This is a genomic window from Pseudomonas sp. Q12-87 (assembly GCF_001269755.1).
Lineage (GTDB): Bacteria > Pseudomonadota > Gammaproteobacteria > Pseudomonadales > Pseudomonadaceae > Aquipseudomonas > Aquipseudomonas fluorescens_S.
This window is the reverse complement of record NZ_LHVI01000024.1, coordinates 112,915-170,585: the sequence shown is the minus strand read 5'-3', so window position 1 is coordinate 170,585 and position 57,671 is coordinate 112,915. Positions and strand designations below refer to the sequence as shown.

Genomic DNA, 57,671 nt, shown 5'->3' with positions numbered 1-57,671 from the left:
TGGGGCCAGTTCGCGTTCATGGTGTTTGCTTTCGGTTGCCTGACCTACGCGTTCATGACCGACGATTTTTCCGTGGCCTACGTCGCCAGCAACTCCAACAGCGCCTTGCCCTGGTACTACAAGTTCAGCGCAGTGTGGGGTGCCCATGAAGGCTCGCTGCTGCTCTGGGCGTTGATCCTCGCCGGCTGGACCTTTGCGGTCTCGGTGTTTTCCCGACAATTGCCCCAAGTGATGCTGGCCCGGGTGCTGGCGGTGATGGGCATGATCAGCACCGGTTTCCTGCTGTTCCTGATCGTCACCTCCAACCCATTCGAGCGCATCCTGCCCCAGGTGCCGATGGACGGCCGCGACCTCAATCCGTTGCTGCAGGACATCGGCCTGATCGTCCACCCGCCGATGCTTTATATGGGCTACGTGGGCTTCTCGGTGGCCTTCTCCTTCGCCATCGCCGCGTTGCTCGGTGGCCGTCTCGACGCCGCCTGGGCTCGCTGGTCCCGCCCTTGGACCATCGTCGCCTGGGCCTTCCTCGGCATCGGCATCACCCTCGGTTCGTGGTGGGCCTATTACGAACTCGGCTGGGGCGGCTGGTGGTTCTGGGACCCGGTGGAGAATGCCTCCTTCATGCCTTGGCTCGTCGGTACAGCGCTGATCCACTCATTGGCGGTCACGGAAAAACGTGGCGTGTTCAAGAGCTGGACTGTGCTGCTGGCCATCGCGGCGTTCTCCCTGAGCTTGCTGGGGACCTTCCTTGTCCGCTCCGGCGTGCTCACATCGGTGCATGCCTTCGCCTCGGATCCCGAGCGCGGCGTGTTCATCCTGATGTTCCTGCTATTCGTCGTTGGCGGTTCGCTGACCTTGTTCGCCCTGCGTGCGCCGGTGGTGAAAAGCCAAGTCGGCTTCAACCTCTGGTCGCGGGAAACCCTGCTGCTGGGCAACAACCTGGTGCTGGTGGTGGCCGCGTCGATGATCCTGCTGGGCACGCTGTACCCGCTGGTGCTCGATGCGTTGTCCGGCGCCAAGCTGTCGGTCGGCCCGCCGTACTTCAATGCGCTGTTCATTCCGCTGATGGCGATCCTGATGGTGGTGATGGCGATCGGCGTGCTGGTGCGCTGGAAAGACACGCCAGTCAAATGGCTGTTGGGCATGTTGACCCCGGTGTTGTTAGGTACTGCCGCACTGGCCGTGGTGGCCGGCATCGCCTATGGCGATTTCAACTGGGCGGTGCTGGCGACATTCGTGCTGGCGGCCTGGGTGTTGCTGGCCGGCGTACGGGACATCTTCGACAAGACCCGTCACAAAGGTCTGATCAAGGGCCTGCCGACCCTGACCCGTAGCTACTGGGGCATGCAGGTCGCCCACCTGGGCATCGCCGTCTGCGCCCTGGGCGTGGTCTTGTCCAGCCAGAACAGCGCCGAACGCGACCTGCGCCTGGCACCGGGCGAGTCCATGGACCTGGGGGGCTATCAGTTCGTGTTCGAGGGCGCCAAGCATTTCGAGGGCCCGAACTTCACGTCCGACAAAGGCACCGTTCGGGTCATTCGCGACGGCCAGGAGATCACTGTGCTGCACCCGGAGAAACGCCTCTACACCGTGCAAAACTCGGTAATGACCGAAGCCGGGATCGATGCCGGTTTCACCCGCGACCTCTACGTGGCCCTGGGGGAATCCCTCGGTGATGGCGCGTGGGCGGTGCGGGTTCACGTCAAGCCGTTCGTGCGCTGGATCTGGTTCGGTGGCTTGCTCACCGGCCTGGGCGGGGTGTTGGCGGCGCTGGATCGTCGTTATCGAGTCAAAGTGAAGGCCCGGGTGCGTGAGACCCTGGGCATGACGGGAGCCGCTGCATGAAACGTTGGTTGATGCTGGTGCCGCTGGCACTGTTTCTGTTGATGGCGGTGTTTTTGTATCGGGGGCTTTACCTGAACCCGAGCGAGTTGCCCTCGGCGATGATCGGCAAGCCGTTCCCCGAGTTTTCCCTGCCGTCGGTGCAGGGCGACAAGACCCTGACCCGCGCCGACCTGCTGGGCAAGCCGGCGCTGGTCAACGTATGGGGCACCTGGTGCATTTCCTGCCGGGTCGAGCATCCGGTGCTGAATAAGCTGGCCCAGAACGGCGTGGTGATCTACGGCGTGAACTACAAGGACGTCAATGCCGATGCCTTGAAGTGGCTCACCGAATTCCACAACCCCTATCAATTGGACATCCGTGATGAAGAGGGCTCTTTGGGCCTGAACCTGGGCGTCTACGGGGCACCGGAAACCTTTTTCATCGACGCCAAGGGCGTGATCCGCGACAAGTATGTCGGCGTGATCGATGAGCAGGCCTGGCGCGAGAAACTGGCCGCCAAATATCAGGCACTGGTGGACGAGGCCAAGCCATGAAGCGTTGGTTAGCCGCCGCCATCCTCGGGTTGAGCCTCGTCGGCGTGGCCCACGCCGCCATCGACACCTATGAATTCGCCAACGAGGGCGAGCGTGATCGGTTTCGTGAGCTGACCAAGGAACTGCGCTGCCCCAAATGCCAGAACCAGGACATCGCCGACTCCAACGCGCCGATTGCCGCTGACTTGCGCAAGGAAATCTTCCGCATGCTCGGCGAGGGCAAGGACAACCAGCAGATCATCGATTTCATGGTGGATCGCTACGGTGAGTTCGTGCGTTACAACCCGGCCCTGTCCTCCAAGACCGCGCTGCTCTGGTTCGGCCCTGCCGGGCTGTTGCTCGGCGGTTTCGTCGTCATTGCCGTGATCGTGCGCCGCCGCCGGGTCCAGCGCAGTGCCGCTCCGGACACGCTTTCCGTCGAAGAGCGCCAGCGCCTCGACCAACTGTTGGATAAGACCAAGCATGATTGATTTCTGGCTCGCCGCAGGTCTGCTGCTGCTTATTGCCCTGAGTTTCCTGTTGATCCCTGTACTGCGCGGTCGTCGCGCCCAACTCGAAGAGGACCGTACCGCGCTCAACGTGGCGCTGTATCAAGAGCGGGTCGCCGAGCTACAGGCCGAGCGAGAGGAGGGTGTGCTCAATGCGGCGCAACTGGACACCGGTCGCGCCGAGGCTGCCCGTGAACTGCTCGCCGACACCGAGGGCGCCGATGCGCCACGGGAGTCGCGCATGGGCAAACCCTTGCCACTGCTCGCCGCAGTATTAGTGCCCTTGTTGGGCCTGGGGCTGTATCTGCATTTTGGCGCCAGCGACAAGGTCGAGCTGACCCGCGAATTCGCCCAGGCGCCACAATCGATGGAAGAAATGACCCTGCGCCTGGAACGTGCGGTGGCGGCGCAGCCGGAGAACGCCGAGGGCTTGTATTTCCTCGGGCGCACCTACATGGCCCAGGATCGTCCCGCGGATGCGGCAAAGATCTTCGAGCGCACCGTGGCGGTGGCGGGTAAACAACCGGAGCTGCTGGGCCAATGGGCCCAGGCGCAATATTTCGCCGATGGCAAGAAATGGTCGGACAAGGTCCAGGCCCTGACCGACGAAGCGCTGAAGCTCGATCCCAAGGAAGTCACCAGCCTTGGCCTGTTGGGCATCGCCGCGTTCGAAGGCGAGCGCTACCAGGAGGCGGTCGATTATTGGGGGCGTCTGCTCGCTGAACTGCCCGAAGGCGACAAGTCCCGCGAAGCGTTGCAGGGGGGTATCGCCCGTGCCACCGAGAAGCTCCAGGCCAGCGGTGGCAAGGTCGCCCAGGCCCCAGCGGCCAAGGCTGCGGCACTGCTCAAGGTCCGCGTCGACCTGGCGCCGGCCCTCAAGGCCAAGGTGCAGCCGGGTGACAGCGTGTTTATCTTCGCCCGTGCGGTTTCCGGTCCGCCTGCGCCGTTGGCCGCCAAGCGCCTGACCGTTGGCGATCTGCCCGCGACCGTAGAACTGGGCGACGCAGACGCGATGATGCCGCAGCTGAAACTGTCGAACTTCCCTGAAGTCCAACTGGTGGCGCGCATTTCCCGGGCCGGTCAACCGACCGCCGGTGAGTGGATCGGCCGCAGCCAGCCCTTGGCGAGCAGCACCACCGCGCAGCAACAACTGACCATCGATAGCCCGGACCAATAACAGGAATTCGCACCATGACCGCCATCGCTCGTATCACCCTGCTCACGCTCGTCTTGGGCCTGAGCGCTTGTGCGGTCCAGCGTCCGCCGGAGCCTTCGACACCGCTGCCACCTATCCCGCCTTCGACGCCGACCACCAAGCCTGGCCCGTCCACCCCGCCAGGCAAGCCCGTCACTCCGAACAAGCCGGCCAAGCCGGTGCCGCGCACCTCCGCCAGTTTCGCTCCGCCACCGGGCGGCAACAGTCATTGGGACGCCAAGCTTGGGGTGTACGTGCTGGATAACCAGACCAATACCTTCTATCGCCAGCGCACCTATTACCGCTGGAACAACGGCTGGAGCCGCTCCGTCAGCCCCAATGGCCCTTGGGAAGACACCACCATCGAAGGCGTGCCGGCGGGCCTTGGGCGCCAGTTCCACTGACACCGATAACCCCGGTGGCGAGGGAGCTTGTTCCCGCTGGGCTGCGCAGCAGCCCAATGCACTCCGCCAGTTATAAGGTTTGTTTTGCCAGGGGTTTTACGACTGCTTCGCAGTCGAGCAAGAGCAAGCTCCCTCGCCACGAAAGCTCGGATCAACGGTGATCGGGGCTTTTTGTGTTTCTGAATATTCATTGAACGAAATTTTCACAAAATCTTGCGGACAATCCCCGCGCCTTATCGCCGTCGGTTATTTAATGGCAATGAAGTAGCTGTTCGTGCAACATTTGCCCACTCGCGCAAGCCCCGGGGCCATGCATTGGCCAACAGAGGGCGCGCCGTTGTTCTTTTTGTCACTTCAACTCCAATAGGTCCTTAAACGACATGGCAATCCCGGACGCCCTGAGTCAGCAGCGCACCACGCAACGCCTGCTGCAACCGACCGTCAAATCGCACCTGGCCTACACGTTGCTCTGTGCCTTGGTGATGATGGTCATGTTCAGCCTGCTGCGCGTTGCGCTGCTGGTCTATAACCGCGAGATGATCCTCGATACCCCGGCCGCTACTTTCGTGGAGGCGTTCGTCAATGGCCTGCGTTTCGACCTGCGCCTGGTGGTGTACCTCAGCGTTCCGCTGCTGCTGGCATTGTTCAGCGCACGGGCCATGGCCGCACGCGGGTTCTTCCGTTTCTGGCTGACCGTCACCTCCAGCATCGCGCTGTTCCTGGGCCTGATGGAGATGGACTTCTACCGTGAATTCCACCAGCGCCTCAACGGCCTGGTCTTCCAGTATGTGAAGGAAGACCCGAAAACCGTGATGAGCATGCTCTGGTACGGTTTTCCGGTGGTGCGCTACCTGCTGGCCTGGGCCGGCGGCACCATTATCCTGAGCCTGGCATTCAAGGGCGCCGACCGTGCGACCCGTCCACGTGGGCCTTTCAGCGGTGGCAGCATCGGCACCCGGCAGATCGCCCCGTGGTACGGGCGTGTCGCGGTGTTTGTCGTCTGTTTGCTGGTCGCTGTGATTGCCGCCCGTGGCACCCTGCGCCAAGGGCCGCCCCTGCGTTGGGGGGATGTCTACACCACCGATTCGAACTTCGCCAACCAGTTGGGCCTCAACGGTACGCTGTCATTGGTAGCCGCAGCCAAGAGCCGGATGTCCGAAGACCGCGACAATATCTGGAAAGCCACCCTTGACCAGTCGCAGGCACAGCAGACCGTGCGCGACATGCTGGTGATGCCCGACGACAAGCTGGTGGATGCCGGCACCGCCGCCGTACGCCGTGACTATACGCCGCTGGCGGACAAGACCCTGCCGATCAAGAACGTGGTCGTGATCCTGATGGAAAGCATGGCCGGTCACTCGGTGGGCGCCCTGGGCGCGCCGGGCAACATCACGCCTTACCTGGACAAACTGTCCAAGGAAGGCCTGCTGTTCGACCGCTTCTTCTCCAACGGCACCCATACCCACCAAGGCATGTTCGCCACCATGGCCTGCTTCCCGAACCTGCCGGGTTTCGAATACCTGATGCAGACGCCGGAAGGCAGCCACAAGCTGTCGGGCCTGCCGCAGTTGCTCAGCGCCCGTGACTACGACGACGTGTATGTCTACAACGGCGACTTTGCCTGGGACAACCAATCGGGCTTCTTCAGCAGCCAGGGCATGACCACCTTCATCGGGCGTAACGACTTCGTGAATCCGGTGTTTTCCGATCCAACCTGGGGCGTGTCCGACCAGGACATGTTCGACCGGGGCCTGGTGGAACTCAAGGCGCGGGAAAATGGCAAGCCGTTCTATGCCTTGCTGCAAACGCTCTCCAACCACACGCCATACGCCCTGCCGACGCCGTTGCCGGTGGAACGGGTCACCGACCGTGGCAGCCTGAACGAACACCTGACCGCCATGCGTTATGCCGATTGGGCGCTGGGCCAGTTCTTCGAGAAGGCCCGCAAGGAGCCTTACTTCAAGGAAACCCTGTTCATCGTGGTCGGCGACCATGGCTTCGGCAACGAACGGCAGATCACCGAAATGGACCTGGGGCGTTTCAACGTGCCGATGCTGATGATCGGCCCGGGCATCCAGGAAAAATTCGGCCAGCGTAACCACACCGTGGGCACTCAGGTCGATATCGTGCCGACCATCATGGGCCGCCTCGGCGGGCAAGTGCGCAACCAGTGCTGGGGCCGTGACTTGTTGAACCTGCCGCAAGGCGATACCGGTTTTGGCGTGATCAAGCCTTCGGGCAGCGAACAGACCACGGCGATCATCCGCGACGATCGGATCCTGGTCCTGCCCAAGGAAAAGGAAATGCCGCCGAAGATGTACCGCTATGAATTGGGCGCCAATCCCCACGCTGAAATCATCCCGGATGCACCGGACACTGCGAAGATGAAGCAGCAACTTGAATCGTTCCTGCAAACCGCGACGAAGAGCTTGCTGGATAACACCGCGGGTGTCGTTGACGGTAAACCGGACTGAACACCGACGCGCATAAAAAAAGAGGCCTTCAAGGCCTCTTTTTTTATGCTGCTTAGTGCGTCATATCTTGCCAAGCAATAGCAGGACCAACAGCACCACCAATACGACACCAATGATGCCGGACGGGCCGTAACCCCAACTTCTGGAGTGCGGGAAGACCGGCAGGCCACCGATCAGCAGGAGGATCAGGATAATGATAAGAATCGTGCCCATTGTAGATTTCCTTATTTGGTCGGTTCTGGAGTGATTGCAACTTTCAACTGCCAGCGCGCATGCAATGAATCCGGGCGGCTTAATAAGTCCGACCGTAACGTCCTGTAAAAAATTCAATGTTTTTTGATGCTTGAACTTGATGGAAGCCAACCCCGTGCCAAGGGAGCCAGCTTCCTTGCCACGGGGCCCCAATAGAGTCTTCAAGACCTATTACGGTTTGCCGCGGCCATTCACCAATCTGATGGAGCGTGGGTCGGGCAGGGTCCTTCGCTACACTCGGCCTATCTCTCCCGGAACGACAAGGCTGTTTGCTATGCAAAATCGCATGATGATCACTGGTGCCGGCTCTGGCCTGGGTCGCGAAATCGCGCTGCGCTGGGCCCGTGAAGGTTGGCGCCTGGCCTTGTCGGATGTCAGTGAACCAGGCCTTCAGGAAACCCTGAAGCAAGTCCGCAGCGCCGGCGGTGACGGTTTCATCCAGCGCTGCGATGTGCGCGACTACAGCCAATTGACGGCGTTTGCCCAGGCTTGTGAAGAAAAGCTCGGTGGCATCGACATCATCGTCAATAACGCCGGTGTGGCCTCGGGTGGATTTTTCAGCGAGCTCTCCCTGGAGGATTGGGACTGGCAGATCGCAATCAACCTGATGGGCGTGGTCAAGGGATGCAAGGCGTTCCTGCCGCTGCTGGAGAAAAGCCGCGGCAAGATCATCAACATCGCCTCCATGGCGGCCTTGATGCAGGGGCCGGCCATGAGCAACTACAACGTGGCCAAGGCCGGTGTGGTGGCATTGTCGGAGAGTTTGCTGGTCGAGCTGGCCCAGCAGGAAATTGGCGTACACGTTGTCTGCCCGTCCTTCTTCCAGACCAACTTGTTGGACTCGTTCCGTGGCCCGACCCCGGCGATGAAAGCCCAGGTGGGTAAATTGCTGGAAAGCTCACCGATCAGCGCTGCCGATATCGCGGATTACATCTTCGAGCAGGTCGCCCAAGGCCAATTCATGATCCTGCCCCATGAACAGGGCCGGATGGCATGGGCGATGAAGCAGAAAAATCCCCAGTTGCTGTACGACGAAATGACCGTCATGGCAGACAAGATGCGCGCCAAGGCCCGTCACACCCCAGGTTGACCGCCGGGCCCGGTGTCCTCAGGATGGCGCCATTCGCCTTCTGATGGACACCTGCATGCTCAATTACCTGTGGTTCCTACTTGCGGCGTTATTTGAGATCGCCGGCTGCTATGCCTTCTGGATGTGGCTGCGCCAGGGCAAGAGCGCCTGGTGGATCGCGCCGGCGCTGCTCAGTCTCACTTTGTTCGCCCTGTTGCTGACCCGCATCGAAGCGACCTACGCCGGCCGCGCATACGCTGCCTATGGCGGCATCTATATCATCGCCTCGATCGGCTGGCTGGCGGTGGTGGAGCGGGTGCGACCGCTGGGTTCCGACTGGGTGGGCGTGGCGCTCTGTGTGCTGGGGGCAAGCGTGATTCTGTTCGGCCCGCGGTTCTCTGCTTCGTGAAGCGAGGCGCGGTCTGACAGAGTTTTGCAGGACGTTTCCTTCAGTCGCGAGAGCTTTGCTTGTAGGGCTTTACTGAATTCTCGCGGGTGCCTTGAGAACATGAAGCGGGCCGGGCATGGTCTAGGTCCAGACATTCTTAAGGACAAGAACCATGCTCGTATTAAGCCGCGCCGTGGGTGAGTTGATTTCCATTGGCGACGATATTTCGGTCCGAGTGCTGTCGATCAACGGCGGCACCGTGCGTTTTGGCGTGGAAGCGCCCCGGCACGTCGATGTCCATCGCTCGGAAATCTACGAAAAGATCCAGAAGAAAAAGGCCCACGCCGCTCGCAGGGCCTGTTCAGTCGAATAGGTGCTTGGGCACGTCGTGCTTGAGCATCAGTTGGCACTGTTCGCTGTCGGGGTCGAAGACGATCATCGCCTGGCCTTTGGTCAAGGCCTGCCTGACCCGTAGCACCCGAGTCTCCAGGGGCGTGTCGTCACCGTTGTCGGTGCCGTCGCGGGTCACGAAATCCTCGATCAGGCGAGTGAGCGTGTCGACTTCGAGTTGGTCGTAGGGGATGAGCATGGGGTACCTCGGCTAGACAATAGGGCGATGCTACGGCCAATGGGCTTTTGCGGCTAGCCTGTGGTTTTTCGGTCACTGCATATCCTTGTGGGAGCGGGCTTGCTCGCGAAAGTGGTGGGTCAGTTTGCGCCAATGCTGCCTGTGCCGCCGTCTTCGCGAGCAAGCCCGCTCCCACAGTAGGATTTCGATACACCCGCGAACCATGTCGTTAGCTGGATCAGTTCTCTGACCGCTGCCCAATCAAGCTGTCCACTGACGGCACCCGGGTATCACTTTCCATCTGCGCATCATGCTCGATCTGGTGGCTGAAGCGGTCCAGCGAGCCCTGGGCCGGTTGCGCGTCGCTGGCGAACACCGGCGGGCTGAGGATGTAGGCGCCGAGCAGGCGGCTGAGGGCGGCCAGGCTGTCGATGTGGGTGCGTTCGTAGCCATGGGTGGCGTCGCAGCCGAAGGCGAGCAGGGCGGTGCGGATGTCATGGCCGGCAGTGATGGCCGAATGGGCATCGCTGAAGTAATAGCGAAACAGGTCGCGGCGCGCCGGTAGCTCGTTCTCCTTGGCCAGTTTCAGCAAGTGCCGTGACAGGTGATAGTCGTAAGGCCCCCCGGAATCCTGCATGGCCACACTGACCGCATGCTCGCTGGAGTGCTGCCCGGGCGCGACCGGGGCGATGTCGATGCCCACGAACTCACTGACGTCCCAGGGCAGTGCCGCCGCCGCGCCGCTGCCGGTTTCCTCGGTGATGGTGAACAGGGGATGGCAGTCGATCAGCAGCTCTTCGCCGCTGTCGACAATCGCCTTGAGCGCCGCCAGCAGCGCGGCGACACCGGCCTTGTCGTCCAGGTGGCGGGCACTGATGTGGCCGCTTTCGGTGAACTCCGGCAGGGGATCGAAGGCGACATAGTCGCCGATGCCCACGCCCAGGGTTTCGCAGTCGGCACGGGTGGTGCAGTAGGCATCCAGGCGCAGCTCGATGTGGTCCCAACTGATGGGCATTTCATCCACGGCGGTGTTGAAGGCGTGCCCGGACGCCATCAAGGGCAGCACGCTGCCACGAATCACGCCAGTGTCGGTAAACAGGCTGACCCGACTGCCTTCGGCAAACCGGCTGGACCAGCAGCCCACCGGGGCCAGGGTCAGGCGACCGTTGTCCTTGATGGCGCGCACCGAGGCCCCGATGGTGTCCAGGTGCGCCGACACGGCGCGGTCGGGGCTGCTCTTGCGGCCCTTGAGGGTGGCGCGGATCGTGCCACGGCGAGTCATTTCAAAAGGAATGCCCAGTTCCTCAAGCCGTTCGGCGACATAGCGCACGATGGTGTCGGTGAAGCCGGTGGGGCTGGGAATGGCGAGCATCTCCAGCAAGACTTTTTGCAGGTATTCGAGATCCGGTTCGGGAATTTTGCTGATCATGGAAATTCCTCGGAATATTAAGTAGGGGGAAACCTGTGGCGAGGGAGCTTGCTCCCGCTCGACCGCGAAGCGGTTGCCATCATAGTGTCCGGGTCTATCCAGAAAACCTGGACACCCATGGAGGCGCTGCCTCGCAGCCCAGCGGGAGCAAGCTCCCTCGCCACGGTAGAAAAAGCTCAGGCCACCGCTTGGCTATGGGGAAACAACAAATCCACAAAACGTTCGGCGGTGGGTTGTGGTTCGTGGTTGGCCAGGCCGGCGCGTTCGTTGGCTTCGATGAACACGTACTCGGGTCGATCGGCCGCCGGTACCAGCAGGTCGAGGCCGACCACTGGGATGTCCAACGCCCGCGCGGCGCGCACCGCCGCCTCGGCGAGGGTTGGATGAAGGATGCCGGTGACGTCCTCCAGTACCCCACCGGTGTGCAGGTTCGCCGTGCGCCGCACGAACAGATGCTCCCCGGCGGACAGTACGCTGTCATAGTCGTAACCCGCCGCGCTCAGGGTGCGCAGGGTCTCGGCGTCCATCGGGATCTTGCTTTCACCTCCCGTGGCCGCTTGCCGTCGACGGCTCTGGGCTTCGATCAATGCACCGATGGTGTGCTGGCCATCGCCGATCACCTCGGCCGGCCGCCGGATCGCCGCGGCCACCACTTCAAAACCGATGACCAGGATCCGTAAGTCCAGCCCTTCGTGGAAGCTTTCCAGCAACACACGGCTGTCGAATTGCCGAGCCGCTTCGATAGCGCTCTGCACCTGCTCGATCGTACTCAGATCCACCGCCACGCCCTGGCCCTGCTCACCGTCCAACGGCTTGACCACGATTCGCTCGTGTTCGTCGAGAAAGGCCAGATTGTCATCGGCATTACCCGCCAACTGTTGGGCCGGCAGGTTCAAACCGGCATTCTTCAGCACTTTGTGGGTCAGGCTTTTGTTCTGGCACAGGGTCATGCTAATGGCGCTGGTCAGGTCGCTCAGGGATTCGCGGCAACGGACCCGGCGACTGCCGTGGACCAGGGTGAACAACCCGGCCTCGGCGTCATCCACCTGCACGTCGATGCCGCGACGGTGCGCCTCTTCGACAATGATCCGCGCATAAGGATTGAACTGCGCTTCGGGGCCCGGCCCGAGGAACAACGGCTGGTTGATGCCATTCTTGCGTTTGATGGCAAAGGTCGAAAGGTTGCGGAAGCCGAGTTTGGCGTAGAGGTTTTTCGCCAGGCGATTGTCGTGCAGCACCGACAGGTCCAGGTAGCTCAAGCCACGGCTCATGAAGTGCTCGATCAGGTGACGCACCAATACTTCCCCGACCCCGGGCCGCGAGCAATGCGGGTCTACGGCCAGGCACCACAGGCTGCTGCCGTTTTCCGGGTCGTTGAAGGCCTTCTGGTGGTTCAGGCCCATGACGCTGCCGATCACCGCACCGGTGTCGTCGTCCTCGGCCAGCCAATAGACCGGCCCGCCCTGGTGTCGCGGGGTCAGTCGCTGTGGATCGATGGGCAGCATGCCCCGGGCTTGATAAAGCTGGTTGATGGCTTGCCAGTCGGCCTCGCTCTGGGCCCGGCGAATACGGAAGCCACGGAAGACTCGCGTGGCCTGGCGATAATCGCTGAACCACAGGCGCAAGGTGTCGGACGGATCGAGGAACAGTTGCGCCGGCTCCAGCCCCAGCACCTGCTGCGGCGCGGCGACGTACAAGGCTATGTCACGCTCGCCGGGTTGCTCGTTAAGGAGTTCCTGGGCCAGGCTCGCTGGGTCGGCAAACGTGTGGCCGATCAGCAGGCGGCCCCAGCCACAATGCACGGCAATCGGGGCAGCGTTCAATTCGCTGCCGTCTTCGGCCAGGCGTGCTTGCAAGCGCTCGTAGGAAGGCGCTTGGCCGCGCAGCAGGCGTTGGTTGTGAACGGTCGGGTGGGGTTTCATCAATCAGATTCCTTGCTCGCTGAGCCACAGGTTCAGCGCCGCCAATTGCCACAGCCTCGAGCCGCGCAACGGGGTGAGCTGGCCGTTGGGATCGGTCAGCAGGCGGTCGAGCATGGTGGGGTTGAACAAGCCACGGTCCTGGCTCGGATCCAGCAGCAATTCGCGGACCCAGGCCAGCGTGTCGCCATCCAGGTGCTTGAGGCCGGGCACCGGGAAATAGCCTTTCTTGCGGTCGATCACTTCGCTGGGGATCACCCGCCGGGCGGCTTCCTTGAGCACCTGCTTGCCGCCGTCGGGCAGCTTGAATTGCGCCGGCACCCGGGCCGAAAGTTCCACCAGCCGGTAGTCCAGGAACGGCGTCCGCGCCTCCAGGCCCCAAGCCATGGTCATGTTGTCGACTCGCTTGACCGGGTCGTCCACCAGCATCACGGTGCTGTCCAGGCGCAGGGCCTTGTCCACCGCCGCGTCGGCGCCCGGCTGGGCGAAATGTTCCTTGACGAAATCGCCGGCCGCATCGTGGTCGGTCAGCCATTTGGGCTGCACAGTGGCGGCGTATTCCTCGTAGCTGCGGTCGAAGAACGCGGCGCGATAGGCCGCGTACGGATCGCTGGCGCCGTCCACCTGCGGGTACCAGTGGTAACCGGCGAACAGTTCGTCGGCGCCCTGGCCGCTCTGCACCACTTTGCAATGCTTGGCGACTTCTCGCGACAGCAAATAGAAAGCGATGCAGTCATGGCTGACCATCGGTTCGCTCATGGCGCGGAACGCTGCAGGCAGTTGTTCGATGATCTCTTTCTCATCGATGCGCAGTTGGTGGTGATGGGTGCCGTAATGCTTGGCGATCAGGTCCGAATACTGAAACTCGTCGCCACGCTCGCCGCCGGCATCCTGGAAGCCGATGGAGAACGTCGACAGGTCTTGCACACCGACTTCCCGCAGCAGGCCAACGAGCATGCTCGAATCCACGCCGCCGGAAAGCAGCACGCCGACATCCACGGCGGCGCGCTGGCGGATGGCAACCGCTTCGCGGGTACTGTCGAGTACACGGTCGATCCAGTCTTCCAGCTTCAGGTTCTTCTCATCGTCCCGGGGGCCGTAGGGCAGGGTCCACCAGGTTTTCTGCTCGGTGGTGCCGTCGGCTTCGATGCGCATCCAAGTGGCGGGCGGCAGTTTTTCCACCCCGGCCAGCAAGGTGCGGGGTGCCGGGACCACCGCATGGAAATTCAAGTAATGGTTGAGCGCCACCGGATCGAGCATCGGGTTGATGTCACCGCCCTTGAGCAACGCCGGCAGCGCGGAGGCGAAACGCAGGCGTTGGCCGGTGCGCGACAGGTACAGCGGCTTGACGCCGAGGCGGTCGCGGGCAATGAACAGCCGCTTGGCATCGCGCTCCCAGATCGCAAAGGCGAACATGCCATTGAGTTTGGGCAGCAGCGCTTCGCCCCAGGCGTGGTAGCCCTTGAGCAGCACTTCGGTGTCGCCACCGGAATAAAAGGCGTAGCCCAAGGCTTCGAGCTCGGCTCGCAGTTCCGGGTAGTTGTAGATCGCGCCGTTGAAGGCCAGGGACAAGCCCAGCTGATTGTCGATCATGGGCTGGGCCGAGCCGTCGGACAGGTCCATGATTTTCAGACGACGGTGGCCAAGGGCAATCGGCCCCTGGCTATGGAAACCCCATGCGTCGGGGCCGCGAGGGGCCAGGTGATGGGTGATTCGCTCTACGGCCGCAAGGTCCGCAGGTTGTTGATCGAAACGTAACTCTCCAGCTAATCCGCACATAAGTCCTTACCGGTTTTTCCGTTGGGGAGGGGTCAAGCAACGCGCGCCGAAATGGCGGGTACTCTGAAACTGACCGAGGGGATAGCTGTGAGTTTTATATCGATGCGTTATAAGCCGACGGGCGGGGTCTGGTGAATGTCCCGCAACCCTTGTGGGAGCGAGCTTGCTCGCGAAGGCGGCGTACCTGTGACGTTTGAGTAACTGACAAACCGCCTTCGCGAGCAAGCCCGCTCCCACAGGTCATTCGGTAGGCGTTAGTCCTTGGCCTTGCCTCGAACCAGCGCCCGCAGTGCAAACCGGTTCGGATGGCAGACCTCGGCCACGCTTCGTGGCAGCGGCAGGGGTTCGTTGTCCAGCCACGCGGCGATCAGTTCGCCCGACAGCGGCGCGGTGATCAGGCCTCGGGAACCGTGGCCGCTGTTGATATACAGGCCATCGAGCCAAGGGCAGGGGATATCAGGCACCTGGCGGGCGTCCTTGGCCAGGGCCGAATACGCTTCGGTGAAGGCCGGGCTGTGCGCTAACGGGCCGACAATCGGCAGGTAATCCGGGCTGGTGCAACGGAACGCCGCGCGCCCTTCAAGGTGTTCGGCCTCCAGGGCGCTGGCGTTGAGGCGGTCCGCCAGGTCCAGGGAAATTTCTTCGAGCATCAGCAGGTTGCCGGCGTGCTCGGCGGCGGTGGGGGTCAGGTCGTCGCTCTTGAAGTCGAAGCTGGCGCCCAGGGTGTGTTCGCCCAAGCGCGGCGGGGCCACGTAGCCTTCGGCGCAGACCACTGTGGCCAAGTCCTGGCTGCGGGCGGTTTGCGGCAACCGGGTGATTTGCCCGCGAATGCGCTTGAGGGGCAGCTCGGCGGCCGGTTCGAAACGCTTGATCTCGGCGGCGCTGGCGAGGATTACCACGGGGGCGCTGGCCAGGCAGTGTTCGCCGTCCCAGGCCTGCCACTGGTCTTCCACGCGGCGCAACTCCAGCACTTCATGGTGAGGCTGCACGTCGATTGTCGCGCCTGCGGCCTGCCAGCGGCACAGCGCCGGCGGATGCACCCAGCCGCCTTCGGGGTAGAACAAGCCGCCACAAGCCAGGCCGATGCCAGAACGCGCTTGGGCCTGCGCCTGATCCAGGCTGTGGAGCAAATCCTGTGGGAACGCTTCGGCCAGTTGCGCCTGGCGCTCGGCTTCCTTGCTGTTGAAAGCCAGCTGCAAAACCCCACACCCATCCCAGTCCACGCCGCGTTGCAGTTGCTCCAGCACGCGCCGCGTGTAGCCGAAGCCGCTGAGGATCATCTGTGACAACGCCGTGCCATGGGCCGACAGCTTGAGGTACAGCACGCCTTGCGGGTTGCCGGAAGCCTCTTCGGCCAGCCCGGCGTGACGCTCCAGCAGGGTTACCTGCCAGCCACGGGCCGCGAGGCTGGCAGCGCTGGCGCAACCGGCGAGGCCGCCGCCGATCACCAGGGCCCGACGCTCGCCTGTGAGCGGAGCGGGGCGGGCGTACCAGGGCTTCGCCGGGGTGGGCAGCGGTGCCTGCTCCGGCCAACCGAGAAACACCCCACGCAGGATTTCCCATTTATGGCCAATGCCCGGCGTGCGCTTCATCTTGAAGCCCGCCGCGTTCAACAACCGTCGTACCCAACCGGTACTGGTGAAGGTGCTGAGCGTGGCGCCGGGGGCCGCCAGCCGGGCCAGTTCGGCGAACAGCTCGGCGGTCCACATGTCTGGGTTTCTCGCCGGCGCGAAACCGTCCAGGAACCAGGCGTCGATTTGCCCATCCAGTTGCGGCAACTGTTCGAGGGCATCGCCGATCAGCAAGGTCAGCGTCACCCGTCCATCCGCCAGCGTCAGGCGCTGGAAACCCTGGTGGACCGCGACGTATTGCGCGAGCAACTGATCAGCCTGGCGTGCCAGCTGCGGCCACAAAGCCAAGGCCCGGCGCAAGTCCTGCGGGCTCAAGGGAAACTTCTCGACGCTGACAAAATGCAACCGCGCCCCGGTCGGCGCGCATTGTTCGAACAACTGCCAGGCGCAGAGGAAGTTCAGGCCGGTGCCGAACCCGGTTTCGCCGATCACCAGTCTTCCGTCCTGGGGCAACGCGGCAAAGCGCTCGGCCAGGTTGTTCTGCTCAAGGAACACGTAGCGGGTTTCATCCAGGCCCGACTGGTCGGAAAAATACACGTCGTCGAACACCCGCGAGCGCGGGCGCCCCTGGTCGTCCCAGTCGAGTTGGGCGTGGTGCTGGATGGGCGTCATGGCGGGCTCGGTGAAAACGGGGAGGCCATTCTAGCCGATCGCTACCGGCTTGCTTGACCCATCGCAACAGACCGCGCATCTGGGTGGAATCTGCTGCACCCCACCGCATCCAATCCGCTAATCTTGCCCCATCCCCGAAGGAGCTGTTCATGTTCGAATCCGCTGAAATCGGTCACGTCATCGATAAAGAAACCTTTGAGGCCGAAGTGCCGGCCTTGCGTGAAGCGCTGCTCGAAGCTCAATTCGAATTGCAGCAACAAGGCCGGTTTCCGGTCATCGTGCTGATCAACGGCATCGAGGGCGCGGGCAAGGGCGAGACGGTGAAGCTGCTCAACGAGTGGATGGACCCGCGACTGATCGAAGTGCGTACATTCGACCAGCAGACCGACGAAGAACTGGCGCGGCCGCCGGCCTGGCGTTATTGGCGGATGCTGCCAGCCAAGGGGCGCATGGGGATTTTCTTCGGCAACTGGTACAGCCAGATGCTGCAAGGACGCGTCCATGGCGAGTTCAAGGATCCCCGGCTGGACCAGGCGATCAACGCCGCCGAACGCCTGGAAAAGATGCTCTGTGACGAAGGCGCACTGATCTTCAAGTTCTGGTTCCACCTGTCCAAGAAACAGATGAAGGCTCGGCTCAAGGGGCTCAAGGATGATCCGCTGCACAGCTGGCGCATCAGCCCGCTGGACTGGCAGCAATCCCAGACCTACGACAAGTTCGTCAAATACGGCGAACGGGTCCTGCGCCGCACCAGTCGCGAATACGCGCCATGGCACGTCGTCGAAGGCGTGGACACCTATTATCGCAGCCTCACGGTCGGGCGGGTCCTGCTCGAAGGCTTGCGCCAAGCCCTCGACCGACCTAAGGCGAAGCCGGAAAAGGCCAGCGTGATGCCGCTGCCGGCCCTGGAGGATCAAGTCACCCTGCTCGACAGCCTGGACATGACCCTGCGCCTGGACAAGGACGATTACGAGGAGCAATTGATTACCGAGCAGGCGCGGTTCGCCGGCTTGCTGCGCGACAAACGCATGCGCCGCCATGCCCTGGTGGCCGTGTTCGAGGGTAACGATGCGGCCGGCAAGGGCGGGGCGATTCGTCGGGTGGCGGCGGCCCTCGATCCGCGCCAGTACAGCATCGTGCCGATCGCCGCGCCCACGGAGGAAGAGCGCGCCCACCCGTACATGTGGCGGTTCTGGCGGCACATCCCGGCGCGGGGCAAGTTCACCATGTTCGACCGTTCCTGGTATGGCCGGGTGCTGGTGGAACGGGTCGAAGGGTTCTGCAGCCGGGCCGACTGGCTAAGGGCCTATGGCGAGATCAACGATTTCGAAGAACAGATCGCCGATGCCGGCGTGGTGGTGGTCAAGTTCTGGCTGGCCATCGACAAGGAAACCCAGCTGGAGCGCTTCCAGGAGCGTGAGGAAATCCCCTTCAAGCGCTTCAAGATTACCGAGGACGACTGGCGCAACCGGGACAAGTGGAACGCTTACCGGGCGGCCGTGTGCGACATGGTCGATCGCACCAGCACCGAGATTTCCCCTTGGACATTGGTGGAAGCCAACGACAAGCGCTGGGCGCGGGTCAAAGTGTTGCGCACGCTAAACCAGGCGCTGGAGGACGCGTTCGAGCGCTCGGGGAAACAGGCTCGCCAGGCGAAAAAAAGCAGGAAGTAGCCAATGAGGGCGCATACGCGGGGTGAATGATTGTCGCGGTCGGTTATACGGTGGACCTATGCTGGGCCCACTAACCGACCATAACAATGAGGTGCAGCCATGCGTGAAGTGGTGATCGTCGACAGCGTACGGACCGGCCTGGCGAAATCTTTTCGCGGCAAGTTCAACATGACCCGCCCGGACGACATGGCGGCGCACTGCGTCAACGCCCTGTTGGCACGCAACGACATCAACCCGGCCAGCGTCGAGGATTGCATCGTCGGCGCCGGGTCCAACGAGGGCGCCCAAGGCTACAACATCGGCCGCAACGTGGCGGTGCTCTCGCAATTGGGGACCGGCACCGCCGGCATGACCCTCAACCGTTTCTGTTCCTCGGGCCTGCAAGCCATCGCCATCGCCGCCAACCAGATCGCCTCCGGTTGCAGCGACATCATCGTCGCCGGTGGGGTGGAATCCATCAGCCTGACGATGAAAAGCGTCAACACCGATAACCTGATCAACCCACTGCTCAAGGAGCAGGTGCCCGGGATCTACTTTCCCATGGGCCAGACGGCCGAGATCGTTGCCCGTCGTTATCAGGTCAGCCGTGAAGAACAGGACCGCTACGCCTTGCAGAGCCAGCAACGAACCGCCCAGGCACAGGCGGCCGGGTTGTTCGACGATGAAATCATCCCGATGGCGGTCAAGTACCGGGTCGAGGACAAGAACACCGGTGCGGTGCAGATCCTCGATGGCCTGGTTGACCGCGACGACTGCAATCGCCCCGACACCACTTACGAAAGCCTGGCCGGACTCAAGCCCGTGTTCGCCGAAGACGGTTCGGTGACAGCAGGCAACTCGTCGCAGTTGTCCGACGGGGCGTCGATGACCTTGGTGATGAGTCTGGAAAAAGCCTTGGCCCTGGGGCTCAAGCCCAAGGCGTTTTTTCGCGGCTTTACCGTGGCCGGTTGCGAACCGGACGAGATGGGCATCGGTCCGGTATTTTCGGTGCCGAAGCTGCTCAAGGCCAAGGGCTTGCAGATCGCCGACATCGACTTGTGGGAACTCAACGAGGCTTTCGCGTCCCAGTGCCTGTACAGCCGCAACCGGTTGGAAATCGATAACGAGAAATACAACGTCAACGGGGGCTCGATCTCCATCGGCCATCCCTTCGGCATGACCGGCTCACGGCAAGTGGGCCATCTGGTGCGCGAGCTGCAACGGCGCAACCTGCGCTACGGCATCGTGACGATGTGCGTGGGTGGCGGGATGGGGGCGACGGGGTTGTTCGAGGCGGTTCGATAACCGCAGGCGTGCAGGGCTTTGTGTGGCAAAGGAGCAAGCTCCTTTGCCACACGGCCTTCTGAGTCAGCTGGCCACTTTGTTCAGTTGCATCATCCGTTGAATATAAGCCGCGACTTCCCGTTCTGCAGTCTCACGACTGTCGTACGGTCCTTCCTGCGTGCCTTCGCGCGTACTGAAATAAAATTCGCCATTTATCCGGCAAATCCGATCACTGCGAAAAATTGTCTTGGGTGCGTCTGTGTCCTGCGCGCGCGTACCAGGCATTTCGGGTCTCCATAGGGCTGCTTGGCGGTTTTAACTTGAGCATATGTGGTGTGGTTGATTTGCGCCTGGCGAGCCGATCGACGGCTACGACCCATACAATCCTGGCAACGTCGCATGCCCAACTGTCCCTGTGTCGCGGATGGATCAGGGCCTAGAATGAGCACTCATGTCTTGGTTTCGAGGGTTGCATGCACGTATCGTCCGGTCGCTGGGTCTATGGCCTGTTCCTCGCCTTGCTGACCGCTTTGCTGTGGGGAATCCTGCCGATCAAGCTCAAGCAAGTACTGCAGGTGATGGACCCGGTCACCGTGACCTGGTTTCGGTTGCTCGTGTCCGGTGGCTTGCTGTTCATCTACCTTGGCGCTACCCGGCGCTTGCCTACTCGCCAAGTGCTTGGCCGTCGTGGCGGCTGGCTGGTGGCAATGGCGGTGCTCGGGCTGGTGGGCAACTATGTGCTCTACCTGATGGGCTTGAACCGCTTGAGCCCCGGCACCGCGCAACTGGTGGTGCAGATGGGGCCGATCATGTTGCTGGTCGCCAGTCTGTTTGTGTTCAAAGAACGTTTCAGCGTCGGGCAGGGCATTGGCCTGCTGGTGTTGTTGATCGGATTTGCACTGTTTTTCAATCAGCGCCTCATTGAATTGCTGACGTCCTTGAGCGACTACACCGCCGGGGTGCTGATGGTATTGCTCGCCTCGACCGTCTGGACGTTCTATGCCCTGGGCCAGAAGCAATTGTTGACGGTGTGGAATTCGTTGCAGGTGATGATGGTGATCTACCTGTTCTGCGCGCTGTTGCTCACACCTTGGGTGCATCCGCTGGAAGCGTTGCAACTGAGCCCACTGCAAGGTTGGCTGTTGCTCGCCTGCTGTCTCAATACGCTGATCGCCTATGGCGCATTTGCCGAGGCCTTGGCCCATTGGGAGGCTTCCCGGGTCAGCGCGACCCTGGCGATCACGCCGCTGGTGACGTTCGCCGCGGTGGCGATGGCGGCCTGGTGGTGGCCCGATTATGTCCATGCCGAACAGATCAATCTGCTGGGATATGGCGGGGCGGTGCTGGTGGTATTGGGGTCGGCGTTGGTGGCGCTGGGGCCGTCGTTGATCGCCGGGCTGAGGGCCCGGCGCGAGCGTTTGGCTGTTGGGCAATAGACCGCGTTACCGTTCTTCGCGAGCAAGCCCGCTCCCACAGTGATTGCGCTGAGCACAAATATTGTGCCCGACACATCCACTGTGGGAGCGGGCTTGCTCGCGAAGACGTACCAACTGCCAGAACAGAACTCAGCCCTGGCTACCGGCCTCCAGCATATTCTCCGGCCTTACCCAGGCATCGAACTCTTCATCAGTGAGATACCCCAGTTGCAACGCGGCCTCGCGCAACGTCAGCCCTTCGCCATAGGCTTTCTTGGCGATCTCGGCGGACTTGTCGTAGCCGATGTGCGGGTTCAGCGCGGTCACCAGCATCAGCCCGCGTTCCAAGTGCGCGGCCATTTGCTCGGCATCCGGTTCGAGCCCCGCGATGCAATGCTGTTGGAAGTTGCTGCAGCCATCGGCCAGCAGGCGGATCGATTGCAGCAGGTTGTGGATGATCACCGGTTTGAACACGTTCAGTTGCAAATGGCCCTGGCTGGCGGCGAAACCGATGGTCACGTCGTTGCCCAGGACTTGGCAGGCCAGCATCGACAAGGCTTCGCACTGGGTCGGGTTGACCTTGCCGGGCATGATGGAACTGCCCGGTTCGTTGGCCGGCAACTTCACCTCGGCGAACCCGGCCCGTGGCCCGGAACCCAGCAGGCGCAGGTCGTTGGCGATCTTCATCAGGGTCACGGCCAGGGTTTTCAGCGCGCCGGACAGGGCGGTCAGGGGTTCATGGCCGGCCAGCGCGGCGAACTTGTTCGGCGCGGTCACGAACGGCAGCCCGGAAAGCGCCGCCAATTCAGCGGCAATGGCTTCACCAAAACCATGGGGCGAATTGAGGCCGGTGCCCACCGCCGTACCGCCTTGGGCCAGTTCGCAGACCGCTGGCAGTGCGGCGCGGATGGCACGTTCGGCATAGTCGAGCTGGGCTATGAAGGCCGACAGTTCCTGGCCAAACGTGATGGGCGTGGCATCCATCATGTGGGTGCGGCCGGTCTTGACCAGCTTCATGTGGCGCGCAGCCAGTTCCGCCAACCCGCCGGACAACTCGCCGATGGCCGGCAGCAATTGCTGCTGGACGGCCTGGACGGCGGCGATGTGCATGGCGGTTGGGAAGCAGTCGTTGGAGCTCTGGGAGCGATTGACGTGATCGTTGGGGTGCACCGGGCTCTTGCCGCCGCGCGGGTTGCCGGCCAGCTCGTTGGCTCGCCCGGCGATGACTTCGTTGACGTTCATGTTGCTCTGGGTGCCGCTGCCCGTCTGCCAGACCACCAGCGGGAACTGGTCGTCATGCTGGCCGTCCAGCACTTCGTCGGCGGCTTGCTCGATCAGGCGAGCGATGTCGGCGGGCAAGTCGCCGTTGCGGTCATTGACCCGCGCGGCGGCCTTCTTGATCAGCGCCAGGGCATGCAGCACCGACAGCGGCATGCGTTCGTTACCGATGGCAAAATTGATCATGGAACGCTGTGTCTGGGCGCCCCAGTAGGCCTCTTCCGGGACTTCAACCTGGCCAAGGCTGTCGGTTTCGATACGGCTCATCGGGTCAAACTCCTATTGGGCTGAATGCGCAGTTTAGGCCCTGGCGGGCGGCACCGGTTCCCTCAATCTAGGGGCGGCCGGTCCGCCCCGTCAATCGGGTCCGGCAAGCTTCGGGGTTGAGGCCCGGCGTTTATTAGGCGCAGAATGGTCGCCCTTGGGGTTTTACCTCGCCTGTTAGTAAAGGAAACTCGATGACCCGTCTTCGTGCCATCTGTACCGCAGTTGCTCTGGTGTGTGCCAGCGGCCCTGTTCTTGCCGATACCGCCAGCCACAACGCCAGCGCCGAAGCGTTTCTGACCCTGGCACACGCTGACAAACTGGGCACTCCGGTGTACATGCAAGTGCAGCAGATGTTCGCCCAGCGCTTTGAACAGACCAAGGCCCCCGAGTCGAAAAAAGCCACCCTGGAAAGCTACCAGGCCAAGGCCAATGCCGCACTGGACCAGGCCATCGGCTGGAACAAGCTCAAGCCGGACATGGTCAAGCTCTACACCAGCAACTTCAGCGAGTCGGAGCTCAAGGACCTGGTGTCCTTCTACCAGTCGCCATTGGGCAAGAAAGTCTTGGAAAAAATGCCGCAGCTGACCCAGCAATCGGCCCAACTGACCCAGGCCAAGCTGGAGTCCGCAGTGCCGGTGGTCAACAAGCTGCTGTCTGACATGACGGCCGAGCTCGAGCCGAAAGGCGCCGCGCCTGCCCCAGCCAAGAAAAAGCCGTAAGCGGAGCCGGGTATGAGCATGCAACAACGCATCGAATCGACGCTCGGGCTCCTGCAGCCCGAGTACCTGCAAGTGCTGGATGAAAGCCACATGCACAGCCGTGGTCTGCAGACCCACTTCAAGGCGGTGGTGGTCAGCCAGCAATTCGAAGGGCTCAATCGCGTCAAGCGCCACCAGAAGGTCTACGGCACGCTGGGCGAGCTGATGGGTGAATTCCATGCGTTGGCGCTGCATACCTACACCCCCGAAGAATGGGCACAGGTCGACACCGCCCCGGCTTCGCCGACCTGCGCCGGGGGTAGCAAGGGGTAAAGAGCTACAAGTTTCAAGCTATAAGCTACAAGCCGCCGTGGCTTGCAGCTCGAAGCTTGGAGCTTGGAGCTGCTTTTTTGCTAGAATCCGCAACGCGCCGCTCATCCGGCGCGTTTTTTTTCGCATCCGGTTCACCCTTTACGAGGGTAGCCACCTGGAGAAACACCCATGACACAACCCATTGTCGTGGCGGCACTGTATAAGTTCGTCACCCTTGAAGATTACGTCGAGCTGCGTGAGCCGTTGCTCAAGGCCATGGTCGATAACGGCGTCAAAGGCACGCTGCTGCTGGCCCAGGAAGGCATCAACGGTACGGTTTCCGGCACCCGTGAGGGTATCGATGGCCTGCTGGCCTGGCTCAAGAACGATCCGCGCATGATCGACATCGACCATAAAGAGTCGTACTGCGACGAGCAGCCGTTCTATCGCACCAAGGTCAAGCTCAAGAAAGAAATCGTCACCCTGGGCGTTGAAGGCGTGGACCCGAACAAGCAGGTCGGCACCTATGTCGAGCCGCAGGACTGGAACGCCCTGATCAGCGATCCGGAAGTGCTGTTGATCGACACCCGCAATGACTACGAAGTGTCCATCGGCACCTTCGAAGGCGCCATCGACCCCAAGACCACCAGCTTTCGCGAATTTCCCGAGTACATCAAGGCGAACTTCGACCCGACGCGCCACAAGAAAGTCGCGATGTTCTGCACCGGTGGCATTCGCTGTGAAAAAGCCTCCAGCTACATGCTTGGCCAGGGTTTCGACGAGGTCTATCACCTCAAGGGCGGCATCCTCAAATACCTGGAGGAGGTGCCCCAGGAAGAAACCAAATGGCGCGGCGACTGCTTCGTGTTCGATAACCGGGTAACGGTTCGCCACGACCTTAGCGAAGGGGACTACGATCAGTGCCATGCCTGTCGTACGCCGGTCAGTGTCGAAGACCGCGCCTCGGAACACTATGTGCCGGGAATCAGTTGCCCGCATTGCTGGGATAAGCTGAGCGAGAAAACCCGTCGCAGCGCGATCGACCGGCAAAAGCAGATCGAACTGGCCAAGGCCCGCAACATGCCGCATCCGATCGGCTACAACTACAAGCAGTCACCTTCCGAGGCTTGAACCCATGACGCCACGCCTGCTCTACGTGATGGACCCGATGTGTTCCTGGTGCTGGGGCTTTGCGCCGGTGGCCGAAGCATTGGTCGAGCAGGCGCAGGCTGCGGGTGTGGAGCTGCACCTGGTAGTGGGCGGCCTGCGCACCGGCAGTGGTTCGGCCCTGGAGCCGACCACCCGGCGCTATATCCTTGAGCACTGGCAGGCCGTCACCGAGGCCACCGGCCAGCCTTTCAAGTTCGAGGGGGCGTTGCCGGACGGTTTCGTCTATGACACCGAACCGGCCTGCCGTGCCGTGGTGACTGCCCGCAACCTTGCGCCGGACTTGGCCTGGAAGCTGGTGAAGCTGATCCAGCAGGCATTTTATGTGCAGGGCCGGGATGTCACCCACGCCAGCGTTCTGGTGGAATTGGCCGAGCAGGCTGGATTGCCACGTATCGAGTTCGCCGCGGCATTCGACCGCGCCGACCAGCATGCGGCCACCGCTGCGGATTTCACCTGGGTGCAGGACCTGGGTATTGCCGGGTTTCCCACACTGCTGGCCGAACGCGCCGGCCAACTGGCGCTGCTGACCAATGGTTACCAGCCCTTGAGCCAGTTATCGCCATTGCTGGGGCGCTGGCTGGAGCGCGCCGCCTGTGCCTGACCGGCCCGATGATCTATCGCCTCCGCTGCGCAGCGACCGGTTGAGTTGGGCGCAAATCCGTCGCCTGGCCTTCAAGCATAAGAAAGCCCTGTGGATCGCCAACGCCGTGGCCGTGCTGGCGACGCTGTGCAGTGTGCCGATCCCGCTGCTGTTGCCGTTGCTGGTCGATGAAGTCCTGCTGGGTCACGGTGATGCAGCCTTGAAGGTCATGAACCATGCGCTGCCGACGGGCTGGCAACTCGCTGCCGGCTACATCGGGCTCATGCTGATGGTGACCCTGGCCCTGCGCTGTGGAGCGTTGCTGTTCAACGTGCTGCAGGCGCGCTTGTTCGCCAGGCTGGCCAAGGACATCGTCTATCGCATTCGCATCCGCCTGATCGAACGCCTCAAGCGCATTTCCCTTGGCGAATACGAAAGCCTGGGCAGCGGCACCGTGGCGGCCCACCTGGTCACCGACCTGGACACCCTGGACAAATTCATCGGCGAAACCCTCAGCCGTTTTCTGGTGGCGATGCTGACCCTGGTGGGCACCGCCGGCATCCTGGTGTGGATGCATTGGGAGCTGGCGCTGCTGATCCTGTTGTTCAACCCCTTGGTGATCTACGCCACGGTGCAGTTGGGCAAGCGGGTCAAGCACCTGAAGAAATTGGAGAACGACAGCACGTCGCGTTTCACCCAGGCCCTGACTGAAACCCTGGACGCCATCCAGGAAGTGCGCGCGGGTAACCGTCAGGGATATTTTCTCGGCCGTCTGGGCATGCGGGCCAAGGAAGTGCGCGATTACGCAGTCAACTCCCAGTGGAAAACCGATGCCTCTAACCGCGCCAGCGGTTTGCTGTTCCAGTTTGGCATCGATATTTTTCGCGCCGCGGCCATGCTCACGGTGGTGTTCTCCGATCTGTCCATCGGCCAGATGTTGGCGGTGTTCAGCTACCTCTGGTTCATGATCGGGCCGGTGGAGCAACTGCTCAACCTGCAATATGCCTTCTATGCCGCCGACGGAGCGCTGTCGCGGATCAACGAACTGTTGGCCCGCGCCGACGAACCGCAATACGCCGGCGGTATCGATCCTTTCCAGGGGCGTGAGACCTTGGGTATCGAGGTTCAGGGGTTGAGTTTCGGCTACGGCGACGAGTTGGTCCTGAACGAGATGAACCTGTCGATTGCCCCGGGTGAGAAAGTCGCGATTGTCGGAGCCAGTGGCGGTGGAAAAAGCACCCTGGTGCAACTGCTTCTGGGCTTGTACACACCGCGGGCCGGGACCATCCGCTTTGGCGGTTCGACTCAACAAGAGATCGGCCTTGAAACCGTGCGGGAGAATGTCGCGGTGGTCCTGCAACATCCTGCGCTGTTCAACGACACGGTACGGGCCAACCTGACCATGGGCCGTGAGCGCAGTGACGAAGCCTGTTGGCGGGCGCTCGAAATCGCGCAGCTGCACGGTACGATCCGGGACTTGCCCAACGGCCTGGACAGCATCGTCGGGCGGTCCGGCGTGCGCCTATCGGGAGGCCAGCGGCAACGCCTGGCGATCGCTCGCATGGTGTTGGCCGAGCCCAAGGTGGTGATACTCGACGAGGCTACCTCCGCGCTGGACGCTGCCACCGAATACAATCTGCACCAGGCTCTGGCGCGGTTCTTGAACAACCGAACCACCCTGATCATCGCGCACCGCTTGTCGGCCGTGAAACAGGCCGACCGGGTGCTGGTGTTCGATGGCGGGCAAATTGCCGAGGATGGCGACCATCAACAACTGATTGCCGAGGGTGGACTGTACGCCAAGCTCTATGGGCATTTGCAGCAGCATTGATCGGCGTCGGTTCAGTCGGTATCCGTTGAAGAATTCATCTCGGCGGCCGGCCGCTTGCGGCGTTGCCCCCAGATGACGTTGAGGGCATCGGCGCCGCGTTCATGACCGAACTCCTTTATGACAATCGAGCAGGATTCGCAAGGAGGCAACGTGGTAGCAACCGTGATCGATTTGATATCTTCGGGACTGGGATATTTTTCGCTGATATAGCCGATCAGTTTGCTTTCACTGTCGCCGGAGGTTACTCGACTCAGCCTGCCCGAACTCGAACTGCCCGCAGCGTCCATTAGATGAGGAATCGCCAACAGCTTTCCTTCGGGGCTGAGGCTAAGGGCGGCGGGATCGATGGGAGGCCTGAGCGCATCGACGTTGAAATAAGTGATGTCATCCACGTTTATTTCGCTCAAGCCGCTGCTGGACTTGAACAGCGGCAGGTGCCGGGTGTAGTCCTCAATACCGGAAACACTGACATAGACTTCGTTTTTTCCCGAAGCGGTGGTAACGCTGGCAAAGGCTATGTTTTTCGGATTCTGGGTTGGAAGGATTTTTTGCAACTCCCGCATGGCGTCGTCGATCGTGACAGGCCGGGTTGCCCGCGCCGGGGACACGGCGATGGAGGCGTCAGTAAACAGTGCATTGAAGATATCCGCCGTTGATTTTTGTAAGGCTTCGGGTGCCTGCCTGGAAGGCTTCCAGACGGCCGCACCGTTAGGTAGATCAGCCACGATCATTCTTGTCCGACGGTCGAACAGCACAGCCTCGGCCGGGTACGTATCGACTTTCACCCACTTCATATTGGACGGCGGATGGGCGGGGGCTCCGATCGGAATCGAAATCTCATCGATCTTGTCCAGCGCCAGTTCGACCTGCTCTCTTCCGTAGATCCTTGCAGCGTTGTTCGCGTTCAACGAGCCAATGTAGACCCTTTGGAGTTCCTCGCCGGGAGTGCCCGGCAGCAGGTCTTGCGCGCCCAGTTTTTTCAGGACCAACGGTGCCTCGATGCTGTCGGTGGATAGCAGTCTCGTCATGTAGTAATCGTCGAAATTCAGTCGGGTGAATACGTAGTTGAATTTCTGGTCGATGGAGCGAATGATCAGAGCACCCGTCACATGTATGTCATCTATGCCTTCTGCCGTACCGGTGACCCTGATCCCTCCATACAGACCTGTCTGGAACTCTATCGTCGCGCTAATGGTTTGCCTGGGGATAGGGATTCTACTGTTCAGACCGATCCATTCCGGTCGTCCCTTGTAGGTGTTGAGCTTGGCGCCCTTGAGCTCATAGATTTTTCCCTCAAACGCCAGCAGGGCACGGTCATTGGGCGTCTTCGGTATGGATGGATAGAGCGTCGTATCGCCAAACCACGGCGCCCAGCTCAATTGCGTGCTGAACTCTCCCGTCGGCGGACGCTCGGCAGGCTTGTCTTGCAGGACATATCTGGTTTTACAGATTTCGTCGGGGGCCCGACGGACACGACACGGGAGCTTTCTGAGTGTTTCACTGGCGTCCAGCTGGCTGGCGCGACGCAAGGTGTCGTCCACCATTCGATAGGGGACGTCATCCAGATACAGGGTATGGCTGCCATCGACTTCGAGCAGCTCCCGAACACGGCTTTTTTCCGGGACCTCGACAATGACGTGAGTGTCGGTCCGGCCCAGCGTGTTGTAGTGGGAGCGCCCCAGCGACAATTCGGATAAGTCGTCAGCCAGGCGTGGGCCATAAGGCTTGGCTGATAACGGGTCAACCAAGCGGTAGTCGGCTTTGCCAGAAGGGCTGACGTTGCGTATCGGGACGTCGTCAATGCCTCGTACCGCACCAAGTTGGTCATCTGTTGACAAGGGGCGCCATCTTCCCGGATCCGGGACCTGGGACATGCCCTTTACAAAATCATACTGTCCGGCTCTCCCGCCCAGTATCTTCAGGTTGAAATAACCTTGTTTGCCGAGCCGGTATGCGCTTTGGCTGCCTGCCTGGAGCAGGGATGGAATTCCATCGAGGGGGTTCAGCGTTTCGTTAAGCAAGGCGCCCGTGAGCTTCGCAAAGGCGGGGAGTGTTTCGCCCAAACTCCATTTGCCCACCGTCCTGACCAGCTTCAGTGAGCCCGAGGCGAATTTCCCGATGGGAAGGACAAACGACGCGAAATCAATGAATAGACCAAACGCACCACTGGCCAGGCGGTCGCTATCCCCCGAACTGAGGTCTTCGATACTGCTCCAGAAAGGTACAAGCATTTTTGTCAGTTCGGTGGCTTTCTGGCGCTTGGCTTTCTCATGATCGAATTCGGTTACCCCATAGCAACTGTCGTGCAGTTCCTTTTCATCCACGAACAGCAGGCGCTGGGCGATGTGTTGGGTGATTCGTTGACTGACTTTCGATTCCAATGTGTGCGGCAAAGCGCGCTCATCAGCCCTTTCCGCCGGTTCCAGCGTGTCGCCAAGCTGATCCAGAATGGCCTGGCATTGGGCATTCGCATTGGGGACGGTGCCTCTTGCATGGGCGTCCCAATCGAAAGGAAGGGTTTTGGGACGTACCACGTCTACGCTTACAGGAGAACCACGGCTGACTCGCCATTTCTCAGCCTTTAACTCTCCACCCAGGTGTTGCGCGGTGACATCTGTTCGGCGGCGGATAACCCCGGCGCGAGGCAAAACTTCGTAGTAGGACGTCTTGCCGTCCCGGGTCGCTGCCAGGACGAAGCCATTACGTGCCCGAAGAGGATGTTTCTTGTCTTCCGATTCATTCGCCGCTTCGATTCCGGTGGTCGCTTGCCTCAAGCTGTAGATCTGGACCGATCCATATTCCAGCCTGTGACGGTCGGCCAGGGGGAGCGAGGCAAGTTGATGGATGATCAGCGTTCTGTAGGCGTTTTTGATCAAATTGAGGTAGATCTTGAAGTGCGTGGCAAATATCTGCTCAATGTCTGGCAGCGTTCCAAGGTCGGGAGGAATGGCCAGTGGATTCGGCCAGGACAAGTTGGTCTGCACGGTTCCATCGCCGTCGATTTTCAACCAGTCGCCTGTTGAGTATTTTCCATCCGGCCCGGTGATAAACCATTTCTTTTCATGGAGCTGTCCGGAGGCATAGACGTCCACAAATGAATAGGCGTCAGATGCCGGCCTGCCGATCGGCGCCATCAGCCGGAACTGTGGCGCGGTGTAAAGAACGTTTGCCTCTTTGACCAGCTTCCTGCCATCCGACAGGAATAAGCTTTCACCAAAAAGCCTGACCATCTTGAGCCTGGCAATGTTCAGGCGTTCGGGAGGCGGACTGTCGAGCGAGCGAATAGCGCGATTTACGCTTTCGACCTCGGAGTCGAGCTTCTCCGCAGCTTCCTGCAGCTCCTGCGCCGTGTAGTTTGAATCTGCCCTGTAGGGAATCAGACCGTTTGTCAGGGCCCACTCCAGCATCGGTTTCAATCGGGTCAGGGTGATCAGCTTCAGTTCCTCGACCGTCGCTCCGATGGCCTGGCTGATGGGGAACTCGACCAGTTGCTGAAAGTTCAGTCGGAGCAGCATCAATGGGTCAATCGCATTGGCGAGATAGACCCCATGGATAAAATTCACCCAGACAATGGAACTCCGGTAGGGCAGTTCCGTGGGGATATCGCTAACCTGCATTTCCAGGGGGAACAGCGGTAGGAAAAGACCCGCTGTCAGGATGGATTCATTCACCGACGTGGCGCGTCTTGATGCGAGCAGATGCGCCTCGAATTCCGCCTGGATCTCCTTGTAGCTCTTTCCCCAATGGGATGATTTTTGCCAGAGGTAGCCGGCAACGCCCGTCGGGTTTTCGGTTGGTGTCGAGGCGATCCACAGGCGAAGGGCTTTGATCAGCAGTTTGGTACGTATTCCCGGAGCGGTTTCCTCGCCGGCCTTGCTACCGAACCAGCCCAAGGCCTGCACCAGCTTGGTAGCCAACGCCTGGGCTCTTGTCGATACCAGGATTTCTTCCAGGTACATCGACGGTTTTGCGCGGATTTTTTCTGTGGCCAGGCTAGTGATATCGCGGGTGCCGAGATAGACCAGCGGGGAGGTCTGCGGCAAGGGAAGGAATCGGCGCACTGTTTCGATGATCAGATTATCGATCTTCGCCTGCGCGGGTATCGGATCCTGGTTCGGTTCGTCGAGGTTGACGCCTTGCCAGAGCCCTAGTGAATGGCGAGCGCGTTTCTCTTCCAGTGCATCGATCGTGGCTTCGCGTTGTTGAGCATTTTGCGGATCCCAGGCAGCGAGGCCGTAGAATCGGGTCATTCTGGCGAGTGAAAACTGGCTGTCGAAGCGAATCTTCCCGCCCAGTCTTCGTGCTGATTTCTCAATGTCGGCCAGTAGCGCTTTCCAGCCTGGCTTTTCGCCAAGTTCAAGCCGGACAACGGTTGTGTCGTTTTTCTTGCGTGCAAAGCAACTGGCCTGGCCGTCCTTCAGCGTGACGGTCAGCTCCTTGTATGACGCATTCAGCGTGTCGCACAGTATTTGGTAGTCCTTGTCTTCGATCAGCGCCCGCAGCGCCTGCTGGCCGATTTCGTTTTCCATGGCCATGGGAGAGTGAGTCTTGGGCGTTATCAGCCTATTGATAAACGTGACCGAGGGCGTTTCATTGTCTCGAATCAATGCCAATAGTGCGTCGTACTCCTCCAGCAGCCCCTGATGCGCCTGGGCATGGGATGGCCATCGATTTTGCGAAGGAGTCATTGACATGTCGAAAGAGGCTAAAGGGTGCATAAATAATTCCTGATGATTAACAAACGGTTCTCCAGCTCATTTGAAAAAATGCCGGCTGGAGAAGGGTCCGTATCCAATCAATCCAGGGAAAATCAGGTGCGGTAGATATGTATGGCGCCCAGCGAAGTTGTAACTGTCCTTGGCTCTCGCTAGCGTTCTTTTGCCTGTGGGTCTGCGGGTGCGGGGGGCACGGAAACGTCAAATGATGTGCGGGCTCTTGCTAGGAGCTGCTGCGCCTCCTAGTCTTAATGGAATGTGCGATCTGGATGCTGGTCGCCGACGCCTATGCAAGGGACCTCATGAATCAAGCGCGGACTCTCGGAACCCCTCGGTTGTTGGGCATCGTCTGGCCTTTTATTGCCGTCGTCTTGTTTCAAGCCCTTCTGGGAGGCGTCAGCCTTTACGTGTTGTCCGCCGTTCGCGGCTACGTGGCGGGGGAAAGCCTCTGGTCCAAGGGCCAGAAAGACGCCATCTACTACCTCAACCTCTATGCGGACAGCCGCGACGAGGTGATTTTCCGCAAATATGAGCAAGCCATCGCCGTACCCGAGGGCGGGCATGAGCTGCGGGTGGCGCTTGACAGGGAGCCGCCAGATCTGGAGGCGGCAAAGGCCGGTATCCTCAAGGGCGGTAACCACCCGGACGATGTGTCCAGCCTGATCTGGTTGTATCTGAATTTTCGCCATTTCAGTTACCTGGAGGAGGCCATCGACCTGTGGACCGTGGGCGACGGTTATCTGATCGAGCTGGATAACGTCGCCCGGCAAATGCACCGCAGCGTTATCGCCGGCGAGGCTTCGGAGACTGATATCCGCGGCTGGAAGGCGCGGATCTTTGCGATCAATGATTCCGTCACCCCGGCGGCCAAGGCGTTCAGCGATGCGTTGGGCGAGGGTTCGCGTTTCATCCTGCGGCTGTTACTGGTCACCAACTTCGCCACCGCCCTGGGCCTGATCGTCCTGGCACTGTTACGCACCCATAAGCTGTTGGCCCAGCGGCAAGTGTTCGCCAATGCGCTGCAACTGGAGAAGGAGCGGGCGCAGATCACCCTTCAATCCATCGGTGACGGGGTGATCACCACCGACGTTGAAGGCGCCATTGCCTACATGAACCCCGCCGCCGAAGCGATGACCCACTGGAAAGCCGAACATGCGACGGGGCTGCCTTTGGCTGCGCTGTTCAATCTGCTCGACGACAATGCCCAGACCGAAGGCCTGACCCTGATCGAGCACATCCTCAGCGGTCGGCTCAGCGGCGCCAGTGAGCATTCCAAGCTGATCCAGCGTCTGGACGGCAGTACCGTATCGGTCACTCTGGTGGGCGCGCCGATCCGTCACGCCGGCAAGGTCAGTGGCGCGGTGCTGGTGCTGCATGACATGACCCAGGAACGCCAATACATCGCCAACCTGTCGTGGCAGGCCACGCATGACGCCCTGACCGGCCTGGCCAACCGCCGGGAGTTCGAATATCGCCTTGAGCAGGCGCTGCACAACCTGACCCGCCAGGTCGGGCGCCATGCCTTGATGTTTCTCGACCTGGACCAGTTCAAGCTGGTCAATGACACCTGCGGCCATGCGGCGGGTGACGAGCTGCTGCGGCATATCTGCGCCCTGCTGCAATCGGGACTGCGGGAAAACGACACCCTCGCCCGGCTGGGCGGCGATGAGTTCGGCATCTTGCTGGAGAACTGTTCGCCCGAGGCGGCGGAAAAGATCGCCGAAGGGCTGCGCCAGACCGTGCAGAACCTGCATTTTGTCTGGAAAGGCCGGCCGTTCGTGACCACCGTGAGCATTGGCCTGGTGCACATCGCCCAGACGCCGACGACCCTTGAGGCATCCCTGCGCGCCGCCGACATGGCCTGCTACATGGCCAAGGAGAAGGGTCGCAACCGAGTCCAGGTCTACCACGCCGACGACTCGGAGTTGTCCCTGCGCTTTGGCGAGATGGCGTGGGTCCAGCGCTTGCACATGGCCCTGGAAGAGAACCGCTTTTGTCTCTACGCCCAGGAAATCGCCGCGTTGGGGCCTGGCGATCATGGCGGCGGGCATATTGAAATCCTCCTGCGCCTGCATGACGAAGCCGGGCGGATGATCCTGCCGGACAGCTTCATTCCTGCCGCTGAGCGCTATGGCTTGATGACCTCCCTGGACCGTTGGGTGGTGGAAAACGTCTTCAAGATCATCCGCCAGTGCCTGAATGATTCACGGCAAGGACCGATGGCGATGTGTGCGATTAATCTGTCAGGCACGACTATAGGAGATCAGGCATTTCTCGACTTCCTGCGTAAACAGTTCGCTGCCTATTCGATCCCCCCAGAAATGATTTGTTTTGAAATTACCGAAACCAGCGCTATTTCGAATTTAGGCAGTGCGATCCGTTTTATTAATGAACTCAAGAGCTTGGGTTGTTATTTTTCGCTGGATGACTTTTGCGCCGGAATGTCTTCATTCGCTTACCTGAAACATTTACCTGTAGACTTCCTGAAGATCGACGGGAGTTTCGTAAAGGATATGCTGGACGACCCGATTAACCGTGCAATGGTTGAAGTGATCAATCACATCGGCCACGTCATGGGTAAGCGCACGATTGCCGAGTTTGTCGAGACAGCCCAGATCGAACAGGCTTTACTGGAGATCGGGGTGGACTATGCCCAAGGGTATGTGATCGAACGACCGCAGTTGTTTACCTGCGACACGTTGCAATGTCGGCCGGCCCGGCCCCAGCCGTTGTTATTCAAGGCCCCCGGCACGTTCCGCTGAACCTCTTGTTGATCCGTAAAATCACAATCAAAAGGAGCCCGACAGTGATCGAAACATTCAACCGAACAGGCCCGCTCATGGACGCTACAAGCTATCCGAAATGGGCACAGCAGCTCATTAACGATTGCAGCGAGAGCAAGCGCCGGGTTGTCGAACACGAACTGTATCAACGCATGCGCGATAACAAGCTCAGCGCCAAGACCATGCGCCACTACCTCATCGGTGGTTGGCCGGTCGTCGAACAGTTCGCCTTATACATGGCACAGAACCTCACCAAGACCCGCTTTGCCCGCCATCCTGGCGAGGACATGGCGCGTCGCTGGCTGATGCGCAACATCCGTGTCGAACTCAACCATGCCGACTACTGGGTGAACTGGAGCGCCGCCCATGGCATCAGTCTGGAAGACCTCCAGGCCCAGCAAGTACCGCCTGAGCTCCATGCATTGAGCCATTGGTGCTGGCATACCAGCTCTTCGGACTCGCTGATCGTGGCCATCGCCGCGACCAACTATGCCATCGAGGGTGCGACCGGGGAGTGGTCGGCGGTGGTATGTTCCAGCGGCGTCTATGCGGCGGCTTTCGCCGAGGAAGATCGCAAGCGGGCCATGAAGTGGCTGAAGATGCACGCCCAGTACGACGATGCCCATCCCTGGGAAGCCCTGGAAATCATCTGTACGCTGGCGGGAATGAACCCGACCAAGGCCCTGCAAACGGAGCTGCGCCAGGCCGTGTGCAAGAGCTACGACTACATGTACCTGTTCCTGGAACGCTGCATGCAGTTGGAACAGTCGGAGTCGGTGGGCAAGTCTTCATCCACCCGTGAGCGCCTGGCCCTGGCTGGGAGCTGATTTACACTGTTGCGGATAAGCGACCCAATGTGGGAGTGAGTCTGCTTGCGAAGAGGTCTGGACAGTCAACGGGGAGGTTGGCTGTCGGATCTTCATCGCGAGCAAGCTCGCTCCCACAGTTGTTTTGGGTGACCGCCGGATTCAGCCATGCCCTGATCCCTGTGGGAGCAAGCACAGGCTGTTTTTCAGCCCGCCATTGCCAGCCGGTTGCGTCCTTCGCGCTTGGCCACGTACAGAGCGCCGTCGGCCCGGCGCAGCAAGCTCTCGGCGGATTCGCCCGGTAGCAGGGTCGCGCAACCCAGGCTGACCGTCAGTTCGATCCGGGTGCCTGCTGCGAAATAATCCTGAGCCTGGGCGGCAAAACGCAGTCGTTCACCGACCATGGCCGCAGCGTCCCGGCTGGTGTTGGCCAGCAGGATCAAAAACTCCTCTCCACCAAACCTGAACACCATATCCACGTTACGCAGCTGACTCTTGATCGACTCAGCCACGGCCTTGAGGACATCGTCGCCCACGCCGTGTCCATGGCTGTCATTGATGCGCTTGAAATGGTCGATATCGAGCATCAACAGTGACAAGGGTTGCGAATGACATCGGGCCATGTCGATTTCACGCATCAGGGTCTGGTCCATGGCGATGCGGTTGCCGGTATTGGTCAGCGGATCGCGCAGGGCGTTTTGCGTGGCGGCGCGGTAAAGCAGGGCATTGCGCAGCGGATACAGCAGCGTCGACATCACGGATTCGAGGTCGCTCTGCTCCGACTCGCTGAAGCGTTGATTGCGACGAAACATCAACTCACCCAAATGCTCGCCCTCATGGGTGAGGTTGTAGCTGAGGGTGTGATGCCCGCGCTGACCGAATTCCAGGCGCAGATCGCTGGGTTTGTGCTGATAGGCCAGCGTATCCAGGGGCACCAATCGCTGAACTTCCCGGAAAAACAGGCCCAGGATGCGTTGAGGTTCCAGGCTGGTCTGCAGTTGTTGACCCAGTTGCTGGCGCAGCTGCGAAAGACTGACGGGGCGGGCTACCAATGGCGAAGGTTGACCGAAGCCCAGGCGCTGCAATTTGGCGCTGTCGAAGTCAATCGCGTTGTTCTGGGTGGGCGTTTTCATATGGCGTGAGCCCCTAAGCTGGATCTGTCCTGGCGGGCTGGGTGTGGCGGCTTTGGGCTGCGCGTCGTACTGGTCCCTCAGTCCCGTAGGACACTGATTTGAGTCTAGTCCGCTTTCCCTGGCAGGCATAAGTCTCGTCTCAGCGTCCGTTACCCGCCAGACATGGCGTGTTTGAGGAATTTAGAGCGAAAGTCGTGCCATTCGGTTCAACTCAGCAAAAAATCCTGAAAAATCAGCTGGTTAGATAAGAGGCGCGGCGCCAAGGGGCGACACGTGCTTGGCGGTTCGCCTGGCTGGAGGGCAGGAGAGCTTGCGTCGCGACGGGAAAGTGTCGCGACGCAGGGCAAGGCGCTTATTGTGCGTTGAGTGCCTGGCCATTGACGCCAGTGCTGTCCGGGCCCATGAGGTACAGGTAGACCGGCATGATCTCTTCGGGTGTCGGGTTGTTGAGCGGGTTCTCACCCGGGTAGGCCTGGGCACGCATGCTGGTGCGGGTGGCGCCGGGGTTGATGCTGTTGGCGCGCACGGGGGCGACGGTGTCGACTTCGTCGGCCAGGGTCTGCATCAGCCCTTCGGTGGCGAACTTGGACACGCCATAGGCGCCCCAGTACGCCCGGCCCTTGCGTCCGACGCTGCTGGAGGTAAACACCACGGAGGCGTCCTTGGACAACTTGAGCAGGGGCAGCAAAGTGCTGGTGAGCATGAACATGGCGTTGACGTTGACGTGCATCACGCGCATGAAATTCTCGCCAGACAGCTGCTCCAACGGTGTACGCGGGCCGATGATCGAGGCGTTGTGCAGCAGGCCGTCCAGATGACCGAATTCGCTTTCGATCATGGCCGCGAGCTCATCGTATTGATGAGGCAGGGCGGTTTCCAGGTTGAATGGAATCACCGCCGGTTGCGGATGGCCGGCCGCTTCGATTTCGTCATAGACCTGGGTCAGATTGGCTTCGGTCTTGCCCAGCAACAGCACGGTGGCGCCATGGGCGGCATAGGTCTTTGCCGCGGCGGCACCGATCCCGCGACCGGCACCGGTGACCAGGATCACCCGGCCATTGAGCAGGTCGGGACGGGCGGAGTAGTCAAACATATAAAACCTCAACAATTAGAGCGGCACGTACCTGTGGCGAGAGAGTTTTTGTGGCAAAGAAGCTTTTTGTGGCGAGGGAGCTTGCTCCCGTTGGAGCGCAAAGCGGTCCCCTCGACGACGGCTGCGCCGCCGAGCGGGAGCAAGCTCCCTCGTCACAAGGGCGGTAGCGTCGATTCCCTCAGCTCAGCAACTGCACAACGCGTTATCCAGCACTTCGCGCAGTGCCGACGGGTGATCGATCACCACGTCCGCGCCCCAGTGCCGGGGGTTGTCGTCCGGGTGGATATAGCCGTAGGTCACCGCGCAGGTCCGGGTGCCGGCGCTGCGGCCAGACTCGATGTCGCGCAAGTCGTCGCCCACGAACAGCACGCTGGCCGGGTCCAGGTCGAGCATCTTGCACGCCAGGGTCAGCGGTTCCGGGTCAGGCTTGCTGTTTTTCACATGGTCGGGGCAGATCAGCACCTTCGAGCGCTCGGCCAGGCCCAGCTGCTGCATGATCGGCTCGGCGAAACGCACCGGTTTATTGGTGACCACGCCCCAGATCAGGTTGGCCGCTTCAATATCAGCCAGCACCTCGGCCATGCCGTCGAACAGATGGCTATGGACCGCGCACCCCTTGAGATAGCGATCGAGAAATTCCTGGCGCAATTGCTCGAAACCCGGTGATTCCGGGTCCATGGAAAAAGTCACTGCAACCATTGCCCGGGCGCCGCCGGAAATCTCGTCGCGAATGTGCTGGGTATTCATCGGTGGCAAGCCACGGTCGGCGCGCATGGCCTGGCAGATGGCGATAAAGTCCGGCGCGGTGTCGAGCAGCGTGCCGTCCATGTCGAAGAGAACCGCTTTGAGACGCATCGACTTACTCCTCGCGCAAGGTCTGGATCATGTAGTTGACGTCAACGTCGGCCGCCAGTTTGTAGTGCTTGGTCAGCGGATTGTAGGTCAGGCCGATGATGTCCTTGACGGTCAGCCCGGCCATGCGGCTCCAGGCGCCCAGCTCGGAAGGCCGGATGAATTTCTTGAAGTCGTGGGTGCCGCGCGGCAACAGCTTCATGATGTATTCAGCGCCGATGATCGCGAACAGGTACGCCTTCGGGTTGCGGTTGATGGTGGAGAAAAACACCTGGCCGCCGGGCTTGACCATGCGAAAGCACGCGCGGATGACCGAGGATGGGTCCGGCACGTGTTCGAGCATTTCCAGGCAGGTGACAACGTCGAATTGGGCGGGCATTTCTTCGGCCAGGGCTTCGGCGGTGATCTGGCGGTATTCCACGCTGACACCGGATTCCAGCTGATGCAGTTGCGCGACCGCCAACGGCGCTTCACCCATGTCGATGCCCATCACCGTTGCGCCGCGCTGGGCCATGGCTTCGCTGAGGATGCCACCGCCACAGCCTACGTCGAGGACCTTCTTGCCCGCGAGGTTGACCCGTTCGTCAATCCAGTTGACCCGCAGCGGGTTGATGTCGTGCAGCGGTTTGAATTCGCTTTCACGGTCCCACCAGCGATGGGCCAGGGCTTCGAATTTGGCGATTTCGGCGTGGTCGACGTTGCTCATGTGCAGATCCTCGAAAAGCTTGAAAAATTCAGGTGCCCCGAGCCGCAGCTCAAGGGGCGTGGTTATTCGTTGTGGCCGCTGATGCGACGACCCCAGGCTTGGGCGGTGGCGATCAATTGCGATTCGTCCTGGCGGGTGAGCCGGCCGTCCTCCAGCAATGGCTTGCCGGCCACCCACAGGTGTTTGACACAGTCGCGGCCCGTGGCGTAGATCAATTGCGACACCGGGTCATAGATTGGCTGCTGGGCCAGGCCCGACAGGTCGAAGGCCACCAGGTCGGCGGCCTTGCCGACTTCCAGCGAACCGACCGTCGCGTCGATGCCCAGCGCCCGGGCGCCGTTGAGCGTGGCCATGCGCAGTGCGCGATGGGCATCCAGCGCCGTGGCCGAACCGGCAACGGCCTTGGCCAACAGGGCGGCGGTGCGGGTTTCGCCCAACAGGTCCAGGTCGTTGTTGCTCGCGGCGCCGTCGGTGCCGAGCGCTACGTTGACCCCCGCTTGCCACAGGCGCTCGACCGGACAGAAACCACTGGCCAGCTTCAGGTTCGATTCCGGGCAATGGATCACGCTGCAATTGCTTTCTACCAGCAAGGCCTGGTCTTCATCGCTGATCTGGGTCATGTGCACAGCCTGAAAGCGCGGCCCCAACAGGCCAAGTCGCCCCAGGCGCGCCAGCGGGCGTTCCCCGCTGTTATCCACAGCCTGCTGCACTTCGAAGGCGGTTTCGTGAACGTGCATGTGGATGGCCGCGTCCAGTTCCTCGGCGATCACGCGAATTTTCTCCAGGTTCTCGTCGCCCACGGTGTAGGGCGCATGCGGGCCGAATGCGACTTTGATCCGTGGATGATGCTTGAGGTCGCCAAACAACTCGATGCCCTGACGAATGGCTTCGTCGGCGCTGGCGGCGCCAGGAATCGGGAAATCGAGGATGGGAATCGCGATTTGCGCGCGGATGCCGCTGTCATGGACGCATTCGCTGGCGATCTTGGGATAGAAATACATATCCGAGAAGCAGGTGATACCGCCCTTGATCTGTTCGGCAATCGCCAGCTCGGTTCCATCGCGCACAAAATCTTCATCGACCCATTTGGCCTCGGCCGGCCAAATGTGCTGTTCCAGCCAGGTCATCAGGGGCAGGTCATCGGCCAAACCACGAAACAAGGTCATTGCCGCATGGCCGTGGGCGTTCACCAGGCCGGGGCTGAGCAGCATGCCGGGCAACTCACGAACCTGGGCGGCGTCACACTTCAGGGCTTCTGCCCGTGGCCCGATGAACACGATGCAACCGTCGCGGATGCCCAGGCCATGATCCTTGAGCACGACACCGGCGGGTTCGACAGGCACCAACCAGGTCGGCAGCAATAATAAGTCGAGCGCAACGGCAGGCTTGGGCATCGTGGAACGGTTCCATGGGGTATAAAGGAGGGCGAAGTATACCCGAGCGTCTTCGCAGAGGGATCGCTATAATCGGCGGCTTTTGTTCATGAGTACGGGGTGAAGGATGCGCGATCGACTGTTGGCTGCGGAGAAGGTGAAGGCCATCGAGTGGCGTGATGGCGCCCTGTACTTGCTGGATCAGCGTGATTTGCCGTTCGAAGAGAACTGGATCGCTTGCACCCACGTGGCCGCCGTGGCCGAGGCCATTCGCTCGGGTGCGGTGCGTGGCGCGCCGGCCATCGGTATCAGTGCGGCGTACGGCATCGTGCTGGCCGCCCGCGACCGGGAGGCCGAAGGCGGTGACTGGCATGGGGCATTGGAGGCCGATTTTGCCTTGCTGGGCGACGCCGGGCCGGCGGTGGTGGACCTGGCCTGGGCGCTGGAACGCATGCGCGACCGGCTGGGGCGCCTGAAAGGCCATGCCGAGCCGCTGGCAGTTCTTGAGGCCGAAGCCTTGGCGATCCATGAAAGTGACCGCGAAGCCAACCTGACCATGGCGCAGTTGGGCGTCGATCTGATCCGCAAGCATCAAGGCAATGCCCAGGCGATCCTCACTCATTGCAATACCGGCGCCCTGGCCACCGGTGGCTTCGGTACGGCCCTGGGCGTCATTCGTGGTGCCTATATCGAAGGCATGGTCGAGCGAGTCTATGCCGACGAAACCCGTCCATGGCTGCAAGGCTCGCGGCTGACCGCGTGGGAGCTGGCCAAGGAAGGTATTCCGGTGACCCTCAACGCCGATTCCGCAGCGGCGCACATCATGAAGACCAAGGGCGTGACCTGGGTGGTTGTTGGTGCCGAACGCATCGCCGCCAACGGTGATGTGGCGAACAAGATCGGCACCTATCAGTTGGCGGTCTGCGCCATGCACCATGGCGTTCGCTTCATGGTGGTGGCGCCGAGCTCAGCCATCGACCTGAGCCTGGCCAACGGTGACGACTTTCCGATAGAAGAGCAGGGCGGTGAGGCGTTGCTGGATGTCGGCGGCAAGCGACTCGATGCGGCTGTGGACGTATTCGATCCCGGGTTTGATGTCACCCCAGCGGACCTGATCGACGTCATCGTGACGGAAAAGGGCATCATCGAGCGGCCCGACACCGCCAAGATCGCGCAATTGATGTGCCGCAAGCGGTTGCATTAACCATTTTGTGGCCTGATACATTGCCTTCGCGAGCAAGCCCGCTCCCACAGTTAGATCGAGTCGTTGCCGTTATTAATGTACGACACAAATCCCATGTGGGAGCGGGCTTGCTCGCGAAGAGGTCATAGAAGGCACTAAACACCTCACATTTGACCTCTTTTCTTCATCCGCAACGCCTCTAAGCCCCTCTGATCCCATATCAGCCTGTCATCGGTCAACTAACTATGCTCCATGCGCATCTGGGGGATAGGTGCGTGGCGGCTCTTGTGATAACATCCGGCGGTTTCCAAGGCTGCCTCGCGAGGTGGCCTTTACTGCGCAGATCCATGGCATAACTCGTTGATTTGTCGTAAGTCGCTGCATGGCACTTGTTCTGCAGCGGCGAGCTTCGTTCATCCCATCTGGATGTGGCGAGGTTTCACCAGAAAAAGGAATCAGGCTTCTCATGGGCGAACTGGCCAAAGAAATCCTCCCGGTCAATATCGAAGACGAGCTGAAACAGTCCTACCTCGACTACGCAATGAGCGTGATCGTCGGGCGGGCGCTGCCGGATGCGCGCGATGGCTTGAAGCCCGTGCACCGCCGCGTGCTGTTCGCGATGAGCGAGTTGGGCAACGACTTCAACAAGCCGTACAAGAAATCCGCCCGTGTCGTCGGCGACGTGATCGGTAAGTATCACCCCCACGGCGACACCGCCGTGTACGACACCATCGTGCGGATGGCCCAGCCATTTTCCCTGCGCTACCTGCTGGTAGATGGCCAGGGCAACTTCGGTTCGGTAGACGGCGACAACGCCGCGGCCATGCGATACACCGAAGTGCGCATGACCAAGCTGGCCCACGAGCTGCTGGCCGACCTGCATAAAGAAACCGTGGACTGGGTGCCGAACTACGACGGCACCGAAATGATCCCGGCGGTCATGCCGACCCGTATCCCCAACCTGCTGGTCAACGGCTCCAGCGGTATCGCCGTTGGCATGGCGACCAACATCCCGCCGCACAACCTCGGTGAAGTCATCGACGGTTGCCTGGCCCTCATCGACAATCCAGAGCTGACGGTCGATGAGCTGATGCAATACATCCCCGGTCCGGACTTCCCGACCGCCGCGATCATCAACGGTCGCGCCGGCATCATCGAAGCCTACCGCACCGGCCGTGGCCGCATTTACATGCGCGCCCGCTCGACCATCGAAGACATCGACAAGGTCGGCGGCCGCCAGCAGATCGTCATTACCGAACTCCCTTACCAGCTGAATAAGGCCCGCCTGATCGAGAAGATCGCCGAGCTGGTAAAAGAGAAGAAACTCGAAGGCATCACCGAGCTGCGTGACGAGTCCGACAAGGACGGCATGCGCGTCGTGATCGAGCTGCGTCGTGGCGAAGTGCCTGAGGTGATCCTCAACAACCTCTACGCCCAGACCCAGCTGCAAGCCGTGTTCGGTATCAACATCGTTGCGCTGATCGACGGTCGCCCGCGGATCCTGAACCTCAAGGACCTGCTGGAAGCCTTCGTGCGTCACCGCCGCGAAGTGGTCACCCGCCGTACCGTGTTCGAACTGCGCAAGGCACGCGAGCGTGGACACATTCTCGAAGGCCAGGCCGTTGCGCTGTCGAACATCGACCCGGTCATCGCCCTGATCAAGGCCTCGCCAACCCCGTCGGAAGCCAAGGAAGCGCTGGTCAGCACCCCTTGGGAATCCTCGGCGGTCGTGGCGATGGTGGAACGTGCCGGCGCCGACTCGTGCCGTCCGGAAAACCTCGATCCGCAATACGGTCTGCGCGAGGGTAAGTATTTCCTGTCCCCGGAACAGGCCCAGGCCATCCTGGAACTGCGCCTGCACCGCCTGACCGGCCTGGAGCACGAGAAACTGCTGGCCGAGTACCAGGAGATCCTTAACCAGATCGGCGAGCTGATCCGCATCCTCAACAGCGCTACGCGCCTGATGGAAGTGATCCGCGAAGAACTGGAAGTGATCCGCGCCGAGTACGGCGATGTGCGCCGCACCGAGATTCTCGATGCGCGTCTCGACCTGACCCTGGGTGACATGATCCCGGAAGAAGAGCGCGTGGTGACCATTTCCCACGGCGGCTACGCCAAGACCCAGCCGCTTGCCGCCTACCAGGCCCAGCGTCGCGGTGGCAAAGGCAAGTCGGCGACTGGCGTCAAGGATGAGGACTACATCGCTCACCTGCTGGTCGCCAACAGCCACACCACGCTGTTGCTGTTCTCCAGCAAGGGCAAGGTGTACTGGCTCAAGACCTACGAGATCCCTGAAGCGTCCCGTGCCGCTCGCGGTCGTCCGCTGGTCAACCTGCTGCCACTGGACAGTGATGAATACATCACCACCATGCTGCCGGTAGAGGAATACACCGAAGGTCACTTCATCTTCATGGCCACCGCCAAAGGCACCGTGAAGAAGACCCCGCTGGAATCCTTCAGCCGCCAGCGCAGCGTTGGCCTGATCGCCCTGGAGCTGGACGAAGGCGACGTGCTGATTTCCGCTGCCATCACCGACGGCGAGCGTGAAGTCATGCTGTTCTCCGACGGCGGCAAGGTGACGCGCTTCAAGGAATCCGATGTTCGCGCCATGGGCCGTACCGCCCGCGGTGTGCGCGGCATGCGCCTGCCAGAAGGCCAGAAGCTGATTTCCATGCTGATCCCTGAAGAAGGCAGCCAGATCCTCACCGCTTCGGCGCGCGGTTATGGCAAGCGCACGGCCATCGGCGAGTTCCCTGAGTACAAGCGTGGCGGCCAAGGCGTAATCGCCATGGTCAGCAACGAACGTAACGGCCGTCTGGTCGGTGCGGTCCAGGTGCTCGATGGCGAGGAGATCATGCTGATCTCCGACCAGGGCACGCTGGTCCGCACGCGGGTCGATGAAGTGTCGAGCCTGGGCCGTAACACCCAGGGCGTGACGCTGATCAAGCTGGCCAGCGACGAAACGCTGGTCGGGCTCGAGCGGGTCCAGGAGCCGTCGGAAGTCGAAGGCGAGGCGTTGGAAGGCGAGGACGGCGTGGCGTTCGATGGCACCCTCGGGGCCGATATCGACGAAGCGGCCGGCGACCAACCGCTCGACGCTGCCGCAGACGAAGAAGAACCGCAGGACTAAGCGGACACGCAGGGGGCGGATGAAGATTCGCCCCCTTGTTGTTTGTCCCTTTTGAAAATTTGCGACACTGCACATCTTTCCCTTGTGGGAGCGGGCTTGCTCGCGAATGCGGTGTGTCAGCCTATTGAATGTTGACTGGTACACCGTATTCGCGACCAAGCCCGCTCCCACAGGGGTGAAGATGTAGACCAAAAGATTTAGTGACCACCAGATCAGAGCGAGATTGGATGTGAGCAAGAGAGCCTATAACTTCTGTGCCGGCCCGGCGGCGCTTCCTGAAGCGGTCCTGAAGCGCGCCCAGGGCGAACTCCTCGACTGGCACGGCAAGGGCCTGTCCGTCATGGAAATGAGCCATCGCAGCGATGAGTTCGTGTCCATCGCCACCAAAGCCGAGCAGGACCTGCGTGATCTGCTGAACATCCCGTCCAACTACAAGGTGCTGTTCCTGCAAGGCGGCGCGAGCCAGCAATTCGCCCAGATTCCGCTGAACCTGTTGCCGGAAAACGGCAAGGCCGACTACATCGATACCGGCATCTGGTCGCAGAAAGCCATCGAAGAGGCGTCGCGCTACGGCCACGTCAATGTTGCCTCCACTGCCAAGCCTTACGACTATTTCGCCATTCCCGGCCAGAACGAGTGGAACCTGTCCAAGGACGCGGCCTACGTTCATTACGCACCGAACGAAACCATCGGTGGCCTGGAATTCAACTGGATCCCGGAAACCGGTGACGTGCCATTGGTGGCCGACATGTCCTCGGACATTCTCTCGCGCCCGGTGGATATCTCCCGTTTCGGCATGATCTACGCCGGCGCCCAGAAGAACATCGGCCCGAGCGGCATCCTGGTCAACATCATTCGTGAAGACCTGCTGGGGCATGCCCGTTCCCTGTGCCCGACCATGCTCAACTACAAGGTCGCGGCCGACAACGGCTCGATGTACAACACCCCGCCGACCCTGGCCTGGTACCTGTCCGGCCTGGTGTTCGAGTGGCTGAAAGAGCAGGGCGGTGTCGAAGCCATCGGCAAGCTCAACGAAGTGAAGCAGCGCACGCTGTATGACTTCATCGACGCCAGTGGCTTGTACAGCAACCCGATCAACAAGACCGATCGTTCGTGGATGAACGTGCCGTTCCGCCTGGCCGATGATCGTCTCGACAAGCCGTTCCTGGCGGGTGCCGACGAGCGCGGCCTGCTGAACCTCAAGGGCCACCGTTCGGTCGGCGGCATGCGCGCCTCCATCTATAACGCCGTCGATATCAATGCGGTCAATGCGTTGATTTCCTACATGGCAGAGTTCGAGAAGGAACACGGCTGATGTCCGAGCAAGAACTCAAGGCGCTGCGCCTGCGCATCGATGCCCTGGACGAGAAAGTCCTGGAGCTGATCAGCGAGCGCGCGCGCTGCGCCCAGGAAGTCGCCCGGGTGAAGATGGCTTCCCTGGCCGAGGGCGAAATGCCGGTCTTTTATCGCCCCGAGCGTGAGGCCCAGGTGCTCAAGCGCGTCATGGAGCGCAACAAGGGGCCGTTGGGCAACGAAGAGATGGCGCGGTTGTTCCGCGAGATCATGTCTTCTTGCCTGGCCCTCGAACAGCCGCTGAAAGTCGCCTACCTGGGCCCGGAAGGTACCTTCACCCAGGCCGCCGCCATGAAGCACTTCGGCCATGCCGTGATCAGCAAGCCGATGGCGGCCATCGACGAAGTCTTCCGCGAAGTGGCTGCCGGTGCGGTGAATTTCGGCGTGGTGCCGGTGGAAAACTCCACCGAGGGCGCGGTCAATCACACGCTGGACAGCTTCCTCGAACACGACATGGTGATCTGCGGCGAAGTCGAGTTGCGCATCCACCATCACCTGCTGGTGGGTGAGAGCACCAAGACCGACAGCATCAGCCGGATCTATTCCCACGCCCAGTCCCTGGCCCAGTGCCGCAAATGGCTGGACGCCCATTACCCGAACGTCGAGCGCGTGGCGGTATCGAGCAACGCCGAAGCGGCCAAGCGGGTCAAGGGTGAGTGGAACTCGGCGGCGATTGCCGGCGACATGGCGGCCGGCCTCTATGGCCTGACGCGCCTGGCCGAGAAAATCGAGGATCGTCCGGACAACTCCACGCGCTTCCTGATGATCGGCAGCCAGGAAGTACCGCCGACCGGCGACGACAAGACTTCGATCATCGTCTCCATGAGCAACAAGCCCGGCGCGCTCCATGAACTGCTGGTGCCATTCCACGACAACGGTATCGACCTGACCCGGATCGAGACTCGTCCGTCGCGCAGCGGTAAATGGACCTACGTGTTCTTCATCGATTTTGTCGGCCACCACCGCGATCCGCTGGTAAAAGGTGTGCTTGAGAAAATCAGTCAGGAAGCAGTGGCACTCAAGGTGCTGGGTTCCTACCCCAAGGCAGTTCTTTAAGGGCGGATAGCAAATGAGTGGCAACTTCCTCGCCCTGGCTCAGCCAGGCGTGCAACAACTTTCGCCTTACGTTCCGGGCAAACCTGTGGACGAACTGGCTCGCGAGCTGGATCTGGACCCGGCCAGCATCGTCAAGTTGGCCAGTAACGAAAATCCGCTAGGCGCCAGTCCCAAGGCGCTGGCGGCGATCCGCGACGAACTGGCTGACCTGACCCGTTACCCCGATGGCAATGGGTTTGCGCTCAAAAGCCTGCTGGCCGAGCGCTGCGGCGTCGAGCTGAGCCAGGTGACGCTGGGCAATGGCTCCAACGATATTCTCGAACTCGTGGCGCGTGCCTATCTGGCGCCGGGCCTCAACGCCGTGTTCAGCGAGCACGCGTTTGCGGTCTACCCGATCGCCACCCAGGCTGTCGGCGCAGACGCGCATGTGGTTCCGGCCAAGGAATGGGGGCACGATCTGCCGGCCATGCTGGCCGCCATCGACGCCAACACCCGGGTGGTCTTCATCGCCAACCCGAACAACCCGACCGGCACTTGGTTCGACGCCCAGGCCTTGGACGATTTCCTGCAGGACGTGCCCGAGCACGTGCTGGTGGTGCTGGACGAGGCCTATATCGAATACGCCGAAGGCAGTGACTTGCCCGATGGCCTGGATTTCCTCGCGGCTTATCCGAACCTGCTGGTTTCGCGCACGTTCTCCAAGGCTTATGGCCTGGCGTCGCTGCGGGTTGGCTACGGCCTGTCCACCGCCGTGGTGGCCGATGTGCTGAATCGCGTGCGCCAGCCATTCAACGTCAACAGCTTTGCCCTCGCCGCCGCCTGCGCCGCCTTGCAGGATGAGGCTTACCTGGCTGAAAGCCGTCGCCTGAACGAGGCTGGCATGCAGCAACTGGAAGCCGGGTTCCGTGAGTTGGGGTTGAGCTGGATTCCATCCAAGGGCAATTTCATTTGTGTCGACATCGGGCGTGTTGCTGCGCCGGTGTTCCAGGGCTTGCTGCGTGAAGGCGTGATCGTGCGTCCGGTGGCCAACTACGGCATGCCGAACCACTTGCGCATCACCATTGGCTTACCTGGGGAAAACAGCCGTTTCCTTGAAGCTTTGAGCAAGGTCCTGGCTCGTGGTTGATGTCACTTCACTGCAACCTGTTGCCCCTATGATCGGTCGCCTGGTGGTGGTCGGGCTGGGGTTGGTCGGCGGTTCGTTTGCCAAGGGCCTGCGTGAAAGTGGCCTGTGCCGTGAAGTGGTTGGTGTCGATCTGGATCCGCAATCGCGCAAGCTGGCGGTGGAGTTGGGTGTGGTGGATCGCTGTGAAGACGACCTGGCGATCGCCTGTCAGGGCGCGGATGTGATCCAGCTGGCGGTGCCGATCCTGGCCATGGAAAAACTGCTGGCGCGCCTGGCGACCATGGATCTGGGGCAAGCCATTCTCACCGACGTCGGCAGCGCCAAGGGCAACGTCGTGCGCGCGGCCACCGAGGCCTTCGGCGGCATGCCGGTGCGCTTCGTGCCTGGCCATCCGATCGCCGGCTCCGAGCAGAGCGGGGTGGAGGCTTCCAATGCCGAGCTGTTTCGTCGGCACAAAGTGATCCTGACACCGCTGGAGCAGACCGATCCGGCGGCGTTGGCGGTGGTGGACCGTTTGTGGCGTGAGCTGGGCGCCGATGTCGAGCACATGCAAGTCGAGCGTCACGACGAAGTGCTGGCTGCCACTAGCCATTTGCCGCACCTGTTGGCGTTCGGCCTGGTGGATTCATTAGCCAAACGCAATGAAAATCTCGAGATCTTCCGTTACGCTGCCGGCGGTTTCCGCGATTTCACGAGAATCGCCGGTAGTGACCCGGTCATGTGGCACGACATCTTCCTCGCCAACCGTGAAGCTGTCCTGCGCACACTCGATACATTTCGCAGCGACCTCGACGCCTTGCGCGACGCGGTCGATGCAGGGGACGGGCACCAATTGCTGGGCGTTTTCACGCGCGCCAGGGTGGCCCGCGAGCATTTCAGTAAAATCCTGGCCCGTCGGGCCTATGTGGACGCTATGAACTCCAACGATCTGATTTTCCTGGCACAACCTGGTGGCTCCCTGAGTGGGCGTATTCGTGTACCGGGCGATAAATCGATTTCCCATCGTTCGATCATGCTCGGCTCCCTCGCCGAAGGCGTGACCGAGGTGGAAGGTTTCCTCGAGGGCGAAGACGCCCTGGCGACGCTGCAAGCGTTTCGCGACATGGGCGTGGTCATCGAAGGCCCGCATCACGGTCGCGTGACCATCCATGGTGTTGGCCTGCATGGCCTCAAGCCGGCTCCGGGGCCAATCTACCTGGGCAACTCCGGCACTTCGATGCGCCTGTTGTCCGGCCTGCTGGCCGCGCAAGACTTTGATAGCACGCTGACCGGTGACGCCTCGCTGTCCAAGCGCCCGATGAACCGCGTGGCCAATCCGCTGCGGGAAATGGGTGCGGTCATCGAGACGGCGGCCGAGGGTCGTCCGCCAATGGTCATTCGCGGCGGCAACAAGCTCAAGGGCCTGACCTACACCATGCCGATGGCCAGCGCCCAGGTGAAGTCCTGCCTGTTGCTGGCCGGCCTCTATGCCGAAGGCAAGACCACCGTTACCGAGCCGGCCCCGACCCGCGATCACACCGAGCGCATGCTGCGTGGCTTTGGCTACCCGGTCACGGTCGATGGCGCCACGGCCTCGGTGGAGTCCGGCAGCAAACTGACAGCCACCCACATCGAAGTCCCGGGCGACATCTCGTCGTCGGCGTTTTTCCTCGTGGCGGCGTCGATTGCCGAAGGCTCCGACCTGGTACTCGAGCACGTCGGCATCAACCCGACCCGTACCGGGGTGATCGACATCCTGCGCCTGATGGGCGCTGACATCACCCTGGAAAACCAGCGTGAAGTGGGCGGCGAGCCAGTGGCTGACTTGCGTGTACGAGCAGCTAAACTCAAGGGTATCGAGATTCCAGAGGCCCTGGTTCCACTGGCCATCGATGAATTCCCGGTGCTGTTCGTGGCGGCTGCCTGTGCCGAAGGGCGCACCGTGTTGACCGGCGCTGAAGAGCTGCGGGTCAAGGAGTCCGATCGCATCCAGGTGATGGCCGACGGCCTGCTGGCACTGGGTGTCAAATGCCAGCCGACACCGGACGGTATTATCATCGATGGCGGCCAGATTGGTGGCGGCGAAGTCCATGGCCACGGTGATCACCGTATCGCCATGGCCTTCAGTGTTGCGTCGTTGCGCGCCAGCGCGCCGATTCGCATCCATGATTGCGCCAACGTCGCCACGTCGTTCCCGAACTTCCTGGCGCTGTGCGCGCAGGTCGGTATTCGAGTAGCACAAGAGGCACAGTCGTGAACATCAAGGCACCGGTCATCACCATCGATGGCCCAAGCGGCTCGGGCAAGGGCACTGTCGCCGGGATCCTGGCCAGGCAACTGGGCTGGAACCTGCTCGATTCAGGTGCCTTGTACCGTTTGCTGGCGTTCGCCGCCGCCAATCATGGGGTCGACCTGACCAACGAAGAATTGCTCAAGGCGCTGGCCGCACATCTGGACGTGCAGTTCATCGCGGCGACCGACGGTCAGCTCCAGCGCATCATTCTGGAGGGCGACGAAGTCAGCGATGTCATCCGTACCGAAAGCGTGGGCGCCGGCGCTTCCCAAGTCGCTGCGCTGCCGGCGGTGCGCGAGGCGTTGCTGCAGCGCCAGCGCGCCTTCCAGGAGCCGCCAGGGCTCGTGGCCGACGGTCGGGACATGGGCACCGTGGTCTTTCCCGATGCGCCGCTGAAGATTTTCCTGACCGCCAGCGCCGAGGAGCGGGCTCGCCGCCGATATTTGCAGTTGAAGGGCAAAGGCGAGGATGTTAGTCTGTCGAGTCTGCTAGATGAGATCCGTGCACGCGACGAGCGTGATACCCAGCGCGCAGTAGCCCCGCTTAAGCCGGCGGCCGATGCGATTCAGCTGGATTCCACGGAGTTGTCCATTGACCAGGTGTTGCAACGCATCATGAGCGAGATCGCGCTTCGCGATATCGCCGGGTGACCAGGAAGCTCCGCAGGGGACCAGTCATAGTCCTGCGGCGCTTCTTATATATGAAACTAACCCACACCGTCTGGGGTGTGGAGATGGGCGTTTACTTCGCCCTAATCAACAGGAATTAAAATGAGCGAAAGCTTTGCGGAACTCTTTGAAGAAAGCTTGAAAACCCTGAACCTTCAGGCAGGCTCCATCATCACCGGCGTTATCGTTGATATCGATTACCAAGCTCGCTGGGTAACCGTCCACGCTGGTCTGAAGTCTGAAGCGCTTATCCCGCTTGAGCAGTTCTACAACGACGCTGGCGAACTGAACATCAACGTCGGTGACGAAGTTCACGTGGCGCTGGACTCGGTTGAAGATGGCTTTGGTGAAACCAAGCTGTCCCGTGAGAAAGCCAAGCGTGCTGAATGCTGGATCGTTCTGGAAGCGGCCTTCGCAGCTGAGGAAGTGGTCAAGGGCGTTATCAACGGTAAGGTTAAAGGCGGCTTCACTGTCGACGTTAACGGCATCCGTGCGTTCCTGCCAGGTTCCCTGGTTGACGTCCGTCCAGTGCGCGATACCACGCACCTGGAAGGCAAAGAGCTGGAATTCAAGGTCATCAAGCTGGACCAGAAGCGCAACAACGTTGTCGTTTCCCGTCGCAGTGTCCTGGAAGCCGAGAACTCCGCCGAGCGTGAAGCTCTGCTGGAATCGCTGCAGGAAGGCCAGCAGGTCAAGGGTATCGTCAAGAACCTCACCGATTACGGCGCATTCGTCGATCTGGGTGGCGTCGATGGCCTGCTGCACATCACCGACATGGCCTGGAAGCGTATCAAGCATCCTTCGGAAATCGTCAACGTTGGCGACGAGATCGATGTCAAGGTTCTGAAGTACGATCGCGAGCGCAATCGTGTTTCCCTGGGCCTCAAGCAACTGGGTGAAGATCCATGGGTCGCTATCAAAGCCCGTTACCCAGAAGGCACCCGCGTCACCGCTCGTGTTACCAACCTGACCGACTACGGCTGCTTCGCTGAGCTGGAAGAAGGCGTTGAAGGCCTGGTACACGTTTCCGAAATGGACTGGACCAACAAGAACATCCACCCTTCGAAAGTCGTACAAGTCGGCGACGAAGTGGAAGTCATGGTTCTGGACATCGACGAAGAGCGTCGTCGTATCTCCCTCGGCATCAAGCAGTGCAAGTCCAACCCATGGGAAGACTTCTCTGGCCAGTTCAACAAGGGCGATAAAATCTCCGGCACCATCAAGTCGATCACCGATTTCGGTATCTTCATTGGTCTGGACGGCGGCATCGACGGCCTGGTTCACCTGTCCGACATCTCCTGGAACGAAGTGGGCGAAGAAGCCGTACGCCGTTTCAAGAAGGGCGACGAGCTGGACACCGTTATCCTGTCGGTTGACCCAGAGCGCGAGCGCATCTCCCTGGGTATCAAGCAGCTGGAAAGCGATCCGTTCTCCGAGTACGTTCAAGAGAACGACAAAGGCGCAATCGTTAAGGGCATCGTGAAAGAAGTTGACGCTAAAGGCGCCATCATCACCCTGGCCGACGATATCGAAGCGACTCTGAAAGCCTCCGAAATCAGCCGTGACCGCGTTGAAGACGCGCGCAACGTTCTGAAAGAAGGCGAAGAAGTAGAAGCCAAGATCATCAGCGTTGATCGCAAGAGCCGCGTAATCCAGCTCTCCATCAAGTCGAAAGACGATGCTGAAGAGAAAGAAGCCATCCAGAGCCTGAAAGCAGCTCCGGAAGGCGAAGCAGCTGACACCACCATGGCTGCACTGCTGCGTCAGGCAATGGCCAAACAGAACTGAGTTCTGCTTGATCATTAAAAAGGGCGACTTCGGTCGCCCTTTTTTGTGCCTGCGATTTTTCAAGGTGCTCTGCGCTCCGTAAGCTGCTACCCATGACGGTGTTCATTCGAGACGTTGCGAAACCAACCCTTTAACCAGGCTGTCTCTTTTATGAAGCAGATAAAAATTTACTCAAGGTGGGGCTCCGACTTGTATAAGTGATTGATCCGGACCCTCGTCTAAAGGAACTGAATGAACAAGCTCTTTCTGGTGTTGAGTGTCTTAGTGCTGGCAGGTTGCTCTACAAGCGCCAAGACCCACGCAGTGCGTGGTGTCAGTGGTATCGAGGTCGACTGCTCGGGGTTGGGTTCCGGCTGGGAGAAGTGCCACAAGAGAGCGGCAAGAGAGTGCAAGGGGGCGGGTTACAAGGTAATTACCCGATCCGACGATGCGAAGGATGAAGATCGGTACCCTTTTGGTTTTAATCCGGCTGGCTATCTGACGCGTACGATGCTCGTCATCTGTCGGTAGCTTGAGGAGAGTCTCCCTGCCAGCTCGGAAAGAGGTGACAAGGGAGTCAGGAAGAATGTCAATACTTGGGCTGTTCAAATCCCTCCGGTCATGCTAAAACCTTTTCAAGCGATTTTCCTAGCTGCTTGAAAAAGAAGGGAAAAATATGACGAAGTCGGAGTTGATCGAACGAATTGTCACCCATCAAGGGCTGCTCTCATCCAAGGATGTGGAGCTGGCCATCAAGACCATGCTTGAACAGATGTCCCAGTGCCTGGCTACCGGAGATCGTATCGAGATTCGTGGTTTCGGTAGCTTTTCCCTGCACTACCGCGCTCCGCGGGTAGGTCGAAACCCAAAGACCGGTCAGTCCGTCAGCCTGGACGGGAAGTTCGTTCCTCATTTCAAGCCGGGTAAAGAGCTTAGAGATCGGGTGAATGAGGAGGAGGGGGATGAGTTCTGACGAAAAGGCCGCAGAGGGGGGGGGCTATGAGGGGTTTTAAACGGGTGGCTTTGTTCGTAGCCGCGCTGCTCGTAGCTTTGACGATTATTCTATTTGTAATTGAAAATACACAACCTGTATCCTTGGCGTTCGCCGGTTGGTCAGCCCCTCAGCTTCCTGTTTCGGCCTTGATACTCCTTGCGCTTCTGGCGGGGATGGTTATCAGTCCGTCACTCGCTTGGTTCGCGAAGATACGTTTGTGGTTAAAATAAAGCTACATGATTTGTCACCCTGGTGAAGGGATCGCCGTTAGCAATTGTTTATATTTGGGTGTGTTTTTCAATGTCAGAATTCTCAGGGTCTACCGAAATTTTTTTCGAGACCTCCTCAGCGTTAACCTTTAGTGCAAGCAGCACATTGAAGGGCAAATTTTCCGCCGCCGCATTTGAGAAACCGTATGCGTAATAATCGTGTTGATGCAAATGACGCTCAGGAAATTGATTTGATTGCGCTGCTACGCAATCTTTGGGTTCAAAAGTGGCTTGTTATAGGTGTTACGTTCGCAGTGACGGTTGGGGCTGGGGCGGTTGCCTATCTTACCAAACCAATCTATGAGGCTAGATTTTATATTAGCCCACCAACTCAAAATGGCATTGCTGAGTTAAATTACGGCCGTGGCACGAGCACTGAGCTGGAACCCTATTCAATAAAGCAAGTGTACGATCTGTTTGCTCGCAATCTTCAGAGTGAAACCCTTCGCCAAACCTTTTTCCGTGACATCTATTTGCCTTCACTTGAAGAGTCTCAGCGTAAGGGGCCGCTTGACCGTTTATATGAGAATTTTTCTCGTGTGCTGATAGTAGGAGGACCGGGTAAGGATACTCCCGAAAGATTCTCGGTCGTTGTCCAGAGTGATGACGCGGCAGAGGCAACCGAGTGGGTCAGAGCTTACGTGCAACGGGCCAGTGAGGCCTCCAAGGCAGAGCTGATCAAAAACGTTACAACTGAGGCAGCGGTTCGGGCAAGGAATCTGGAACAGCGGATTACTAGCTTGCGAGAGAATGCTCAACGGGTTCGTGAGGACCGTATCCAGCAGCTTCGTGAAGCTCTAAAAGTTGCTGAAATAATTGGTTTGAAAACGCCTGTGATAAATTCCTCTGCTGCGGTTGATATCACTGTCGATACAGGCAGTAAGATGGATTATCAGCGAGGAAGTTTAGCTTTGGCGGCGGAGGTATCCGCGTTGGAGGCAAGAGTTTCTGACGATGCATTCATTCCAGATCTGCGCACGCTGCAGATGCGTTACAATTTCTATCGAATGCTTAAAGTCGAACCTGATCAGGTGTCGGTATATAGGCAGGATGGTAACGTGGAGGTACCACAAACCCCAATTAAGCCAAATAAGCTGGCTATTTTATTGAAAGGAATGATCCTCGGCCTTGTTTTGGGGGTTGGGGCCGCGCTGTTGAGGCAGGTATTTCAAGCTCGTGTTGAAGAATAATCCATATCATGGCGTCAGGTCTGGATCGACAGGTTTCAGGCAGGTTGGTAGTGCATATGCCAGCGATTCGTATCTCTTGGCTGAATCGAAACTGGTGAGTTTGTTCCGGCAGCAGACCTCGATTTTGACAGCGTTAGTGTTAAGTCATAAGTATGCTGGTCCTTGATTTATAAAGTGGCATTTTTGGACATGGAATCCCCAGGCTGTAGGTCTGATCGATTCTAACGACATAAATAGTTACTTCCGGTTTCGAAATCGATGTCGTTATAGTTTTTTGCGCCGCTCGTGTTAGGTGTTACGCTATGGTTGGCAGTACGGCAACAAGAAAGGGAATGCTTCGGCCGATCATAAATATTGCCGTTCAGGCTGTATTTAAATTGATGTTTTCTGTCGCCTCGCTAAAGGTAGTTGCGTTTTACGTGGGGCCCAGTGGAATGGCTGTAGTTGGGCAGGTCCAATCCTTTCTTCAAATATTAAGTGCCGGTGTTTCATCAGTAACTACAACTGGTGTAGTAAAGTTGATCGCAGAAGATAAACACACTAAAGAGAGTATAGTGCGGACTTCTGCGTTTTTGTTGGCTTTTTTAAGTTTGATTTGTTTTGTCGTTTTTCTTCTTTCAAGTAGAGAAATTTCAAGTTATTTCTTACAAGGAGATTGGGTGGTAGTGCTGTTGCTTCTGCCGTTGGGAGGTTTTTTTTTAGGGCTGAATAATTTGTTTGTATCCTATTTTAATGGGATGCAAAAATACAATGAGTATTTTTGGTACTCTATGGCCACTGCTTTTATAACGGCGCTTTCAGTTTGCGTCATTTCATTCTTTTTTGGGAAAAAAGGGGCGGTTTATTCTGTGGTATTAGCGCCCGTTGTTGCGGGTGTCTGCATGCTGTTTTTGCCTAAACGTTTTTATCTGCCGCGAATGCGAGGTGTTTTTAAAAAAATTGATGGTGAGATACTAAAAGTATTAGTTTCATATTCCTTCATGGCGTTGGGGTCCGCCGTGGTTGTGTATGGAGGGCAGATATTCCTAAGAAACTATATTGCTACGAATGGCACAATGGCTGAGTCTGGTCTTTGGTACGCAGCAACACGTCTGTCAGATATTTATATGGGTATCTGTAGTGTACTGTTTTCTACTCTTTTATTGCCAAAGTATAGTGCAATGGAAGGACGAATTCTGGACAGCTTTGTTTGGCGGATGGCGGTAGTAGCGTTGGTTTTTGGCGTTGTCTTGGTCCTCGTGGTTGGCCAGCTGGCAAATTTTATTGTCTGGCTGATTTATGGTGAGGCTTTCGTAGTCTCCTCAGAAGTGCTGAAGGCATATGTCATAGGGGACGGGCTGAAATGCCTGGGCTGGATATTTCTTTATGTAATGCTCGCCAAACAGCGCGTTAGAGCCTATCTGATTTATGAGATGATTACGGCATTCTTATATCTGGCATTATGTATTTTTTTCTACAGGCTCTATGGGCTTGAAAGTATGGCTTACGGCTATGTTCTGCAGGGCATGATTTCGCTATTTCTAGTGCTGTTATGGTTTTTTGTCAGCAGAAATAAAACAAGGTCTGTTGGGGCGGCCGCGTCATGATGCAATATAATGTCATATATGCGCTGATTTGGGTGTTGGCCCTGTTGTCATTAAAAAAGGCAACTTCACCGTCCGTGGCGATATATACATTTCAAGTGGCGCTTCTCTCCTTGTTTGTTGGACTGAAATTTCAGACAGGCTACGACTGGCCAATCTACGAATCACATTACAATGCAATACGAAGTGGTGAAGAGTTTTATCTGGATTTTGAATTTGGATATGAATGGCTGGTTCATGTTTCATCGTTCCTTGATCTGGCGTTTGAGCATTTTTCCGCTTTGGTTTCTATTGCTGAGATTGTATTCATATCCATCGTAGTGAGGAGTTTTTTTCCCAAGCATTGTCTGCTGGTATTGGCTGTAATGTACTCTGTCCCGGACTTTTATTTGATTCCCGCGTTTTCCTTACTTAGGCAGGGGTTGGCGGTTAGTATCTTCTTACTTGGAGCACATAAATTTTTATCGGGAAGGCGGATTCTTGCATTTACGCTGTTCGCCATCGCTACCTCTATACACTACTCGGTATTGGGTGGAGTGTTGTTGT

47 protein-coding genes (2 of these 47 only partly in view) are annotated in these 57,671 nt (G+C 59.9%); 33 read left to right on the top strand and 14 right to left on the bottom strand.

The annotated features are described in order from the left end of the window. The 6 genes from AD663_RS19090 to AD663_RS19065 form a co-directional block, all read left to right on the top strand. Positions 1-1,845, top strand: the 3' portion of a protein-coding gene (locus AD663_RS19090; protein ID WP_053214354.1) for a heme lyase CcmF/NrfE family subunit. 144 nt of this gene lie to the left of the window's left edge; the window shows 1,845 of its 1,989 coding nt (coding positions 145-1,989); its start codon lies beyond the left edge, outside the window; its stop codon occupies positions 1,843-1,845. After that, on the top strand, positions 1,842-2,378 hold the full coding sequence (locus AD663_RS19085; RefSeq protein WP_053214353.1) for a DsbE family thiol:disulfide interchange protein: 537 nt from the start codon (positions 1,842-1,844) through the stop codon (positions 2,376-2,378). Before AD663_RS19090 ends, AD663_RS19085 begins: the two co-directional genes overlap by 4 nt. After that, positions 2,375-2,848 (top strand): cytochrome c-type biogenesis protein, encoded by a 474-nt coding sequence (locus tag AD663_RS19080; protein WP_003183946.1) that lies wholly within the window; start codon positions 2,375-2,377, stop codon positions 2,846-2,848. The genes AD663_RS19085 and AD663_RS19080 overlap by 4 nt, the downstream gene beginning before the upstream one ends. Beyond that, positions 2,841-4,043 carry a c-type cytochrome biogenesis protein CcmI gene (ccmI, locus tag AD663_RS19075; RefSeq protein ID WP_053214352.1) on the top strand — a complete coding sequence of 401 codons (1,203 nt, stop codon included), beginning with the start codon at positions 2,841-2,843 and terminating at the stop codon, positions 4,041-4,043. The genes AD663_RS19080 and ccmI overlap by 8 nt, the downstream gene beginning before the upstream one ends. A 14-nt stretch (positions 4,044-4,057) precedes the next feature. After that, on the top strand, positions 4,058-4,465 hold the full coding sequence (locus AD663_RS19070) for a hypothetical protein (protein WP_003183942.1): 408 nt from the start codon (positions 4,058-4,060) through the stop codon (positions 4,463-4,465). Between the two features lie 380 nt (positions 4,466-4,845). Further along, positions 4,846-6,939, top strand: coding sequence for an LTA synthase family protein (locus tag AD663_RS19065; protein ID WP_053214351.1), 2,094 nt, complete (start codon positions 4,846-4,848; stop codon positions 6,937-6,939). A gap of 60 nt (positions 6,940-6,999) precedes the next feature. Here AD663_RS19065 and AD663_RS28545 read toward each other — a convergent pair whose 3' ends face one another. Further along, positions 7,000-7,152: a DUF3309 family protein gene (locus AD663_RS28545; RefSeq protein ID WP_003183939.1), complete on the bottom strand. Its 153-nt coding sequence runs from the start codon at positions 7,150-7,152 to the stop codon at positions 7,000-7,002. Positions 7,153-7,465: 313 nt separating this feature from the next. On the opposite strand from AD663_RS28545, the gene AD663_RS19060 reads away from it, so the two are divergent. The 3 genes from AD663_RS19060 to csrA all read left to right on the top strand — a co-directional run bounded on the left by AD663_RS19060 (position 7,466) and on the right by csrA (position 9,021). Beyond that, positions 7,466-8,281: an SDR family oxidoreductase gene (locus AD663_RS19060; RefSeq protein ID WP_053214350.1), complete on the top strand. Its 816-nt coding sequence runs from the start codon at positions 7,466-7,468 to the stop codon at positions 8,279-8,281. A gap of 55 nt (positions 8,282-8,336) precedes the next feature. Then, complete coding sequence (locus tag AD663_RS19055) at positions 8,337-8,669, top strand: YnfA family protein (protein WP_053214365.1); 333 nt, start codon at positions 8,337-8,339, stop codon at positions 8,667-8,669. A gap of 151 nt (positions 8,670-8,820) precedes the next feature. After that, positions 8,821-9,021: a carbon storage regulator CsrA gene (gene csrA, locus AD663_RS19050; protein WP_003183934.1), complete on the top strand. Its 201-nt coding sequence runs from the start codon at positions 8,821-8,823 to the stop codon at positions 9,019-9,021. Here the strand turns inward: csrA and AD663_RS19045 are convergent. The 5 genes from AD663_RS19045 to mnmC all read right to left on the bottom strand — a co-directional run bounded on the left by AD663_RS19045 (position 9,010) and on the right by mnmC (position 16,586). Next, the gene (locus AD663_RS19045) at positions 9,010-9,237 is read right to left on the bottom strand and encodes a YheU family protein (RefSeq protein ID WP_003183933.1); all 228 of its coding nucleotides are present in this window, start codon (positions 9,235-9,237) and stop codon (positions 9,010-9,012) included. The genes csrA and AD663_RS19045 overlap by 12 nt on opposite strands. A 217-nt stretch (positions 9,238-9,454) precedes the next feature. Then, a complete protein-coding gene (locus AD663_RS19040; RefSeq protein WP_003183931.1) occupies positions 9,455-10,645 on the bottom strand; it encodes an osmoprotectant NAGGN system M42 family peptidase in 1,191 nt (396 codons plus the stop codon). A gap of 176 nt (positions 10,646-10,821) precedes the next feature. Then, on the bottom strand, positions 10,822-12,567 hold the full coding sequence (gene ngg / locus AD663_RS19035) for an N-acetylglutaminylglutamine synthetase (protein WP_003183929.1): 1,746 nt from the start codon (positions 12,565-12,567) through the stop codon (positions 10,822-10,824). A 3-nt stretch (positions 12,568-12,570) separates the two neighbouring features. After that, positions 12,571-14,343 (bottom strand): N-acetylglutaminylglutamine amidotransferase, encoded by a 1,773-nt coding sequence (locus AD663_RS19030; protein WP_053214349.1) that lies wholly within the window; start codon positions 14,341-14,343, stop codon positions 12,571-12,573. Positions 14,344-14,597: 254 nt separating this feature from the next. Next, on the bottom strand, positions 14,598-16,586 hold the full coding sequence (gene mnmC, locus AD663_RS19025; protein ID WP_053214348.1) for a bifunctional tRNA (5-methylaminomethyl-2-thiouridine)(34)-methyltransferase MnmD/FAD-dependent 5-carboxymethylaminomethyl-2-thiouridine(34) oxidoreductase MnmC: 1,989 nt from the start codon (positions 16,584-16,586) through the stop codon (positions 14,598-14,600). A gap of 149 nt (positions 16,587-16,735) precedes the next feature. Between mnmC and pap the strand changes: the two genes are divergently transcribed. After that, on the top strand, positions 16,736-18,259 hold the full coding sequence (pap, locus tag AD663_RS19020) for a polyphosphate:AMP phosphotransferase (protein ID WP_003183923.1): 1,524 nt from the start codon (positions 16,736-16,738) through the stop codon (positions 18,257-18,259). A gap of 99 nt (positions 18,260-18,358) precedes the next feature. After that, the gene (locus AD663_RS19015; protein WP_003183921.1) at positions 18,359-19,543 is read left to right on the top strand and encodes a thiolase family protein; all 1,185 of its coding nucleotides are present in this window, start codon (positions 18,359-18,361) and stop codon (positions 19,541-19,543) included. Between the two features lie 63 nt (positions 19,544-19,606). On the opposite strand, the gene AD663_RS19010 is transcribed toward AD663_RS19015, so the two are convergent. Continuing rightward, a complete protein-coding gene (locus AD663_RS19010) occupies positions 19,607-19,807 on the bottom strand; it encodes a DUF6316 family protein (protein WP_003183919.1) in 201 nt (66 codons plus the stop codon). A 188-nt stretch (positions 19,808-19,995) separates the two neighbouring features. Here AD663_RS19010 and AD663_RS19005 point away from each other — a divergent pair, with 188 nt between their 5' ends. Continuing rightward, complete coding sequence (locus tag AD663_RS19005; protein ID WP_003183917.1) at positions 19,996-20,958, top strand: DMT family transporter; 963 nt, start codon at positions 19,996-19,998, stop codon at positions 20,956-20,958. A 129-nt stretch (positions 20,959-21,087) separates the two neighbouring features. Here the strand turns inward: AD663_RS19005 and AD663_RS19000 are convergent, their stop codons facing one another. Continuing rightward, positions 21,088-22,482 (bottom strand): class II fumarate hydratase, encoded by a 1,395-nt coding sequence (locus AD663_RS19000; RefSeq protein WP_003183916.1) that lies wholly within the window; start codon positions 22,480-22,482, stop codon positions 21,088-21,090. A 191-nt stretch (positions 22,483-22,673) separates the two neighbouring features. Between AD663_RS19000 and AD663_RS18995 the strand changes: the two genes are divergently transcribed. The 5 genes from AD663_RS18995 (at position 22,674) to AD663_RS18975 (ending at position 27,073) form a co-directional block, all read left to right on the top strand. Then, positions 22,674-23,201, top strand: a complete 528-nt coding sequence (locus AD663_RS18995) for a DUF2059 domain-containing protein (RefSeq protein ID WP_003183914.1) — start codon at positions 22,674-22,676, stop codon at positions 23,199-23,201. 12 nt (positions 23,202-23,213) lie between these two features. Further along, positions 23,214-23,513, top strand: coding sequence for a BolA family transcriptional regulator (locus tag AD663_RS18990; RefSeq protein ID WP_053214347.1), 300 nt, complete (start codon positions 23,214-23,216; stop codon positions 23,511-23,513). Positions 23,514-23,681: 168 nt separating this feature from the next. Further along, positions 23,682-24,623, top strand: a complete 942-nt coding sequence (locus AD663_RS18985; RefSeq protein WP_003183910.1) for a rhodanese-related sulfurtransferase — start codon at positions 23,682-23,684, stop codon at positions 24,621-24,623. Between the two features lie 4 nt (positions 24,624-24,627). Next, on the top strand, positions 24,628-25,263 hold the full coding sequence (locus AD663_RS18980; RefSeq protein WP_053214346.1) for a DsbA family protein: 636 nt from the start codon (positions 24,628-24,630) through the stop codon (positions 25,261-25,263). Next, on the top strand, positions 25,256-27,073 hold the full coding sequence (locus tag AD663_RS18975) for an ABC transporter ATP-binding protein (RefSeq protein WP_053214345.1): 1,818 nt from the start codon (positions 25,256-25,258) through the stop codon (positions 27,071-27,073). Before AD663_RS18980 ends, AD663_RS18975 begins: the two co-directional genes overlap by 8 nt. Before the next feature lie 11 nt (positions 27,074-27,084). Here AD663_RS18975 and AD663_RS18970 read toward each other — a convergent pair whose 3' ends face one another. Then, positions 27,085-31,791, bottom strand: a complete 4,707-nt coding sequence (locus AD663_RS18970) for a deaminase domain-containing protein (protein WP_053214344.1) — start codon at positions 31,789-31,791, stop codon at positions 27,085-27,087. A gap of 299 nt (positions 31,792-32,090) precedes the next feature. Between AD663_RS18970 and AD663_RS18965 the strand changes: the two genes are divergently transcribed. Both AD663_RS18965 and AD663_RS18960 read left to right on the top strand, forming a co-directional pair. Then, entirely contained in the window at positions 32,091-34,550 is a 2,460-nt protein-coding gene (locus tag AD663_RS18965; protein WP_003183902.1) for an EAL domain-containing protein, read from the top strand. A gap of 44 nt (positions 34,551-34,594) precedes the next feature. Beyond that, a complete protein-coding gene (locus tag AD663_RS18960) occupies positions 34,595-35,398 on the top strand; it encodes a TenA family transcriptional regulator (protein WP_053214343.1) in 804 nt (267 codons plus the stop codon). A 185-nt stretch (positions 35,399-35,583) separates the two neighbouring features. Here AD663_RS18960 and AD663_RS18955 read toward each other — a convergent pair whose 3' ends face one another. From AD663_RS18955 to AD663_RS18935, 5 genes are all read right to left on the bottom strand, one after another. Further along, on the bottom strand, positions 35,584-36,510 hold the full coding sequence (locus AD663_RS18955; RefSeq protein WP_053214342.1) for a GGDEF domain-containing protein: 927 nt from the start codon (positions 36,508-36,510) through the stop codon (positions 35,584-35,586). Positions 36,511-36,862: 352 nt separating this feature from the next. Beyond that, positions 36,863-37,603, bottom strand: coding sequence for a YciK family oxidoreductase (locus AD663_RS18950; RefSeq protein WP_003183895.1), 741 nt, complete (start codon positions 37,601-37,603; stop codon positions 36,863-36,865). Between the two features lie 183 nt (positions 37,604-37,786). Further along, positions 37,787-38,458 carry an N-acetylmuramic acid 6-phosphate phosphatase MupP gene (gene mupP / locus AD663_RS18945; RefSeq protein ID WP_003183894.1) on the bottom strand — a complete coding sequence of 224 codons (672 nt, stop codon included), beginning with the start codon at positions 38,456-38,458 and terminating at the stop codon, positions 37,787-37,789. 4 nt (positions 38,459-38,462) lie between these two features. Beyond that, positions 38,463-39,161 (bottom strand): bifunctional 2-polyprenyl-6-hydroxyphenol methylase/3-demethylubiquinol 3-O-methyltransferase UbiG, encoded by a 699-nt coding sequence (ubiG, locus tag AD663_RS18940; RefSeq protein WP_003183893.1) that lies wholly within the window; start codon positions 39,159-39,161, stop codon positions 38,463-38,465. 62 nt (positions 39,162-39,223) lie between these two features. Then, entirely contained in the window at positions 39,224-40,555 is a 1,332-nt protein-coding gene (locus AD663_RS18935; RefSeq protein WP_053214341.1) for a TRZ/ATZ family hydrolase, read from the bottom strand. A 106-nt stretch (positions 40,556-40,661) separates the two neighbouring features. On the opposite strand from AD663_RS18935, the gene mtnA reads away from it, so the two are divergent. The 14 genes from mtnA to AD663_RS18865 form a co-directional block, all read left to right on the top strand. After that, complete coding sequence (mtnA, locus tag AD663_RS18930; RefSeq protein WP_053214340.1) at positions 40,662-41,738, top strand: S-methyl-5-thioribose-1-phosphate isomerase; 1,077 nt, start codon at positions 40,662-40,664, stop codon at positions 41,736-41,738. 445 nt (positions 41,739-42,183) lie between these two features. Then, entirely contained in the window at positions 42,184-44,847 is a 2,664-nt protein-coding gene (gene gyrA / locus AD663_RS18925; RefSeq protein WP_003183888.1) for a DNA gyrase subunit A, read from the top strand. Positions 44,848-45,076: 229 nt separating this feature from the next. Continuing rightward, on the top strand, positions 45,077-46,162 hold the full coding sequence (serC, locus tag AD663_RS18920) for a 3-phosphoserine/phosphohydroxythreonine transaminase (RefSeq protein WP_003183887.1): 1,086 nt from the start codon (positions 45,077-45,079) through the stop codon (positions 46,160-46,162). Further along, positions 46,162-47,256, top strand: a complete 1,095-nt coding sequence (gene pheA, locus AD663_RS18915; RefSeq protein WP_003183886.1) for a prephenate dehydratase — start codon at positions 46,162-46,164, stop codon at positions 47,254-47,256. Before serC ends, pheA begins: the two co-directional genes overlap by 1 nt. Positions 47,257-47,269: 13 nt before the next feature. Continuing rightward, complete coding sequence (gene hisC / locus AD663_RS18910) at positions 47,270-48,382, top strand: histidinol-phosphate transaminase (RefSeq protein WP_053214339.1); 1,113 nt, start codon at positions 47,270-47,272, stop codon at positions 48,380-48,382. 28 nt (positions 48,383-48,410) lie between these two features. Continuing rightward, positions 48,411-50,618: a bifunctional prephenate dehydrogenase/3-phosphoshikimate 1-carboxyvinyltransferase gene (locus AD663_RS18905; RefSeq protein WP_053214338.1), complete on the top strand. Its 2,208-nt coding sequence runs from the start codon at positions 48,411-48,413 to the stop codon at positions 50,616-50,618. Further along, positions 50,615-51,304, top strand: a complete 690-nt coding sequence (gene cmk / locus AD663_RS18900) for a (d)CMP kinase (RefSeq protein WP_003183882.1) — start codon at positions 50,615-50,617, stop codon at positions 51,302-51,304. The genes AD663_RS18905 and cmk overlap by 4 nt, the downstream gene beginning before the upstream one ends. A 120-nt stretch (positions 51,305-51,424) precedes the next feature. Further along, positions 51,425-53,110, top strand: a complete 1,686-nt coding sequence (rpsA, locus tag AD663_RS18895) for a 30S ribosomal protein S1 (protein WP_003183879.1) — start codon at positions 51,425-51,427, stop codon at positions 53,108-53,110. A 231-nt stretch (positions 53,111-53,341) separates the two neighbouring features. Continuing rightward, a complete protein-coding gene (locus tag AD663_RS18890; protein ID WP_033046187.1) occupies positions 53,342-53,620 on the top strand; it encodes a hypothetical protein in 279 nt (92 codons plus the stop codon). A gap of 145 nt (positions 53,621-53,765) precedes the next feature. Continuing rightward, complete coding sequence (gene ihfB / locus AD663_RS18885) at positions 53,766-54,062, top strand: integration host factor subunit beta (protein ID WP_003183877.1); 297 nt, start codon at positions 53,766-53,768, stop codon at positions 54,060-54,062. 26 nt (positions 54,063-54,088) lie between these two features. Next, positions 54,089-54,313 carry a lipopolysaccharide assembly protein LapA domain-containing protein gene (locus AD663_RS18880; RefSeq protein WP_033046584.1) on the top strand — a complete coding sequence of 75 codons (225 nt, stop codon included), beginning with the start codon at positions 54,089-54,091 and terminating at the stop codon, positions 54,311-54,313. A gap of 185 nt (positions 54,314-54,498) precedes the next feature. Beyond that, on the top strand, positions 54,499-55,542 hold the full coding sequence (locus AD663_RS18875) for an LPS O-antigen chain length determinant protein WzzB (RefSeq protein ID WP_003183875.1): 1,044 nt from the start codon (positions 54,499-54,501) through the stop codon (positions 55,540-55,542). A gap of 302 nt (positions 55,543-55,844) precedes the next feature. Further along, a complete protein-coding gene (locus AD663_RS18870) occupies positions 55,845-57,128 on the top strand; it encodes an oligosaccharide flippase family protein (protein ID WP_003183873.1) in 1,284 nt (427 codons plus the stop codon). Continuing rightward, positions 57,125-57,671 carry the 5' portion of an EpsG family protein gene (locus AD663_RS18865; protein ID WP_053214337.1) on the top strand. It continues 620 nt past the right edge of the window, so the window shows 547 of its 1,167 coding nt (coding positions 1-547); the start codon lies at positions 57,125-57,127; the stop codon falls past the right edge of the window. Before AD663_RS18870 ends, AD663_RS18865 begins: the two co-directional genes overlap by 4 nt.

Bases quoted from the DNA above. Each gene is read 5' to 3' on its own strand.
- AD663_RS19085 (WP_053214353.1), top strand. From the start codon at position 1,842: ATGAAACGTTGGTTGATGCTGGTGCCGCTGGCACTGTTTCTGTTGATG.
- AD663_RS19080 (WP_003183946.1), top strand. From the start codon at position 2,375: ATGAAGCGTTGGTTAGCCGCCGCCATCCTCGGGTTGAGCCTCGTCGGC.
- ccmI (WP_053214352.1), top strand. From the start codon at position 2,841: ATGATTGATTTCTGGCTCGCCGCAGGTCTGCTGCTGCTTATTGCCCTG.
- AD663_RS19070 (WP_003183942.1), top strand. From the start codon at position 4,058: ATGACCGCCATCGCTCGTATCACCCTGCTCACGCTCGTCTTGGGCCTG.
- AD663_RS19065 (WP_053214351.1), top strand. From the start codon at position 4,846: ATGGCAATCCCGGACGCCCTGAGTCAGCAGCGCACCACGCAACGCCTG.
- AD663_RS28545 (WP_003183939.1), bottom strand. From the start codon at position 7,152: ATGGGCACGATTCTTATCATTATCCTGATCCTCCTGCTGATCGGTGGC.
- AD663_RS19060 (WP_053214350.1), top strand. From the start codon at position 7,466: ATGCAAAATCGCATGATGATCACTGGTGCCGGCTCTGGCCTGGGTCGC.
- AD663_RS19055 (WP_053214365.1), top strand. From the start codon at position 8,337: ATGCTCAATTACCTGTGGTTCCTACTTGCGGCGTTATTTGAGATCGCC.
- csrA (WP_003183934.1), top strand. From the start codon at position 8,821: ATGCTCGTATTAAGCCGCGCCGTGGGTGAGTTGATTTCCATTGGCGAC.
- AD663_RS19045 (WP_003183933.1), bottom strand. From the start codon at position 9,237: ATGCTCATCCCCTACGACCAACTCGAAGTCGACACGCTCACTCGCCTG.
- AD663_RS19040 (WP_003183931.1), bottom strand. From the start codon at position 10,645: ATGATCAGCAAAATTCCCGAACCGGATCTCGAATACCTGCAAAAAGTC.
- ngg (WP_003183929.1), bottom strand. From the start codon at position 12,567: ATGAAACCCCACCCGACCGTTCACAACCAACGCCTGCTGCGCGGCCAA.
- AD663_RS19030 (WP_053214349.1), bottom strand. From the start codon at position 14,343: ATGTGCGGATTAGCTGGAGAGTTACGTTTCGATCAACAACCTGCGGAC.
- mnmC (WP_053214348.1), bottom strand. From the start codon at position 16,586: ATGACGCCCATCCAGCACCACGCCCAACTCGACTGGGACGACCAGGGG.
- pap (WP_003183923.1), top strand. From the start codon at position 16,736: ATGTTCGAATCCGCTGAAATCGGTCACGTCATCGATAAAGAAACCTTT.
- AD663_RS19015 (WP_003183921.1), top strand. From the start codon at position 18,359: ATGCGTGAAGTGGTGATCGTCGACAGCGTACGGACCGGCCTGGCGAAA.
- AD663_RS19010 (WP_003183919.1), bottom strand. From the start codon at position 19,807: ATGCCTGGTACGCGCGCGCAGGACACAGACGCACCCAAGACAATTTTT.
- AD663_RS19005 (WP_003183917.1), top strand. From the start codon at position 19,996: ATGCACGTATCGTCCGGTCGCTGGGTCTATGGCCTGTTCCTCGCCTTG.
- AD663_RS19000 (WP_003183916.1), bottom strand. From the start codon at position 22,482: ATGAGCCGTATCGAAACCGACAGCCTTGGCCAGGTTGAAGTCCCGGAA.
- AD663_RS18995 (WP_003183914.1), top strand. From the start codon at position 22,674: ATGACCCGTCTTCGTGCCATCTGTACCGCAGTTGCTCTGGTGTGTGCC.
- AD663_RS18990 (WP_053214347.1), top strand. From the start codon at position 23,214: ATGAGCATGCAACAACGCATCGAATCGACGCTCGGGCTCCTGCAGCCC.
- AD663_RS18985 (WP_003183910.1), top strand. From the start codon at position 23,682: ATGACACAACCCATTGTCGTGGCGGCACTGTATAAGTTCGTCACCCTT.
- AD663_RS18980 (WP_053214346.1), top strand. From the start codon at position 24,628: ATGACGCCACGCCTGCTCTACGTGATGGACCCGATGTGTTCCTGGTGC.
- AD663_RS18970 (WP_053214344.1), bottom strand. From the start codon at position 31,791: ATGCACCCTTTAGCCTCTTTCGACATGTCAATGACTCCTTCGCAAAAT.
- AD663_RS18965 (WP_003183902.1), top strand. From the start codon at position 32,091: ATGAATCAAGCGCGGACTCTCGGAACCCCTCGGTTGTTGGGCATCGTC.
- AD663_RS18955 (WP_053214342.1), bottom strand. From the start codon at position 36,510: ATGAAAACGCCCACCCAGAACAACGCGATTGACTTCGACAGCGCCAAA.
- AD663_RS18950 (WP_003183895.1), bottom strand. From the start codon at position 37,603: ATGTTTGACTACTCCGCCCGTCCCGACCTGCTCAATGGCCGGGTGATC.
- mupP (WP_003183894.1), bottom strand. From the start codon at position 38,458: ATGCGTCTCAAAGCGGTTCTCTTCGACATGGACGGCACGCTGCTCGAC.
- ubiG (WP_003183893.1), bottom strand. From the start codon at position 39,161: ATGAGCAACGTCGACCACGCCGAAATCGCCAAATTCGAAGCCCTGGCC.
- AD663_RS18935 (WP_053214341.1), bottom strand. From the start codon at position 40,555: ATGCCCAAGCCTGCCGTTGCGCTCGACTTATTATTGCTGCCGACCTGG.
- mtnA (WP_053214340.1), top strand. From the start codon at position 40,662: ATGCGCGATCGACTGTTGGCTGCGGAGAAGGTGAAGGCCATCGAGTGG.
- gyrA (WP_003183888.1), top strand. From the start codon at position 42,184: ATGGGCGAACTGGCCAAAGAAATCCTCCCGGTCAATATCGAAGACGAG.
- pheA (WP_003183886.1), top strand. From the start codon at position 46,162: ATGTCCGAGCAAGAACTCAAGGCGCTGCGCCTGCGCATCGATGCCCTG.
- hisC (WP_053214339.1), top strand. From the start codon at position 47,270: ATGAGTGGCAACTTCCTCGCCCTGGCTCAGCCAGGCGTGCAACAACTT.
- AD663_RS18905 (WP_053214338.1), top strand. From the start codon at position 48,411: ATGATCGGTCGCCTGGTGGTGGTCGGGCTGGGGTTGGTCGGCGGTTCG.
- rpsA (WP_003183879.1), top strand. From the start codon at position 51,425: ATGAGCGAAAGCTTTGCGGAACTCTTTGAAGAAAGCTTGAAAACCCTG.
- AD663_RS18890 (WP_033046187.1), top strand. From the start codon at position 53,342: ATGAACAAGCTCTTTCTGGTGTTGAGTGTCTTAGTGCTGGCAGGTTGC.
- ihfB (WP_003183877.1), top strand. From the start codon at position 53,766: ATGACGAAGTCGGAGTTGATCGAACGAATTGTCACCCATCAAGGGCTG.
- AD663_RS18880 (WP_033046584.1), top strand. From the start codon at position 54,089: ATGAGGGGTTTTAAACGGGTGGCTTTGTTCGTAGCCGCGCTGCTCGTA.
- AD663_RS18875 (WP_003183875.1), top strand. From the start codon at position 54,499: ATGCGTAATAATCGTGTTGATGCAAATGACGCTCAGGAAATTGATTTG.
- AD663_RS18870 (WP_003183873.1), top strand. From the start codon at position 55,845: ATGGTTGGCAGTACGGCAACAAGAAAGGGAATGCTTCGGCCGATCATA.